General features: G+C 61.4%; 42 protein-coding genes and 5 pseudogenes (1 of these 47 running past the window's edge). 15 read left to right on the plus strand and 32 right to left on the minus strand.

All coding sequences use genetic code 11. The features are described 5' to 3' along the window. Positions 1-1,160: 1,160 nt before the first annotated feature. Positions 1,161-2,118: pseudogene (locus tag JQC81_RS34365) on the minus strand (integrase core domain-containing protein). Between the two features lie 1,395 nt (positions 2,119-3,513). Here JQC81_RS34365 and JQC81_RS16605 point away from each other — a divergent pair. Next, positions 3,514-4,191 carry a hypothetical protein gene (locus JQC81_RS16605; protein WP_203272907.1) on the plus strand — a complete coding sequence of 226 codons (678 nt, stop codon included), beginning with the start codon at positions 3,514-3,516 and terminating at the stop codon, positions 4,189-4,191. Between the two features lie 316 nt (positions 4,192-4,507). Here JQC81_RS16605 and JQC81_RS16610 read toward each other — a convergent pair. Together JQC81_RS16610 and JQC81_RS16615 are read right to left on the minus strand one after the other, a co-directional pair. Next, positions 4,508-4,639: pseudogene (locus tag JQC81_RS16610) on the minus strand (IS3 family transposase); the annotation flags it as partial. A gap of 284 nt (positions 4,640-4,923) precedes the next feature. Beyond that, entirely contained in the window at positions 4,924-5,895 is a 972-nt protein-coding gene (locus JQC81_RS16615) for a crotonase/enoyl-CoA hydratase family protein (RefSeq protein ID WP_203272908.1), read from the minus strand. Between the two features lie 538 nt (positions 5,896-6,433). On the opposite strand from JQC81_RS16615, the gene JQC81_RS16620 reads away from it, so the two are divergent. The 3 genes and pseudogenes from JQC81_RS16620 (at position 6,434) to JQC81_RS16630 (ending at position 12,634) form a co-directional block, all read left to right on the plus strand. Continuing rightward, entirely contained in the window at positions 6,434-8,602 is a 2,169-nt protein-coding gene (locus JQC81_RS16620) for a GGDEF/EAL domain-containing response regulator (RefSeq protein ID WP_203272909.1), read from the plus strand. Between the two features lie 134 nt (positions 8,603-8,736). Then, a complete protein-coding gene (locus JQC81_RS16625) occupies positions 8,737-11,121 on the plus strand; it encodes a hybrid sensor histidine kinase/response regulator (protein WP_203272910.1) in 2,385 nt (794 codons plus the stop codon). Positions 11,122-11,499: 378 nt separating this feature from the next. Then, positions 11,500-12,634 (plus strand): annotated as a pseudogene (locus tag JQC81_RS16630) (IS3 family transposase). A gap of 38 nt (positions 12,635-12,672) precedes the next feature. Here the strand turns inward: JQC81_RS16630 and JQC81_RS16635 are convergent. Continuing rightward, positions 12,673-13,347 (minus strand): annotated as a pseudogene (locus JQC81_RS16635) (iron-containing alcohol dehydrogenase); the annotation flags it as partial. Between the two features lie 364 nt (positions 13,348-13,711). On the opposite strand from JQC81_RS16635, the gene JQC81_RS16640 reads away from it, so the two are divergent. Both JQC81_RS16640 and JQC81_RS16645 read left to right on the plus strand, forming a co-directional pair. Then, positions 13,712-14,461 (plus strand): SDR family NAD(P)-dependent oxidoreductase, encoded by a 750-nt coding sequence (locus JQC81_RS16640; protein WP_203272912.1) that lies wholly within the window; start codon positions 13,712-13,714, stop codon positions 14,459-14,461. Positions 14,462-14,490: 29 nt separating this feature from the next. Beyond that, positions 14,491-15,036 (plus strand): 2,4'-dihydroxyacetophenone dioxygenase family protein, encoded by a 546-nt coding sequence (locus tag JQC81_RS16645; RefSeq protein WP_203272913.1) that lies wholly within the window; start codon positions 14,491-14,493, stop codon positions 15,034-15,036. Positions 15,037-15,066: 30 nt separating this feature from the next. Here JQC81_RS16645 and JQC81_RS16650 read toward each other — a convergent pair whose 3' ends face one another. From JQC81_RS16650 to JQC81_RS16700, 11 genes and pseudogenes are all read right to left on the minus strand, one after another. Continuing rightward, a complete protein-coding gene (locus JQC81_RS16650; RefSeq protein WP_203272914.1) occupies positions 15,067-16,566 on the minus strand; it encodes a tripartite tricarboxylate transporter permease in 1,500 nt (499 codons plus the stop codon). Positions 16,567-16,578: 12 nt separating this feature from the next. Then, positions 16,579-17,037: a tripartite tricarboxylate transporter TctB family protein gene (locus tag JQC81_RS16655; protein ID WP_203272915.1), complete on the minus strand. Its 459-nt coding sequence runs from the start codon at positions 17,035-17,037 to the stop codon at positions 16,579-16,581. Between the two features lie 11 nt (positions 17,038-17,048). Continuing rightward, positions 17,049-18,023 carry a tripartite tricarboxylate transporter substrate binding protein gene (locus JQC81_RS16660; protein ID WP_203272916.1) on the minus strand — a complete coding sequence of 325 codons (975 nt, stop codon included), beginning with the start codon at positions 18,021-18,023 and terminating at the stop codon, positions 17,049-17,051. A 145-nt stretch (positions 18,024-18,168) separates the two neighbouring features. Beyond that, positions 18,169-18,645: pseudogene (locus tag JQC81_RS16665) on the minus strand (DUF2938 family protein); the annotation flags it as partial. 37 nt (positions 18,646-18,682) lie between these two features. Then, the gene (locus JQC81_RS16670) at positions 18,683-19,471 is read right to left on the minus strand and encodes an SDR family NAD(P)-dependent oxidoreductase (protein WP_203272918.1); all 789 of its coding nucleotides are present in this window, start codon (positions 19,469-19,471) and stop codon (positions 18,683-18,685) included. Beyond that, positions 19,468-20,787 carry a TRAP transporter large permease gene (locus tag JQC81_RS16675; RefSeq protein WP_203272919.1) on the minus strand — a complete coding sequence of 440 codons (1,320 nt, stop codon included), beginning with the start codon at positions 20,785-20,787 and terminating at the stop codon, positions 19,468-19,470. The genes JQC81_RS16670 and JQC81_RS16675 overlap by 4 nt, the downstream gene beginning before the upstream one ends. After that, on the minus strand, positions 20,784-21,296 hold the full coding sequence (locus JQC81_RS16680; protein ID WP_203272920.1) for a TRAP transporter small permease: 513 nt from the start codon (positions 21,294-21,296) through the stop codon (positions 20,784-20,786). The genes JQC81_RS16675 and JQC81_RS16680 overlap by 4 nt, the downstream gene beginning before the upstream one ends. A gap of 83 nt (positions 21,297-21,379) precedes the next feature. Then, complete coding sequence (locus JQC81_RS16685; protein WP_203272921.1) at positions 21,380-22,369, minus strand: TRAP transporter substrate-binding protein; 990 nt, start codon at positions 22,367-22,369, stop codon at positions 21,380-21,382. A gap of 271 nt (positions 22,370-22,640) precedes the next feature. Then, positions 22,641-23,531, minus strand: coding sequence for an NAD(P)-dependent oxidoreductase (locus JQC81_RS16690; RefSeq protein ID WP_281400293.1), 891 nt, complete (start codon positions 23,529-23,531; stop codon positions 22,641-22,643). Between the two features lie 24 nt (positions 23,532-23,555). After that, complete coding sequence (locus JQC81_RS16695) at positions 23,556-24,332, minus strand: SDR family oxidoreductase (RefSeq protein WP_036349142.1); 777 nt, start codon at positions 24,330-24,332, stop codon at positions 23,556-23,558. Positions 24,333-24,416: 84 nt separating this feature from the next. Continuing rightward, positions 24,417-25,133, minus strand: coding sequence for a GntR family transcriptional regulator (locus JQC81_RS16700; RefSeq protein ID WP_244445187.1), 717 nt, complete (start codon positions 25,131-25,133; stop codon positions 24,417-24,419). 82 nt (positions 25,134-25,215) lie between these two features. Here JQC81_RS16700 and JQC81_RS16705 point away from each other — a divergent pair, with 82 nt between their 5' ends. From JQC81_RS16705 to kce, 5 genes are all read left to right on the plus strand, one after another. Beyond that, on the plus strand, positions 25,216-26,466 hold the full coding sequence (locus JQC81_RS16705) for an ABC transporter substrate-binding protein (RefSeq protein ID WP_203272923.1): 1,251 nt from the start codon (positions 25,216-25,218) through the stop codon (positions 26,464-26,466). 121 nt (positions 26,467-26,587) lie between these two features. Next, positions 26,588-27,463 carry a branched-chain amino acid ABC transporter permease gene (locus tag JQC81_RS16710; RefSeq protein WP_203272924.1) on the plus strand — a complete coding sequence of 292 codons (876 nt, stop codon included), beginning with the start codon at positions 26,588-26,590 and terminating at the stop codon, positions 27,461-27,463. A 4-nt stretch (positions 27,464-27,467) separates the two neighbouring features. Then, positions 27,468-29,984, plus strand: a complete 2,517-nt coding sequence (locus JQC81_RS16715) for a branched-chain amino acid ABC transporter ATP-binding protein/permease (protein WP_203272925.1) — start codon at positions 27,468-27,470, stop codon at positions 29,982-29,984. Between the two features lie 20 nt (positions 29,985-30,004). Then, positions 30,005-30,937, plus strand: a complete 933-nt coding sequence (locus JQC81_RS16720; RefSeq protein ID WP_203272926.1) for a 3-hydroxyacyl-CoA dehydrogenase — start codon at positions 30,005-30,007, stop codon at positions 30,935-30,937. A 21-nt stretch (positions 30,938-30,958) separates the two neighbouring features. Beyond that, on the plus strand, positions 30,959-31,885 hold the full coding sequence (kce, locus tag JQC81_RS16725) for a 3,5-dioxohexanoate:acetyl-CoA acetone transferase (protein WP_036348947.1): 927 nt from the start codon (positions 30,959-30,961) through the stop codon (positions 31,883-31,885). A gap of 154 nt (positions 31,886-32,039) precedes the next feature. On the opposite strand, the gene JQC81_RS16730 is transcribed toward kce, so the two are convergent. The 17 genes from JQC81_RS16730 to JQC81_RS16810 form a co-directional block, all read right to left on the minus strand. Next, complete coding sequence (locus JQC81_RS16730) at positions 32,040-33,092, minus strand: aldo/keto reductase (protein ID WP_203272927.1); 1,053 nt, start codon at positions 33,090-33,092, stop codon at positions 32,040-32,042. A gap of 279 nt (positions 33,093-33,371) precedes the next feature. Further along, positions 33,372-34,223 (minus strand): phosphogluconate dehydrogenase C-terminal domain-containing protein, encoded by an 852-nt coding sequence (locus tag JQC81_RS16735; RefSeq protein WP_203272928.1) that lies wholly within the window; start codon positions 34,221-34,223, stop codon positions 33,372-33,374. Beyond that, positions 34,220-35,620, minus strand: coding sequence for a four-carbon acid sugar kinase family protein (locus JQC81_RS16740; protein WP_203272929.1), 1,401 nt, complete (start codon positions 35,618-35,620; stop codon positions 34,220-34,222). The genes JQC81_RS16735 and JQC81_RS16740 overlap by 4 nt, the downstream gene beginning before the upstream one ends. After that, a complete protein-coding gene (locus JQC81_RS16745; protein WP_203272930.1) occupies positions 35,617-36,882 on the minus strand; it encodes a ribulose-bisphosphate carboxylase large subunit family protein in 1,266 nt (421 codons plus the stop codon). Before JQC81_RS16745 ends, JQC81_RS16740 begins: the two co-directional genes overlap by 4 nt. Before the next feature lie 403 nt (positions 36,883-37,285). Further along, positions 37,286-38,002, minus strand: a complete 717-nt coding sequence (locus JQC81_RS16750; protein WP_203272931.1) for a transcriptional regulator NanR — start codon at positions 38,000-38,002, stop codon at positions 37,286-37,288. Positions 38,003-38,138: 136 nt separating this feature from the next. Then, positions 38,139-39,134 carry an ABC transporter permease gene (locus JQC81_RS16755; protein ID WP_203272932.1) on the minus strand — a complete coding sequence of 332 codons (996 nt, stop codon included), beginning with the start codon at positions 39,132-39,134 and terminating at the stop codon, positions 38,139-38,141. After that, positions 39,134-41,620, minus strand: coding sequence for an ATP-binding cassette domain-containing protein (locus JQC81_RS16760; protein ID WP_246520486.1), 2,487 nt, complete (start codon positions 41,618-41,620; stop codon positions 39,134-39,136). The genes JQC81_RS16755 and JQC81_RS16760 overlap by 1 nt, the downstream gene beginning before the upstream one ends. An 80-nt stretch (positions 41,621-41,700) precedes the next feature. Further along, entirely contained in the window at positions 41,701-42,729 is a 1,029-nt protein-coding gene (locus JQC81_RS16765; RefSeq protein WP_376772414.1) for an ABC transporter substrate-binding protein, read from the minus strand. 280 nt (positions 42,730-43,009) lie between these two features. After that, the gene (locus JQC81_RS16770; protein ID WP_203272933.1) at positions 43,010-44,017 is read right to left on the minus strand and encodes a Gfo/Idh/MocA family protein; all 1,008 of its coding nucleotides are present in this window, start codon (positions 44,015-44,017) and stop codon (positions 43,010-43,012) included. Then, positions 44,014-44,994: an ABC transporter permease gene (locus JQC81_RS16775; protein WP_203272934.1), complete on the minus strand. Its 981-nt coding sequence runs from the start codon at positions 44,992-44,994 to the stop codon at positions 44,014-44,016. The genes JQC81_RS16770 and JQC81_RS16775 overlap by 4 nt, the downstream gene beginning before the upstream one ends. Next, complete coding sequence (locus JQC81_RS16780) at positions 44,991-46,535, minus strand: sugar ABC transporter ATP-binding protein (RefSeq protein ID WP_312887539.1); 1,545 nt, start codon at positions 46,533-46,535, stop codon at positions 44,991-44,993. The genes JQC81_RS16775 and JQC81_RS16780 overlap by 4 nt, the downstream gene beginning before the upstream one ends. 4 nt (positions 46,536-46,539) lie before the next feature. After that, on the minus strand, positions 46,540-47,577 hold the full coding sequence (locus JQC81_RS16785) for an ABC transporter permease (RefSeq protein ID WP_203272935.1): 1,038 nt from the start codon (positions 47,575-47,577) through the stop codon (positions 46,540-46,542). 68 nt (positions 47,578-47,645) lie between these two features. Beyond that, entirely contained in the window at positions 47,646-48,650 is a 1,005-nt protein-coding gene (locus JQC81_RS16790) for a sugar ABC transporter substrate-binding protein (RefSeq protein WP_203272936.1), read from the minus strand. A 45-nt stretch (positions 48,651-48,695) separates the two neighbouring features. Then, the gene (locus JQC81_RS16795; RefSeq protein WP_203272937.1) at positions 48,696-50,471 is read right to left on the minus strand and encodes a D-apionate lactonase family protein; all 1,776 of its coding nucleotides are present in this window, start codon (positions 50,469-50,471) and stop codon (positions 48,696-48,698) included. A 120-nt stretch (positions 50,472-50,591) separates the two neighbouring features. Continuing rightward, a complete protein-coding gene (locus JQC81_RS16800) occupies positions 50,592-51,866 on the minus strand; it encodes a TRAP transporter large permease (protein WP_203272938.1) in 1,275 nt (424 codons plus the stop codon). A gap of 2 nt (positions 51,867-51,868) precedes the next feature. After that, positions 51,869-52,369: a TRAP transporter small permease gene (locus JQC81_RS16805; RefSeq protein WP_203272939.1), complete on the minus strand. Its 501-nt coding sequence runs from the start codon at positions 52,367-52,369 to the stop codon at positions 51,869-51,871. Between the two features lie 88 nt (positions 52,370-52,457). Then, positions 52,458-53,423, minus strand: a complete 966-nt coding sequence (locus tag JQC81_RS16810; protein ID WP_312887540.1) for a TRAP transporter substrate-binding protein — start codon at positions 53,421-53,423, stop codon at positions 52,458-52,460. 161 nt (positions 53,424-53,584) lie between these two features. Between JQC81_RS16810 and JQC81_RS16815 the strand changes: the two genes are divergently transcribed. The 4 genes from JQC81_RS16815 to JQC81_RS16830 all read left to right on the plus strand — a co-directional run. Beyond that, entirely contained in the window at positions 53,585-54,481 is an 897-nt protein-coding gene (locus tag JQC81_RS16815; protein ID WP_203272940.1) for an NAD-dependent epimerase/dehydratase family protein, read from the plus strand. A gap of 50 nt (positions 54,482-54,531) precedes the next feature. Continuing rightward, a complete protein-coding gene (locus JQC81_RS16820; protein WP_203272941.1) occupies positions 54,532-55,236 on the plus strand; it encodes an RraA family protein in 705 nt (234 codons plus the stop codon). 589 nt (positions 55,237-55,825) lie between these two features. Continuing rightward, entirely contained in the window at positions 55,826-56,578 is a 753-nt protein-coding gene (locus JQC81_RS16825; protein WP_203272942.1) for an ImuA family protein, read from the plus strand. Then, positions 56,496-57,671, plus strand: the 5' portion of a protein-coding gene (locus JQC81_RS16830; protein ID WP_203272943.1) for a Y-family DNA polymerase. The gene runs 327 nt beyond the window's last position; 1,176 of the gene's 1,503 nt are visible here — the first part of the coding sequence; its start codon is at positions 56,496-56,498; its stop codon lies off the right edge, out of view. Before JQC81_RS16825 ends, JQC81_RS16830 begins: the two co-directional genes overlap by 83 nt.

Below are 57,671 nucleotides of genomic sequence, written 5' to 3' on the forward strand. Positions count from 1 at the left end.
AATCGCTGCTCACGATCCTCTGAAATCCGTGCTCACGATGCGGTGAAATCCGTGCTCACCATCCCGCGAAATCCGCAGGCAGAAGGAGCTTGAGGCAAAGCGCGAGGCTTTTGTCCTCTACTCTGCCCCAGTTCCGCCAAAGGTCACGATTAGGGAGATGACCTTGCCGCTCGGGCAAAAGATGCGGGTGGTCTACAATCAGGACCGCGCTATCGGAGTTGAGGTCACCGCTGTTGGACGCGGAGCGCAGACCTGACCTCGGAGCTGAGGCGCCTCTCTTCTTGTTCTTCAGAACTTCGGTACGATTGTGCTCCGCAGCCTGACGCGCAGAATCGTCACCCACGATAGATGCACGGCACTGGCCACCAGCCGACAAAGTGCCAGTCAAAGTAGGTGTGGAGACCGTAGCAGGCGCCAAAGACGCGCCAGTGACTGCAGGCCGCATTGTCGTCATTTTCACAGACGTCGACCGTGATCGGGCAAGTGGTCGCTGCGACACGCCCCCCATGACGGGCCTGAGGAGTGAACAACCCGTACCAGAGGGCCCTCACGACCTGCTTGGGTTGAGGGGGAAATGATCCGCTGCGTCATCGAAGACGGCCAGCCCGCTTAAGAGGTAGCCAGAGGTATTGGCATCAGCGAGAGTATGGCTCGCAGGTGGCTGGCCTGCTTCAAGGCGGGAGGCTCAAGGAAACTGGAGAATCGCTCGTTCTAGCCGAAGGTCAGTGCAAACCGGCCGGCCGAGTACTGGATCGGCGTGATTGACGGTGAGGCGGGAGTATCGACCGAAGTCGGATGCTGTGATCGTCTTGGCAGCCGTCACGCTGGCTCTGCTGCTAGCAATAATCTCGAGCGTTGAGAGGCCGTCCTGCCGCCGTTGAGCCTCATTACTTAAACGGGATCGCGCGCAATTTGACGAGCGCTCGTCTGACTATTTTCCTACACATTCAAGAAGCTGATAAAGCACCTATACAGAGAAACGTCATCTTTGGGGCATGGATGAACGTCTACGACTCTACCAAAACGGCAAAGCACGATCAGGCGAATCAACGAGGCCTGGAAGCCATCGACGTCCGGCTGGCGCGTCACGAGAAGGTAAGTTAGATCATTCTAATTAGTCGTGGTTGTTGTCCTAAGCGGGCTGATGCTCGCCCTCCTGGCTACTCATTGTAAGCCGAGATGAAGTCGGCCAGGTGCTGGCGGAGCTGGTTGTGATCGTCGTAATGGAAGCGCTTGACGGTCGCCTCCTTGATCGTCCGGTTCATCCGCTCGACCTGACCGTTCGTCCAGGGGTGCTTCACCTTGGTGAGCCGGCGCTCAGTGCCGTGTTCGCGGCAGACGCGGTCGAAGATGTGTTCGAAGGCGTAGCGGTCGCATGCTCGGTTGGTGAATTGGATGCTATAATACATGGGGAAGCAGCGCGGCGGAGCTGGTCCGGGTTGCGCAGCCGCGCTGCGTGGGGTGGTCATGGCCAGCCAGCAGGTCTCAAAGTGATGTCGCTGAACACACGCTGGAGGCCAGCCGACCATTGTCGGCCAGAACGGTATGGATGGTGTAGGGAACCGCGGCCATCAGGTTGCGCAGGAACTGGGCCGCCGCCATCTTACCCGCCTTCTCGTGCAACTCCGCGTAGGCGAACTTGGAGGTGCGGTCGATGGCGACAAAGAGGTAGAGCTTGCCCTCGGCGGTCTGGACGTCGGCGATGTCGATGTGGAAGTACCCGATCGGATAGGACTTGAACTTCTTGCGAACGGGCTTGTCGCCTTTGACCTCCGGCAGACGACTGATGCCATGGCGCTGCAGGCAGCGATGCAACGAGGAGCGCGTCAGGTGCGGAATGGTCGGCTGTAGCGCGTAGAGGCAGTCATCCAGCGGCAGCAGCGTGTGCTGGCGGAAGGCGACGATGACCGCCTCCTCTTCCAGCGCCAGCACCGTCGAGCGGGGCTCTTTCGGCCCAGTCGGCCGATCGGCCACTGAGTTGCGCTTCTTCCACTTGGCGGCGGTCTTCTGGTTGATGTTGTAACGCCTGGCGAGCGCCCTCAAACTCTCTTGACTATTTTGGATTGCTCGACGGATCGCCTCTGTCGTCGTGGCGCTGCCGTGTAGAACCTGCCCCATAGTGCTTCCTTCCACCCATGCGAAAAGATTGCACCATCAAAGTCCGGGATTAAACACTTAGTGCATGGATCGTCTGGAGGCATACGTCATTAGATTGTCAGCAAGGTTCGATGGTGCCGCCCCGAGACCCTTGCAACGAAGCTGTCCGTTGAGACTGGCGCTGTTCAATCGGCCAGAGCGCTTTCACCGGCAGGAGGCCCCTGGGTACGCAAGCCGTGCTTTTGGCCACTTAAACCCTTATATTCAAAGAGTTTCTTCTTAGATCACAGAGGATGGCTGGGGCGCCAGGATTCTAAGCTAAGCCGCAACCGTCCGCTAAGTCATTGAAGCCACGCAACTTCCTGCTGCACGAGATGGTCGTGTGTAGCACCTTTGTGTGACACCTTGCAAGGACAGCGCCACATGGCAGGCAAAACCTTGCCCCTCGCTCAAATTAAATGAAGTAACATATAATTTACGGGCGGATCATAGTGCGCCTGGAGAGTACAGGTTTACCGTTGTTCTGCGCATCGCTGCGGCGGCCAGAACAAAGCCAGTTGGAAGACGCTTCTTGGTACCTCCACAGGACGAGCCGCTTCCTTCCGGTCGTATAACGCGCCTGCCTGTGCGTCCATGCCCGAGTTCTCCTGGAGAAGGATCACCTAAGGCAAGGCCCCTTGCCATCACAACAGCCAACCGTCTCGACTCCAGCGGTCCTGGCCTTTAGGGCGTACGAGAGACGGCTGTCACTTGGGTCGAGCCTGAAGAAAAACCCTGTTGTCGTACGCGTGATCCTGTCAGAACTTGAAAAGCACGGGCTGGGAAGGAGGCCCGTGCGATGAACGACATTCAACGCAGAGCCGCAGCGTCCCAGCTTTGCTCATCGGCCGTAATGCGGGCCAGCGATGCCGAAAAGTCCGGTACAGGCATGTGGCTTCTCGGGCACCGGCAGCCAGAGCGCGCGAGTGCCCTCGAGATCAGGGGTGACCATGCCCCGCTCGCTATTCTCCCCCGCCCTAACCTCTCGCTATCGCGCTCCTGCCACCCTGTGTCCGGCGCGAAGACCTCGAGGCCCGTTTGTGAGCCGCTCCCCCACGGAGCCACACTCGCCGCCACGACAGGTCTGGGCCCGCAGCTCTCGACGGCGCCGTACAGCAGATCCCACCACCAGGCCGTTACGGGTTGTGAGGTGAGAGGCCCGAACGGCACCTGTTCCTCCGCCTCAGATCACGCCAGCAACACCCTAACAATATGGGGAGTAACACAGGTGGCGGGCATGAAGGGGCGCGCTGCGCACGGCGACCCCATCGCTCCGACGACAGCACAGGAATACAAGAGCAATACACGCCGACTGTTGAACGCTTGGCTTAACGCCTGTACCGCTGAGGGGGCTCCTCGCAAGGTCTATGAGTCGTCTTGTGGGTGATTGCCCAAAAGCCTGTTCTGGCGAAGAAAACTTGGAATAAGTACAAGGTAGGCGTCAACTACTATCTGAGGATTGGACGAGCAGGCCAACCCCAGCACGCCGCCATCTACGATGCCGCGATTGCCCGCTTAGAGGCCGAAGGTCAAGGTGGGTGTGCCAAAGCCACAACCCAAACCTCGGCTCTCAAAGCCAAACGATTTCCGAGCAGTGATCTTGCCAAGATTCAAGCTACGTTAGAGCATACGTGGTCGATCTATGCTTCACAGCTCTCGGACCTCCTTCACGCCGGCTGCATGACCGGACTGCGGCTAGACGAATGGCGTCGCGCTGTCTTGGTACAGGATGCCGGCGGAACGGGTCCAATCATCCTCAAGGTCGTGAATGCAAAAGCCACACAGGGGCGCGCGCATGGCGAAACCCGAACCCTGACCTGGCCGACTTTGTCCAATGATCGCGTCGCTTGCCTGCGCCGTTGCCTAGCCTGGGCAGCCAAGGCGGAAGCACAGGACCGCTTTGATCAGGAGGTGAAAGCGATGCAACGTCTCCTGAGGAATACCTGCAAACGGATCTGGCCGAGGCGAAAAGAGCGATATGCTCTATACCTTGCCGACACGAATTCGCCGCCCAAGCCCGACGCGTGTACACTCTCCAAGAAGTCGCGGCCCTGATGGGGCACGGCAGCGACACTACTGCCACCCAGCACTATGGCCGCCCCACACGGGCGCATCGGAGGCTTGTAGCCGCAGCGCCATTTCCGCTGCCGGAGCCCAATCCGGAGGAGGTTGCACGGGTTCGCCAGCTGGCCCAAAGGCAGCGGGAACGTCTTATTGCGTTAACTGCTGACCGCGCGGCGGGGCTGAAGGCCAACCCATGAATGGCTTTGGCGAGGTCGCACTGGCGTCCACTTGGATACGTCAAGATAGCCGATCAAAATCATGAGCGCTGAACCACGCCGGGATCTCCGGAAGCCGATTGGCTTGGATTCTACCCAGCCATCGGCGTTGCATCAGGCTGGGCGTCGTAGGCAGCTTCCGCCTTGGCGGGCGGGATGTTGCCGATGTGCTTGAGGAGGCGCCGGCTGCTGAACCTGTCCACCCATTCGAGCATGGCAAACTCGGCGACCGCCATTTAATTGAGATCTGCGAAACATTCCCGGCTGGGGTGATTCGGTTCTCACAATCTGTTTCTAAGACCATCGATTGTCGAGTGCTCTCGCCTTTGTTCACGGCATCGAGTTGGTGCCGACCCACGCTTGCCCAATTCTGAGATGGCCAGGTTCCAGCAGAGCTCTATATCGGGCAGGTCAAACTCTTGCGCGGGCCGTGATGAGTCGACGCTCCCTTGCTTAGAAGCCCGTTTAGGCTCCGCATAAAGGCGTGCCTGCCCCTGCGTCAGCGGCATCAATCTCTTTTGTCTAAACGGCGACTCTGAGCTCCGACAAGTCGTGCCATCTTGCGGAGGTCTTGCTCTCCCAAGTCCATCGCGGCATCAAGCCAAATGTCAACAATGTCCCGCAACTCTTCATAGGTCAGTGGGTTGACACGCCGCTTAGAACGATAAATTGCCTTATGGGCGTTATGCTTGCGTCGGTTACAAGCGATATAGTCTCGTACAGCATTCTCCCCCTGTCCATCTTCGGCGAGGATGTCGACGACACCGAGTCGATGCAGCTCTTCAGCCGTATAGACCGTACCACTCATAATCAGTTTTTCAGCCGCCGCAGTACCGATTTTACGAGCCAATAAACTGTATGCCCCCATTCCTGGAAAGAGATTGAACAATACCTCTGGAAGGCCCATCTTCGCGCTTTTCTCCGCAACTAGGACATCGAAGGAGAGCGCAGTCTCAAATCCGCCGCCTAACGCATCGCCCTCGACCAGCGCAATCGTGATTACGGGGGTGTGAAACGCCATCGCGTTCCCGTAAATGACGTCGATGCAGCCGTAGGCGTACTGCTGCAAACCCGCGCGATCTTTCCGGCGGATGCAATCCGCAAAATAAGCCAGGTTTCCGCCGAAGTTGTAAACGCCTGGCGTTTGAGATGCCGCAACGAAGTACTCTAGGTGCTGATGCTGCTCGCGGTTTCCTTCCTCCATGATTGCACGGACAGATTCCTGCACGCACAACATATCCTGTATCAGCTCCATAGTGATCATCGGATGCTGACTTCGACGCATCGCTGCCCAGTAGATCTTCTGCTCAAAGTCAATCCGCACGTCGATAGTCGACAGAAGAAGGTTTGTTGCGATCTGTCGCGGCAGTTTTGAGTGAGGCCTGGGCGTGGGAACCTCAATTATGGACGCATCGTCATTGCCGACAGATGCAACGTCGCTAAGGATACGGTCATGTAGCTGAACCGACGGTGCCGGCATAAACATTCTCCATCATAGAGATACTATTGACGCAACGAGCTTCATCTCGCCGCTCAGCCCGCCTAACTTGCAGCAGGCGTTCTTTCCTAAAGATAATGATCTATTAACTGAAATATGTGTAGCCGTTGTTTGGCCCGGTCACGATACTTGGTTAATGAGCCGAGTGTGCATAACATCAATCGGCCTGCCCTGCCGGCGCGCTTCAGCACCTCCTCGCGCAAATTCTATGTTAACCAATCTCTGAAGAAAGCCGCGTAAGTAGGACACGGTCCCTGCCCTCTTGTGGTATAAACCACTTGCGCAGTGCAAATGCGGCTTGATGTGACCTGCTTCATTTAGGTCAACGACGAGCTGGCATTCAGCTGACGAGCCCGACAACCTTCGATGAGCAACAAAGCAAATCTAATCCAAGAACACACTGCGCGACCAGCCGATCGACAACGACAAATTAGGTCAGCTTCCGAGCTGATAGCTAATCGCGCTTGGCAAAACGAGAGGATTGACGAAACCGATAGACTGGGAGCGCTGGGGGCGATGGATGACAACTATTCTGATTGTTGACGATAGAAGCACAAACCGCAACATATACTCTCGGTTGGCCCAGGAGATCGAAGAAGGTGCGGTCGTACACGCCTCAGCATCGCCGCATGAGGCTCTTGCTTGGCTGAATAACTCCTGCCCCGACCTCATAGTGACCGACTTTCGGATGCCCGGCATGGACGGAGCAGAATTTACCCGGCATGTCAGGAACAGCAAGAATGGCGCCGATGTTCCTGTGATAGTGATCACTGCTTACGACGATCGAGCATTCCGACTGCAGGCCTTGGAAGCCGGAGCAACCGATTTCCTTCGGTCACCTGTAGATCATTATGAGTTCACGACCCGCGCCCGTAATCTACTCAAGCTCCAGCGGCAACAGCAGATCATCAAAGGGCGCGCACTTGCCCTTGAGCATCAGCTTCGAATCAGCGAGCGCTCCCAAGAAGAACTGGTTCGCAACAGCCGGAAGGCACTAACCCAGGTCATTGATACCGTTCCAGCAATGATCAGCGCAAGCGACGAGGATGGTCGCATTGTGTTCGTCAACGCTCACTTCGCTGAGTTTGTCAACGCGACACCTGGATCGCTACTCGGAAGACAAATCAGCGATGTTATTCGGAGCGATCAGAGCCAGTTGGCTAAGACCATTCATAAGTTGGTTTCAACGAACAAAGGTGAATCTGCCAGTTTCGAGGAACAGATTGCAGACAGGAGCGGATCGCAGCGTGCATTCCTTACGACCAAAACGTCATTGCGCGAGTTCATCGGCGGGTTAACAGGAATCCTTACGACATCGATTGATATCACCGAGCGTAAGCAAGCGGAGAACACGCTGCGACACATCGGCCTTCATGACACCCTCACTGGCCTTCCTAATCGAAGAATGCTCTATGAGAGGGTTCAGCAAGAGATCGATGCCGAGCAAGGGCTGTTTGCACTGCTCCTGATTGATCTTGATCGATTCAAATCCATCAATGACGCGCTCGGCCACGCCGGAGGTGACCGGATCCTCCAGCAGGTAACAAGTCGTCTCATCGCGTGCGTTCCGGGTGAAAATCTGATCGCAAGAATGTCTGGTGACGAATTTGTGGTCGTGCAAACAAAGATCAACGTTGCACGTGATGCGGAAGAGCTTGCGCGCCAGATCATCGACAGCTTGTCGTTCCCATTCTTGTTGGATGGCAGCGAGCTGAAAATCGGATGTACGATCGGAGTAGCCCTGTCTCCGAGTGATGGCCGCGATGTTGAGAAGCTCCTCCGATACGCCGATCTGGCAATGTATCAGGCCAAGGCTGAAGGAAGGAACACGCTGCGCTTCTACTCCCCTGAAATGGAAAGCAGCTCTGTAAACAGCATGAGCTTAGAGGCTGATCTTCTTAAAGCCATTTCTCACGATCAGTTTATCCTTCATTATCAGCCGAAAATCGACCTGAAGACAGGTTCGGTCGTGGGTGCCGAGGCGTTGCTACGTTGGATGCGACCCGATTTTGGCATCACATCTCCACACATCTTCATCGATCTCGCTGAAGAGACAGGCCTCATCAATGAGATCGGCACTTGGGTTCTCAACGAGGCCTGCACTCAAGCTGCCGCTTGGCAGAACCTCGGTTATGATCACCTGCAGATTGCGGTGAACTTATCGCCAGTGCAGTTTTTCCGTCAAGATATCGTGCAACTCGTTGCGGAGGCCCTAGAGAGAACAGGTCTCAGGCCGGAATACCTCGAGCTGGAACTTACCGAAGGCAGTCTTCTGAAGGATGTCGAGAGAACCAAGCTGACCCTCCAGAAGCTGAAGCAACTAGGCGTTCGGATTGCGATAGACGATTTTGGGGTCGGATACTCCTCGCTCAGCTATCTCAAGAACTTTGCTGTCGACACGCTAAAAATCGACCGATCATTTGTCTTCAACCTCGCGGACGGCACTCGCGACGAGGCAATTGTCAGAGCGATCGTTTCGTTGGCTGAGAGCCTCGGACTGAAAGTGGTCGCCGAGGGTGTTGAAAACAACCTCCAGCTTGGATGCCTTCTCAGTCACCCTTGTGACGAGGCTCAAGGGTATCTCTTCAGCCGGCCCATAACCGCAGAAGCGTTCAGTACCTTAATGCAGGAACGTCCGCGGTATCTGCTTCCTAAGCAGGGCATGCAACTTAGGAAAGTGCGGATCTAGTGATCGCTAAAGCTCTATCCCGCTTCAGAAATAGCCCTGATCGCGAGCATGAGATGAGCCTTAACAGGCTTATCCTACTAATTGTGATTGTGTCTTACACGTTTTGGGCCAACTCCTCGGTACCGAGGGAAGCCTTGATCAGCGGCACCATATTCGCGCTTATCTCTACCGGGATCGCAGTTCATATCTTCCTCTGGCCACAGCGGTCAAAGGTTCGGCGTGTGGTCGCAATTGTAAGTGACCTCGCCACCGTGTCTTGTCAGATGCGTTTCGTGGGGGACCCCTCATCTATCCTTTTTCTGCTGTATCTATGGATCACATTCGGCAACGGGTTCCGCTTTGGAATCCGCTTTCTCTATATCGCAATGACAGTTTCAGTCATCTGCTTCGTAGCGGTAGCCTACACGACACCGCGATGGCATGATGACATGTACCTATCTGCAACCATGTTGCTTAGTCTGATCGCACTTCCTCTTTATACAGGTACGCTGATCCGTAAGCTGTCCAACGCCAAGGCTCAGGCCGAAGCGGCCAACCGAGCCAAGACGCTTTTTCTGGCCAGCGTCAGTCATGAACTACGCACCCCGCTGAACGCGATTATAGGTCTATCCAGTCTCATGGCCAAGACAAACCTCGACGTTGAACAGCGTGGCTTCGTCGCTACCATTGGTGCTGCTGGTGACGCTCTGCTTCGGCAAATCAACAGCATCCTAAACCTGTCTCGCGTTGAGGCAGGTCAGATGCCCGTTGAAAACGTCGATTTCGATTTACTGGAAGTCTTATCCACCGCGCGAGCGATGGTGCTCAGTCAAGCTCAGCAGAAAGCACTTCGGCTCACCATCCACGTCGCATCGTGGACACCATTGCAGCTTCGCGGTCCAAAACATCACCTCGAAGAGATTTTACTGAACCTCCTAGGCAATGCGGTCAAGTTTACGGAAAGTGGATATATCACGCTCTTCGCCCACCCGGTGATCAGGGATGAAAAGCTGTTCATTCATTTCGGCGTATCCGACACAGGCATCGGTATTGCCGCTCACGCTACTGACAGAATTTTCGAGAGCTTCACTCAGGCAGACGATACCATCATCAACCGCTTCGGTGGCACTGGCTTGGGCCTGTCAATCTGCAGGCAACTGATCACGGCCATGGGTGGTGAGATCGGCGTCAATAGTCAGGAGGGCCATGGCAGTTCCTTCTGGTTCACTCTCCCGTTCAGCAGCTTGGATCAAAAAGACCTAAGCCGACAGCTGTCACGGCTCCCTCCACCACTTCTGGTTTGCTCAAACGCGGATCTAGTGAGCAACCTTGCTTCGCGTCTCAGCGACAAGGGCGACACCCAGGTTGTTAGCACGCTCGTGGACGTAAAGGAGCATGCGCACGTAAGCCGCACAGGAGAGCAGTTGGTATTCTACTACAGCGATTTACCAGAAGAAGTTCTGGTGGCCGAGATTGCAAGCGCGAACCTTTCGGTTAACCCGATCATAATACGTCCGGAATCCTCTCGGATCCCCTCAAACGAGGGAGTGATGCGGTGGTCGAGCAGCGTACTACCGGTCGATTTCAGCTTGGAAGAAGCACAGGTCGGAACCGTTGCGGCGGCTGCCCAAACATCTTTGGCGCAGCAGCTGTGGCATGAGCCCAACAAAATCGAGCTTCCTGAGGCATCTAGGCCCCTCTCGATTCTGGTCGCAGACGACAACTCAACGAACCGGATGGTAGTCTCGAAAATCTTGGAGCGTGGAGGACACTCCGCACATTGCGTCGCGAACGGAGAGGATGCGCTCAACGCGCTTGAGACGGGAAGGTTTGATCTCGTCATCATGGATATCAACATGCCCGTTATGACGGGCATTGAGGCAACGAAACTCTTCAGGTTTACGGAGCCACAGGGCACCCGCATACCCATCATTGCTCTGACGGCAGATGCAACGCCCGACGTTGTGGCGCGAACCGTCGAGGCAGGAATGGATGCTTGCCTGACAAAGCCAGTGCAGCCGGTGACGCTTCTCAGGACCGTCGAAGAGAAGGTTGGCTTCCAGCCAAAGAACCTAACCGCCATCGACAGCGCAAAGCGGAACATACCCCCTGTTGATCACACGTCCTTGATAGACGAGTCTCTTCTGGGAGAACTCGAGCGACTGGGAGGCAGAGACTTCGTTTCAGATTTGGTAGAGGAGTTCGTTTCGGATGCCGATGGTCTCATCACCGAATTGCGAACGGCCGCCGAGTGCGGAGACTCCCACAGGTTTCGCCTTGAGGCCCACGGGTTGCAAAGTGCATCAGCGAACGTTGGAGCAAAGATCGTGCATGAGATCTGCGTAGGTTGGCGAAAGATTACGAGCGTGGAACTGACGTTCAATGGACCTGAACAAGTCGAGCAACTAGCGGCGGAACTCGAACGAACCCATCACGCACTAAAGAGGTATCTTGCTACCAAGAGCCTAGATACGAGCCCTGCGAGACGTGTTCAAGAACAGCGCAACGCAAGAAGCAGTTTCCGAGATGCCGTTCCCTGATATGGAGGCGGAGGAAAAGCTCACGTAATGGAGACATGTCTTCACGCAAGTTGATGAAGACGAACATCGGTCTTTCGTGAGGATCAGAAAGGGCCATGGTCGTACGTGTGCAAAGCGGCGCTCGTAGCGGCGCGCCTCATTCTACCGCAGCACTCATGTTGTTCAAGAATACGATAGGGCTCGGGTCCAAAGGCTACCGAACGGGCTACCCTTTTCGCCCGCACAGCTGCTGATTGTCACTGTCGTGCCGTCACTGACCACTCTGGCATAGTTGGCCTATATCTTCTCCAACATCGTCTATGGCTTGAGTCAGATGGTCTGCCTCCTGAAAATTGATCCTCCCTGAAGTATGGCTTTTGAGCCGAAGGAGGATTGAAGATGGGCAAGAAGAGGCACACGGCCGAGGAGATTGTTTCCAAGCTGCGACAGGTGGATGTGCTGACGGCACAGGGCCGGACGGTGGCGGAAGCCATCCGGCATATCGGCGTGACGGAGGTCACGTACTACAGGTGGCGATCCGAGTTCGGCGGGCTGACGTCCGACCAGGTCAAGCGGCTCAAGGAGCTCGAGATGGAGAATGCCCGATTGCGCCGGGCCGTCTCGGATCTCACCCTGGAGAAGCTGATCCTGAAAGAGGCCGCCTCGGGAAACTTCTGAGCCCCGCCCGCCGTCGCGCCTGTGTGGAGCACGTAATCGCCAAGTACGGCGTCTCGGAGCGGCTGGCCTGCCGGGTTCTGGGTCAGCACCGCTCCACCCAGCGCAAGGTTCCCAAACAGCCCGAGGATGAGGCGGCTTGACGGCCGACATCATCGCCCTGGCCACCCAGTATGGCCGCTATGGCTACCGGCGCATCACGGCCCTGCTGCGGGACGCCGGCTGGGGCGTGAACAAGAAGCGGGTCGAGCGAATCTGGCGGCGGGAGGGGCTGAAAGTGCCACAGAAGCAACCCAAGAAAGGTCGGCTCTGGCTCAATGATGGGTCGTGCATCCGACTGCGGCCGGAGTATCCCAACCATGTTTGGAGTTACGACTTTGTCGAGGACCGCACGCATGATGGCCGCAAGTTCCGCATGCTCAACATCATCGACGAGTTCACGCGCGAATGCTTGGCGATCAGAGTGAACCGGAAGCTGAAGGCCGTCGATGTGATCGACGTGCTCTCGGACCTGTTCATCCTGCGGGGTGTTCCGGGCCATATTCGGTCCGATAACGGCAGCGAATTCGTGGCCAAAGCTGTCCGTGAATGGATCAAGGCTGTGGGAGCCAAGACGGCTTACATCGAACCGGGCAGTCCCTGGGAGAATGGCTATTGCGAGAGCTTCAACTCGAAGCTGCGGGACGAGCTGCTGAAAGGAGAGATTTTCTACACGCTCGAGGAGGCAAAGGTGATCATCGAGAGCTGGCGTCGGCACTACAACACGGTGCGCCCGCACTCATCCTTGGGCTACCGGCCACCTGCACCAGAGGTCGCGGTCCATGCGTCACCGCTGGCGCCACGGCCAACCCCGAATTAACATCACACACGGATCACCCACATGGGGCAGGCCATATTGCGGACGGCACGAACCAGGCCGTCGAGCGCAATGGCCTCTGCCGGTGGGTTGAAGCGTGGGCTGAGGAAGGTCTCGATGCAATGGGTGATCGCATCCATTCCGGTCGCCGCCGTCAAGGCCGGGGGCAGCCCGAGCGTGAGATCCGGGTCGCAGATGGCGCGCTTTGGGATGAGGTGGGGAGAGATAAATCCGAGCTTTCGGCCATCCTCCAAGGTGATCAGGGCCGCCCGGCCGACCTCGCTGCCTGTCCCGGCCGTGGTTGGAATGGCGATGAGCGGGGCCACGGCCGCTGAGATCTTAGGAATTCCGCCAAGAATCGCCGCATACTGCTCCAAAGGTCCATCGTGCGTCGACAGAAGAGCCACACCCTTGGCCAGATCGATCGGGGAGCCGCCCCCGATGGCAATCAGGCCATCGCAGCCGTGGGAACAGTAGAGATCCAGCGCGGCCATCACTGCGCTCTCCGTGGGGTTCGTGGGCGTACCGGCGAAGACCGGAATGTGCTGCCCTGCAGAGAGAACACTTATCAGGCGATCGACCAAGCCGACGTGCGAGATTCCCGCATCGGTAACGATGAGGGGCATCCTGATTCCAAGCTCCCGCAAATCGTTGCCGACGTCCGACAGGGCGCCGGCTTGGAACCGAATGGTGGTCAAATAGGAGATCAAAGACATCCCTGCTCCTCCGTTCCGGTTGCGTTGGGAGCGTCCGCAGGCAACATTCTGCCGCAGCGCGCCCCTGCTTCAGGTCCAGCATCACGCGAAAGCGCCCATGAGATCAATCCACTTTGGTTCGAGGTAACATCTGATGTGGAGCGACTTGAACTCCTCCCTCGCGATGTCCGAGCATCGACGTTACGTTGCACCTGTATCTGCGGGCCGAACACCACGACCACTCCGGCAATTCTCCATGTGAGTTGCCTGACGCCCTCGGCAGTGGCCAATGCCCCCTGGTAGAGTTTACTTGGCTACACCTATTCAAGCACTATGTTTCGAACCTAGCCGAGCATCTGACCAATATCCTGGAGAGAACAGCGGCATGCCGATCACTGATGCTTTTGCCCCTCGTCTATTCAACGGCCAAACCGTTCTGATCACGGGCGGCACAAGCGGAATCGGCCTTGCCTGCGCTAGGGCCTTCCGAGACTTGGGCGCCGATGTCACAGCGACAGGAGCGAGGGAACCCGAGCGGATGCGAGCGGCGGACGACGAGACCAATGCAGGGATCTCGTTTACGGTTCTCGACGTCCGTGATGGTCGGTCAATCGACCACCTGCTCACGCAGTTCAACCGCTTGGATGTCCTAGTCAATGCCGCAGGCGTAATCCGCCGTGACATGGAGCACGACCCGGAGGTCTTTGCAGACGTCATCTCGGTCAACCTGACTGGTGCCATGCGGGTCTGCTCCGCGGCGAAAGCAAAGCTGCTCGAAACCAAGGGCTCGGTGGTCAACGTCGCGTCCATGCTCACCTTCTTCGGCGGTCCTCGGGTTCCTGCCTACAGCGCCTCGAAGGGCGGCGTCGGCCAGCTGACCAAGAGCCTCGCCGCCGCATGGGCGGCCGACGGCATCCGCGTCAATGCCGTCGCACCGGGCTGGATCGCGACACCTCTCACGCAGGCACTCCAGGACGATCCAGAGCGCAGCCGCCCTATCCTCTCCCGCACGCCTATGGGCCGCTGGGGCACCCCAGAGGAAGTGGCTGGCGGCGCCATCTTCCTGGCCTCGCCCGCGGCTCGGTTCGTGACGGGTGCCATCCTGGCCATCGATGGCGGTTATCTGACCATGTAAATACAGCAGAGCCCACAGGAGCAGATCGCATGTCCAGCTCAGAGACCACCTCCCCCATTACACCGGTGAACGACAGGTGGGTGCCCTACCGGCATCCGCAGCCTAAGGACTCCCCGCCGGAGCTCGTAGTCCCGAACGCCATTCCGACGGACGAACGGATCTGGGTTCCTGTAGAGGAGAACGTGTGGTTCCGCCCGCTGCTCCTTGCAACTTCGCGCGGATACTGGATGAACCTTCTGCGCGTGCGAAAGTCAGGCGTGCTCTCGCGCCACCGCCATCCGCAACCAGTGCATGCGTTCGTGTTGAAGGGAGAATGGCGGTATCTCGAGCATGACTGGATTGCGACCGAGGGCTCCTATGCCTACGAGGCTCCCGGTGAGACGCATACGCTCGTCGTCGATCCGCACGTCGAGGAGATGATCACCCTGTTCCAGGTGAACGGTGCCATGATCTATGTCGATCCGGATGGCAATGCGACCGGCTTCGACGACGTCTTCACCCGCATCGAGAAGTGCCGGGCACATTATGCGAAAAACGGCCTCGGCGCCGACTACATTGATCAGTTCATTCGCTGAGATCGAGCCTATTCCCATTCATCGGAGGCGTCAGCCCTCCCGCGGAATGGCGGCCTGCCGGGAGCGCAGCGCCGCCAGCAGCACCGGCACGAACCAGACGAGCAGCGTGGCCACTCCGAGCCCGGCCGCGATGGGCCGCTCGAAGAACGCCAGGAAGCTCCCATCCGACTTGATCATGGAAGTCACGAAGTTTTCCTCAAGCATCGGGCCGAGCACAATGCCAAGGATGCAGGGAGCGACCGGAATGTCGTTCTCCTCCATCAGGAAGCCGAGCACGCCGAAAACCAGCATCACGGCCACGCCGAAGGCGGAGTTGTTGATGGCGAAGGCGCCCACGATGCAGAACATGAGGATGCACGGCATCAGGATCTCGCGCGGGATGCGCAGGATGGTCCGGGCCCCTTTGATGGCGGCCCAGCCCAGAGGCAGCATCACGAGATTGGCGAGAATGAAGATGATGAACACCGCGTAGATGTACTGCGGGTTCTCCAGGAAGATCGTCGGCCCCGGGTTCATGTTCTTCAGATAGAGCACGCCGATGACGATGGCGGTGATGCTGTCGCCCGGAATGCCGAAGACAAGCGCCGGTACCCAAGCGCCCGCGAGGGCCGCATTGTTCGCCGACGTGCTCTCGACAATGCCTTCCACGTGTCCTTTCCCGAACTTTTCGGGTGTTCGGGACAGCCTCTTGCTGACGGCATAGCTCACCCAGGCCGCGATATCAGCGCCTGCGCCCGGCAAGGCGCCGATGATCGTGCCCAGGACGTTTCCGCGCACCTGCTGGCGCCAGTACTGCACGATCATCCGGCCCCAGCCGCGGAAGAGATTGCCTACGACGGCCTGCGGCGTGGCTTGCACGCTGCGCGAGATCACGAACCGGAAGACCTCGGACACGGCGAAAAGGCCGATCATCGCGGCGATAAAGTTCACACCTCCGGTGAGCTCGGTGTTTCCGAAGGTGAAACGGGGCACGCCGGCAGGATTGTTCAGCCCGATGGTCGAGACGAAGAGGCCAATGAACAGGCTGACGAGGCCTTTGACCGGCGACGCCGTGCCGATGAACACGGCGCAGGTGAGCCCGAGCAGGGCCAGCCAGAAATACTCGAAGGAGCTGAACTGCAGGGCGACCTCGGCGAGAACCGGAGCGGACAGGATCAGCACCACTGTCCCGAACAATCCGCCGATAACGGAGAAGAGCAGGTTTGCGCCAAGCGCAATCTCTCCTTCGCCGTTGCGGGTCATCGTGTAGGCCTCGTCGGTGTAGGCCGCCGAGGCGGGGGTTCCCGGAATGCGCAGCAGCGTACCCGGAATGTCTCCGGCGAAAATCGCCATGGCGGAACAGGTCACCATGGCCCCAACCGCCGGGACGGGATCCATGAAGAAGGTCACCGGAACGAGCAGCGCAATCGCCATCGTCGCGGTCAGGCCCGGAATCGCACCGACGACGAGCCCGAATATGGCCGCGAGCAGGATGGTCACCAGCACGGACGGCTGGAACACGAGGCCGAAAGCGGTCGTGATCGCACTCATGGCATCACCGGGTCAGGGCCCAAGGAGCCCGAGTGGCAGGGGAACCCGCAGCAGGCCGCCGAAGGTCTGCTGGATCAGCATCGTTGTAGCGATCGCAGCCGCTGCGGCGATCCACCAGCGCACTCTCATCATCATCAGAAAGATGAGGAGGACAAGGATCGAAACCGGGACGAAACCGATCGTCGACGCGGTCAGGATGTAGGTCATGACCAGACCGACGACGACTGCCAGCTTCGTCCAGGAATGGTGCGTGCGCGCCCAGTCGCTCCAGACCACCGCGCCCTGCCAGTGCCGCAGTCCCGAAGCGACCAGCACGACGCCGCACCCGCCAAGGCCGACGGCGATGAGCATGGGGAAGACGGCTGCGCCGTATTCCTGCCCCGGAATGGCCGGAAGCGTCCTCGCATAAGCAAATGTCGCAATCGCAAAGGCGAGGAGCAGGATGCCGATTACCGCATCATTGACGCGCATCGGGACAGCCTCTACTTGGCGAGTCCGACCTTCTTCATCACGGTTCCGAGATCCTCGTCGCTCTTCCTCCAGAATTGCAGGAACTCGTCGCCGGCCGCGAACTTCACACCAAAGCCCCGCTGGCTCATGAAGTCATTGTACTCTTTGCCCTTGTAGATCTTGTCCAGCGCTTCGGTGAGCCGTTTCGTAACGTCCTCGGGCATGCCCTTCGGCCCGACGATGCCGCGCCAGGCGCCGATAGCCCACTTGCTGCCGGTCTCCTCCTCCAGCGTCGGAACGTTCGGGAAGGCCGGGTTACGCTCGGGGTTCATGATGGCAAGGCTCTTGACGCGACCGGCATCGATGAGTGAGCGCGCCTCCGGCAGGGAGCTGGGGACGATCTCGACGCCGCCCGCAACCAGATCCTGCAGCCCTGGCGCAGCTCCCTGGCTCGGCACCCACCGTACCGTGCTGGGATCAATGTTGAGACTATCGAGCATACCGGCAATACCGAGATGCCAGATGCCGCCCTGCCCCGTGCCCGAGGCTTTGAACTTGCCCGGGTTCTTCTTGATGTCCTCGACCAGATCCTTCACGGTCTTGTAGGGCGCATCAGCGCGTACCTGCACGCCGGCGGGATCGAGGTTCATCAGCGCAATCGGCGTATAGTCCTTGTAGCCGCGCTCGGTGAGCCCCTGCCAATGCAGCATCCCGATTTCCACCGTAGCCAGCCCCAAGGTATAGCCGTCCGGAGCCGCTGCCGCGATCGCCTCGTGCCCGACGACGCCGCTGCCGCCGGTCCGGTTGACGACATTGACTGGTTGACCGAGCTCCTTCTCGAGCAGCGAGCCGATGATACGGGCTGTCGCATCCGTCCCGCCTCCAGCGGCCCAGGGCACAATGATGGTGATCGGCCGTTCAGGATAAGCTGCCCAGGCGGACCCGGCAGCGGCAGCGAGCGAAAGGGCAGCAGCAGCGAATGTCTTCAGGAAATTACGGCGTAGCATTCTTTCCTCCCGATATGCCGGCTCCTTGTTCTGGTGGAGTCGGTCTTTGACTGACGTTGAGTCACAGAATGATTATTGGCCAATCTGACTTGTTTTCCACCTCCTGTCGCCTGGTGTTGAACCAGATTCTGAACGTGCCGTCCCAACGGATGAGCAGGGCGCTCCCGTAGAGCCCAAGTCCGAAAACGACATGACCTGCGATGTTGATGGCCCTGACCTGTCGGGCGTTGGGACGCTTGGATGCTGCGATGCCGGCGCCCATGCCGGGCTGCAGCAGAAACCAGCCGACTCCCACGGTGACGAGGCCTAAAGCCAACGCGGGTGCCGGGCTCGGTGCCGCAGGCCAGTCGGGGCGGGCGAGGGCCAGGAGCAAACCCGCATAGGCGATGCCAACCGCATAATGGCCCAGCCAGCCAACCGCGTGCTCTTGAGGAAAGGGGCGCGCGAGCGCGATATCGTCGTGAGAGACCTTGCCTTCCGCAATGTGACAGAACCAGCGCCCCACCAGTTTCCAGTTCGGTGCGGGAATCCTGAAGAACCGCTGCAGGAAGAGCGCCCACAGGTCGAGTAAGGCAGTTGCGCCAATTCCGATGAGAACTGTGCGATAGAAAAATTCGATCATCTGTCAGCCCCTGCTCCTATTCCCCCGTGGGGCGCATCTACGGCATGTACTGCCCGCCATTCACCTCCATGATCTGGCCGGTGACATACCCACTGAGGCGGTCCGAGGCGAGGTAAAGGAAGGCGCCGACGCAATCCTCCGCAGTGCCGAGTCGGTCCATGGGAATGGTGGCCTGCATGGTGGTCAACTGCTCTGGAGTCGAATAGCGTTCGTGGAAGGGGGTCATGATGACGCCCGGAGAAACCGCGTTCACGCGGACGCCATTCTTGACGAGTTCCTTCGCCCAGCCCCGCGTTGCTACCGAGATGAAGCCTTTGGCCGCCGCGTAGATGACCGAGCCTGGTCCGCCGCCATGACGGGCCGCAATCGACGAGACATTGATGATGGAGCCGCTGCGCTGCGCTCGCATATGGGATGCCCCCTCTCGCACGAAGCGCACGACCTGATCGACATTCAGCGCGAGCACCGCATCGACATATTCGTCCGTATAATCCTGGACCGGCGTTCGTTTAACCAGGCCGCCGGCGTTGTTGATGAGGACATCCAGGCGGCCAAAGTGCTCAACGGTATCGGCCACAACCCGCGTGGCCGCCTCGGGCTCGGTCACATCGGCTTGGATCAGAAATGCCTCCCCGCCGGCGGCCTGAACCTCTTCGGCGACTTGCCGTGCCGGGGTCTCGCTCGCGTTGTAGTGAATCGCCACGTGTGCCTTGCTGCGCCCGAACGCAATGGCTGCCGCCGCTCCGATGCCGGTGCTCGCGCCGGTGATGAGGACGACCTTTCCAGCAAGGTCTGGAATGCTGGGATAAACCTCGGATGATGTCATTGCAGGAACTCTGGTGAGATGAGGCTTGGAAGGAAAAGAACAAGGTCAGGCCACAGGATGATCAACACGAGCACCAGGAGCATTGGCACCAACATGATGAGAACATCCTTCAGGACGTCGTAGAGACGCATCTCAGCGATCGAGCACGCGATGAGCAGGCAGAGGCCATAGGGTGGCGTGATGAGGCCGAAAGCCAGCGAGACAATCCCGATCATCGCAAACTGCACCGGATCCATACCGACCGATTGGGTGAGCGGCTGAAGGATCGTCCCCACGATGATGATTGCTGGAATCGCATCAAGAAAGCACCCGACGACGAGGAAGGTCGCCGCAACCAGGAAGCCCATGCCGATCTGGCTCAGATCCCAGGACGAGACGTTCGCAAGGATCGCCTGCGGGATTTTGTAATAAGCGAGGAGCCATCCGAAGGCGCTGGCAGTTCCAACGCAGAAGAGTGCAATCGAGGCGAAGCGGCCAGTGTCGAGAAGAGCTTCGTAGAAGGCGCGAAATGTCATCTGCCGGTAGTAGAGAACACTCAGGAATGTCGCATAAAGGACAGCGATGCATGCGGATTCCGTGGCTGTGAACCAGCCGAAGACCTTGCCGCCGATGATAATGAGCGGCGTCATCAGCGCGGGGATGGAGACCACTAGGCCGCGCCCAAACTCCAGCCAGGTGGCGCGCGGATAGGTCGGATAACCGCGCATCTTCGCATAGGCATGCACGGTTGCCATCTGTGCAAAGGCGATCAGCGCGCCAGGAATGACGCCCGCAAGGAAGAGCGCGCCGATGGAGGTGGTGAGAACACCGCCCCAGATGATCATGAGAATCGACGGCGGGATAATGACGGCCAGCACTGAGGATACGGCTGTGATCGCGACGGAGAAGCTATCGTCGTATCCCTCCTGGCGCTGTGCATCAATGAAGATTTTTGACTGACTGGCTGCATCCGCAGTGGAGGAGCCGGAGATGCCGGCGAAGAAGAAGGATAGAACGACATTGATCTGGGCAAGCCCACCCGGAAAGTGGCCGACCATCGCCCGCGAGAGCCGCAGCAGCTGCTTCGTGATGCCGCCGCCATTCATCAGGTTCGCCGTCAGGAGGAAGAACGGCACTGCGAGCAGAATAAACGAGTTATAGGCGTTGAAGGTCTCCTGGAGGAGCGTCATCGCCGACAGGCGTGGCTCTATCAGAAGGATAGGCAAGCATGCGAGCGCAAGGGAGAACGCGACCGGCACGCGCAGGAACAAGCAGAGGAAGAAGAGGCCGAACAGGATCGTAGCAGCCTGCCCCGAGGAAAGGATGGAGCCGGTCATGCGGATTTCCCAGAGAGGATGCGGATGTCATCGTAGGCCTGCTCCCCTAGGAACAGGAGCCAGCTTAACCCGGCGATGGGCCAAGCGATATGAATGATCCAAAGCGGCAACTCGGCCAGCTCGGATAGCCTGTACCAGGCGAACTCGGTGAACTCGACACCCATCCAGAGAAACACGAAGGCGATGATGCCGATCCCTGCTCGGGCGACCAGGCGCAGCGCCGCATTCGGTTTTGCCGATAGCAATGGCCACATGTCGACCTCGAAGTGCTTGCTTTCGCGCACTCCGACGATGGCGCCGATCATGATGGTCCAGACGAAGAGCAGGCGAGCCATCTCCTCGGTCCAGATCCAATGCGGCAGAAAGGGGAGAAAGCGTGCGAAAACCTGCAGAGTGACAGGGACGATCAGGATCAGGATTGAAATTGCAAGAATGATGCAAAGGAACCTATGATAAAGCGCAGATACTTTGCGCCATACGCCGGGCTGATCGTAACTCGCGTCAGTCATGGCTGCCTCTCCGGTTCAATCTCCGTCGATACGGGAGGGCTGCTGGACAAATCCGGCCAGCAGCCCAGCGACGTCCTGCAGCCTCACTTGATGGCGTTGATCTTGGCCAGTATCTCCTCCGCACCGATCTCCTTAGCGTAGGCAGCAAGCACCGGATCGACTGCGGCCTTCATTGCCTCACGGTCAGCAAACGGCACACGTTTCAGCTTGCCCGCGCTTTCCAGCGCCTCGAGCTTTGCGGTGTCCTCGCTTGACTCGATCTCACGCCCGTGAGCGCCAGCCTCCTTACCCGCCTTCGCGACGCAATCCTGCAGCTCGGTCGGCAGTTTGCGGAAGGTCTTGCCTGAGAACACGATGGGACGGATCGTGATCGCGTGCTGCGTCATCACGAGCTGCGGTGCGACCTCGAAGAAGCGCATCTGCTCGACCCCCGCGGCCTCGTTCTCGCCTGCTTCGATGACGCCATTCTGAATGCCATTATAGACCTCGTTATAGGCGATGACGGTTGGCGCCATGCCCACGGCCTGAAATGTACGGCTCCAGATCGGAGCGCCCTGAACGCGGACTTTCAGGTTCTTGAGCCCCTCCATGTTCCCGAGCGGCTTCGTCGCAAAGATATTTCGGATACCTCCGCCGGCATACCCCACCAGCATCACGTCGGCTCGTTTTCCGATCTCGTCCGCGATGGGTTTCAGAAGGTCTTGGTCCAGCACTGCGTTCCAGTGATCCAGATCGCGGAACAGGAATGGAGCGTCGATGAAAGGAGCCGCCTTTGAAAAGGTCGACATATGCGCTGGCGACACAACGGCGAAATCCACCGCCCGTCCTTGAGACATGTATTCGAAATACTGCTTCTCCAATCCCAGTTCGCTGTTCTTATGGAGCACGATGTTGAGCGGTTTGCCGTAGCAGGACTTGAGGAGCTCTCCGAATTTGGCCAGCGATTTCGTGAAGGCATGATCGTCGTTGAACTGGGATGCGCCGTGCAGCTCGATGGCTTGTTGTGCGTAGACGCCCGAAATGCTGAGAGCCAATCCTACGCCGAGAAATCCTGCGGTAAGTATCCTTCTCATATTCCTTCCCTCCCTCATGGCCCTCTGGCGGAGCTCATGTCAATATACTGCAAGGCAACGGAATACTTTTCAATACTGACGCGGCATGAACTTTCACATTTAGCAAAATTAGCCTCATTGAGTACTTCGCATTTACATTGTGACGAGTTATTCTGCACAATAGATCATCATTTCCCTCTGACGATGCTCGCAGAAGGTTTTTTGAAGGATCTGGAGAGGCCAGATCAGCTGCCGTTGCGTGTAGTGCGCACCTCCAATTCAGGCGGACTACTCAGCCCTGCGTGCGGCCATCCAACTGCGTGAGTACGTCTGTCAGATGCGGCACCAGCTTATGGCCGTGCCCCAGTCCATAGGCCAGAGTCAGAGTCTGCAGGACGGCGGGACCCACAAGCCCCACCGTCTTGGCAGCATTCGCCATGGCGATGAAGTAGCTGAGATCCTTTCGAGCATTGGCGATGGCAAACTGCAGCCGACTTGCATCGCCTTCAAGCACGTAGGGCATGATCATCTGGAACATCGCGCTATTCGCGCCGCCGGCCGACACCAAGTCGTACAGGGCCTTCGGATCCACTCCGGTGGCGCGGGCGGTCGCCACTGCCTCTGCGACAACGCTTGCATGGCTCATCGCCATGAAGTTGTTAATGAGCTTGATCTTATGCCCCGCACCCAGGTCCCCGACCCGAAATACGTTCTCGGCGAAGCACTTGAGGATGGGCAGGATCTCATCGAACAGTTCCTGGCTGGCGCCGACCATAACGTTGAGCCGCCCCTCTTGCGCCTCCTTCGGCGTTCGCGCCAGCGGCGCATCGGCAAAACGCAGGCCTCTGGCATGATAATCCGCGGCGATCTTGAGCGTCGACACGGGGTTGGCCGTAGAAGTATCGATGTGAATGAACCCCTCGCGCGCACCGGCAAGCATACCGTTGTCGCCATAGACGATACCTTCGACATCCTCCGAAGTGGGAACGCAGGTGAGCACGATTTCGGTAGCGGCCGCCAGCTCACGTGGGGTTTTCGCCTCCGTGGCTCCGCGAGCGATGAGGTCGTCCACTCGCTCACGGCTACGATTGGCCAGGATAGTAAGCGCGTGCCCCTTCTCAATGAGGTTCCTCGCCATGCCGTGGCCCATGAGTCCTATGCCGATGATGCCTATACCTGTCATAATCGTACTCCCTAAGGGCTCCTGTCAGAAAAGAGCTTGAAGATCACCGTCGACTGCAATGGCCTGACCCGAGATCGTGCGCCCGAGCGGCGAGCACAGGAATACGATCTGATCGGCGAGCTGCTGCGCCGTCACGTATTCCTTCAAGGATGTGTTCGCGAGCGCTCGCCGCTGCATCTCATCGAACGATAAACCAAGCTGCTGGGCCTTGGCTTCAAGCACCCGGCGCTGGCGGTCGCCGGCGACGACCCCGGGCAGGATCGCGTTCACGCGGATGCCGTCCTCGCCCAATTCGCGAGAGAGCGACTTCGTAAAGCCGATCACGGCCCACTTGGCAGCGGCGTACGGGGAGCGCAGGGGGAAACCAAACCGACCCGCGGCGGAGGACAGATTTACGATTGAGGCATTCTGACTTTGCCTCAGGTAAGGCACTGCAAGACGCGTGCAGTTGAATTGCCCGGTGATGCAGACCTCGAGACAGCGATCCCAGTCCTCCGGGTTGATCTCCTCAACCCGGGCGGTCGGTCCTGCGATCCCGGCATTGTTGACGAGTACATCCAGCCCGCCGAGAACTCCCAGAGCCTCCTCGAAAATTCGGGCGACGTCGGCTCGTTTCGCCACATCGCCATAGGAGGAGGTCAGGTCAGAATCGGTCGTGGTGGCCTCCTGGAGAGCGGCGCGGTCCATGTCGCAGACATGCACGCGCGCGCCCTCACGGTGGAAGGTACGGGCAATCTCAAGCCCGATGCCAGCAGCGCCAGCCGTCACCAACACACGCAACCCGGCGATGTTGAGGTCCATCTTCGTCGTCTCCATCCCTGAAGCGGCCCCTCGTTGCACCCGGCGCCCGCTCGTCTTGTGATGCCCAAGAGCTTGGGCGCTGGCCTAGTCCAGCAGACGTCCGGTGCTCTCGATGAAACTTGCCGCGCCTTCAATGTCGTCGATGAGTGCCTTGCGTGCGGCGGCTCCGTCACCGTCCTTCACTGCAGCGACGAGACGACGGTGATGTCCGGCTGCGCCACCCGTTCGCAACCGCTCGGGCGAGGCCTTAAGATCGAAATTCAGAACTGGTCCGATTTTCAGCCAAAGACCCTCGATGATCCCCACCAGCGTGGGCAGGCCAGTCGCCCGGTAGACGGCAAAGTGGAGATCCTTGTTGGCCCGCACGGCCCGATCCGCATGAGGATCGGAGCTTCGGGCCTCGGTAAGAAACGCCTTTTCGAACTGCCGCATGGCGGCGAGGTCGGATTCCGCGCGGCTCCTGGCCGCCTGCTCCGCCGCAAAGCCCTCGACCGCGAGCCTCACGGTCGTCAATTCCCGGAAGCGTGCGAGGTTCATCAGCGGGACGCGCACGGCACGGTTCGGCAGCACCTCCAGGGACTGGTCAGCGACAAGCCGCGAGACTGCCTCCCGCACCGGCATCATCGAGACGCCGAGGGTTTCGGCCACGCTGCGCAGGGACATCTTCTGCCCGGGGGCGAGCTCACCGCTCATCAGCAGCTCACGTAGTTCGGTATGGACGCGTTCGCCCAGGGTAACGCGCTCCAGCCGGCCGATCTGGGCGATGGCCGACGGCGTCTTGGTGGGGCGGGGGCTCGACAAGTTGCTCATTTTCCGACAGTCTAACTGTGATCACAGATCGCGGCAAGTAATGCGACAGCATCATGGGAGAAAGGAAACGGCCATGGCACACTATGATGACTTGACTCGTCGTATGCTCCTGAAGGGAGCGGCCGGCGCCACCGCGCTCGCAGGCCTCGGGATGCCCGCGATCGTCAAGGCGCAATCCGACGTAATCCGGATCGGACACCTCACGCCGATCACGGGCTTCCTGGGACCGCTCGGAGAGTTCGCCCAGATGGGCGTGCAGCTTGCCGCTGAGGAAATCAACGCCGCCGGCGGTGTGCTGGGTCGCAAGATCGAGCTCGTGATGGAGGATTCGGTCAACCCGCAGACGGCATCGGCCAAGGCCGAGCGCTTGATTGAGCGCGACAAGGTCGCCATGATCATCGGCGAAATCTCGTCCGCCTCAGCCCTGGCCATCGGTCAAGTGGCCAACCGGACCAAGACGGTTTTCATCAACACCGGCGCTAATTCCGATGCGCTTCGCGGCGAAAGCTGCAATCCGTTCATGTTCCACATCGAGGCCGCGAACTCGATGATGGTCAGGTCCGTCGGCACGTACCTGAAGAACGAGAACATGATTAAGGGAAAGAAGTGGTACTCCCTAACCGCCGACTACGCCTTCGGGCATGACCTGTTCAAGGTGGCCAAGAAGTTCGTGTCGGAGAACGGCGGAGAGTTCATCGGCGAGGAGCTCGTCCCCACGGACGCCACCGATTTCAGCCCCTACCTGCTCAAGATCCGGCAGGCCCGGCCCGATGTCGTCGCTTCCAACCTCGCAGGCAACCAGATCACGAACTTCATCAAGCAATATGCGGAATACGGCCTCCAGTTTCCGATCACCGGCTTCGGATTCGATACGGCCGTTGCCTGGGGCGCCGGTCAGGGCAATTTCTCCGGCATCTGGCCGCTGATCTGGCACCATATGGTCGACACACCCTCGTCCCGGAAATACGTCGAGGCCTTCACCAAAAAATACGGCAAGCCACCCGAGAACCAGAGCTGGGGCGACTACAACTCCCTTAAGATCGTGGCTCAGTCGTTTGACGAGCTGAAATCCCCCGACCCGCAGAAGCTGGCCGAGCATCTGCGCAAGGGCGCGAAGTTCGACATCCTGAAGAACCGGGAAGGCTACTTCCGGCCCTACGACAACCAGATGGTACAGCAGATGTACGCCGTGCGGGCGAAGGAGCCCGGAAAGATGGCCAACCAGTGGGACATCTATGAGCCGCTAGGCTCCGTCCCCGGCCCGAACGAAGACCTCGAGGTCTTGGCCCCGCCTAAGGACGGCACGTGCAAGATCCAGGCCTGAGACGATTCACGCCTGGTCAGGCCGGGCGGTGGCAAACCGCCCTGTCTGGCGAGCACGGCATTGCGCTTGCTTGAGTCTCCCTCGCGGCAGGGGTCTTTCGGGACGGGAAAGGGGTTTTCGCTTGGCGTTCGTCTTCATCCTCGAGCAGGTGCTGAACGGCCTTCTGGTGGGTGCCTATTACCTCCTGATCGCCCTGGGGCTCTCCCTGATCTTCTCCTTAGGCGGGATCGTAAATCTCGCCCACGGCGCTTTCTATGCCGTCGGCGCCTACCTCGCCGTGACGCTAGCTCCCAGGATCGGCTTCGCGGGAGCCTTCGTGGCTTCGCCGGTCCTCGTGGCGCTGCTGGGTGTAACCGTCGAGCGCCTGTTATTCCGGCGCTTTTATCGCTCCGACCCTATCCTTAGCCTTCTGCTCACATTTGGCCTCGCTATGATCATTGAGCAGAGCCTTCGGATGATCTTCGGGGCAGCTCCCCTGCCCTTCTCGATCCCCCCGGCCCTCAGAGGGCAAGTTTTCGTCGGCGACTTCATCTATCCCCGCTACCGGCTCATCATTTTCGGCGTGGCTCTCGCGGCCGTTACCGCAACCTGGTTCCTAGTCTACCGCACAGCGTTCGGCCGCGTGGTCCGGGCGGGAGTGCAAAACCCGGATATGGTAGGAGCCCTGGGCATCTCGCTTCAGCCCTACATGACAGCCATTGCCGCCATCGGCATCGGACTCGCGGGCCTTGCTGGTGTCCTGCTGGCGCCGATTTCGGGCGTGCATCCGGCCATGGGTGCGGAGATCCTCACGGCAGCCTTCGTTGTCGTCGTGATTGGCGGGCTGGGGTCCTTCTGGGGCGTGATTGCGGCAGCGGCCCTCGTCGGCGTTGTCCGAGGCCTCACCATCTACTTCTTTCCCCCAGCGGGAGAAGCCTCGATGTACCTGCTGATGGCTCTCGTGCTGCTCGTGCGGCCCCGCGGATTGCTGGGCGAACGCATCCAAAAATTCGAGTAGATCGATGCGCAAGGACTATTGGCCCCTCCTCATTGCAGCTGCTGCCCTTGCTCTACTGCCAGTCGTTCTAGACCCTGTCGGATTGCCGCTCCGCTCGGCGATCGACGTGGTGGTGTTCGCCATCGCTTGCCTCGGCCTCAACGTTCTGGTTGGCTACACCGGGTTGGTGTCCTTCGGCCACGGCGTCTGGTTCGGTCTCGGCGCTTATGCGGCGGCACTGAGCCAGATCCACTGGTTTCCGGACAGCGTGCTTCTTCCAGCCCTCTTTACCATCGCTTTCATCGTAGCGGTGTCGGCACCTGTCGGAGCGCTCATCCTGCGACGGCGGGGCGTCTATTTCTCGCTGCTGACGCTGGCGCTAGCTGCAATGATCTTTGCGATTGCCTATCGCTGGACGGCATTGACCGGTGGTGAGAGCGGCCTGGGCGGCGTGGTGAGAGCAAACCTGTTCGGCTTCGATCTGAGGGACGATTGGACCTATTACTGGTTTGTTGCCGCAGCTGCATTCGCTGTATGCTTCTTTCTGCTGCGCTTTCACAGCTCGCCTGCCGGGAGCGTCCTGGTGGCGATCCGAGAGAATGAACAGCGCGCACGTTTTCTCGGTTATCCAACGAACCGCTACAAGCTTCTCGGGTTTGTGGTCTCCGCCACGGTCGTTGGGCTTGCCGGCATGCTGTCGGTCTTCAATCACCGGTTCGCCTCGGCAGAACCCCTGTCGGTGGCGTTCTCGGGAGAGTTGATCGCCATGGTCGCGATCGGGGGCATGCGCAGCTTTCTCGGGCCCGCCCTCGGCGCTCTTTTCTACATTCTGTTCCGGGAGTTCCTGTCGATCTGGACCCCGCACTGGCTGCTCTATTTCGGCATCCTCTTCGTGGGGTTCATCATCCTTTCGCCAACAGGACTGGTCGGCATCGCGCAGCGGATCATGGCACCGTTCCGCCGCCAAGTAGCGGAAGAGGCCGCCATGGCTGGGCGCAAGCTCACGGACGAGCCCCTCCCCTCGTTCCTTAAGCCCGCCGATCACGTTGACGGCATCGTGTTGGAGGCCCGAGCCATTTCCAAAAATTTCGGCGCGCTCAAGGCCGTCGAGGGCGTGAACATCGCAGTGCGCGACGGCAGTCTTCACGCCCTGATTGGCCCCAACGGCGCCGGCAAGACAACGGCCTTCAACGTGATTTCCGGCTTCTACAAGCCTGATGAAGGCGACGTACGGCTCCAGGGGCGCTCCATCGCAGGCCTGTCTCCGGAAGCGATCACACGGGCTGGCATCGGGCGCTCGTTCCAGATCACCAATCTGTTTCCGGCGCTGAGCGTCCAAGAAAATGTGCGCCTCGCCGTGCAGGCACGTCATCCACAGCGCTTCAACCCGTGGACCTCCGCGCGCTCGATCAAGGGAATCGAATCCGAGACATCAGCGCTCATTCGGTATCTTGGCGTCGCAGGAATCGAGAAGGCCGAGGCCGGTGCGCTCTCGTATGGCGGGCAACGTCTTCTCGACATGGGACTGGCCCTTGCCACGAAACCCAGGGTCCTGCTGCTCGATGAGCCACTCGCTGGCTTGGCTGCCGCGGAGCGCCAGCGCATCGGCGACATCATCAAGCGGATCTCATCTGACGTCCCAATGCTGCTCGTCGAGCACGACATCGACCGCGTGTTCCAGATCGCCGACGCCGTAACCGTGATGAACGCCGGTCAGGTGCTGGTCGACGGCACCGTCGAAGAGGCCCGCACGAGTCAGAAGGTGCAGGAAATCTATATTGGTTCGGGCACGGCCAATGTGGCTGCGAAAAGTCGGGAGAGCGCCGCCGAGGTCAGAACCGTACTTGCGGTCGAGAAGGTAAATACGTTCTATGGCAAGAGCCACGCCCTGACGGACATCTCCTTCAACGTCCATCAGCATGAGATCGTTGCGCTTCTCGGCCGAAACGGCGCCGGCAAGTCCACACTACTTAAAACACTCATCGGCATCGCTCCACCTTCTTCGGGTTCGATCAGCCTGGACGGACGGGAAATTGCCGGCCAACCAGCCGCGACCATTGCCCGGCTCGGCATCGGCTACGTGCCGCAGGGACGCGGACTCTTTGCCGGTATGACTGTGGCCCAGAACCTGGAACTCGGGCGGCTCAAGCGCGAGACCGGCCACGGGATCCGCTGGGACCTGGACCGGATTTTCGAGTACTTTCCCCGAATCCGCGAGAGACTCGACACGCCGGCGGATTTCCTTTCTGGCGGCGAGCAGCAGATGGTAGCCGTGGCACGGGCGCTCTCGGGGGACGTGAAGGTGCTCCTCCTCGATGAGCCGTTCGAAGGCCTTGCCCCCGCCATCGTCGAACAGCTCTTCGAAAGCTTCGACAAGCTCCGGCGCGAGGTATCCATCATCATCGTCGATCATCACCTCGACCTTGCTCTTGCCCTGTCCGACCGAACGGTGGCGCTGGAGCGGGGGCGGATCATCCATTCCGGCCCATCGAAGGCTCTGCGGGATGATCTCGACCTCCGACGCAAGGTTCTATGGCTGTAACTGCCAATGGAGAGACTGGAATGCCAAGTGTAGCTATCGTTGGCGCAGGGCTGATCGGCCGATCTTGGGCGATGGTCTTTGCGCGGGCCGGTTGGGATGTGCGCATCACGGACCCTCACGCCGAGGCGTTGGAGAATGTACCCCGCCTGATCCGTGAAGGTCTCGATGAACTCGCCACTCATGGCCTTGTCGAAGATCCCATGGGTGCAGCCGGGCGCATCGTTGCAATGCCGTCGCTCGAGGATACCGTTCAGGGCGTGTCCCTTGTGCAGGAGAATGGCCCCGAAAACATTGAGATCAAGCAAGCCATTTTCGCCGGCCTAGATCGACTTGCGCCAACGGACGCGATCCTGGCATCATCGACGTCCGCCATCGTCGCATCCCAATTCACTGAAGGACTTCCGGGCCGGGGCCGCTGCCTTGTGGCGCATCCGGTCAATCCCCCTCACCTCGTCCCCATTGTCGAACTCTGTGGCGCTCCATGGACATCTCAAGAGACGATCACCCGCGCCCGTGAAATCTATCAGAGCCTGGAACAGGTCCCGATCATCGTGAATCGCGAGGTCGAAGGTTTCGTTCTCAATCGCTTGCAGGGTGCATTGCTGGCAGAGGCATTCAGACTTGTTGGGGAAGGAGTGGTGAGCCCGCACGACCTCGACAAGACCTTGAAGGACGGCCTCGGCTTGCGGTGGTCCTTCCTCGGTCCTTTCGAGACCATCGAACTCAATGCGCCGGGCGGCATCGCTGATTACTGCAATCGCTATACGGGTTTCTACCGTCGCCTCTCCGAGGACCCCGCCGAACCCCAGGTCTGGGACAGCGAGAACGTGGCGCGCATCCTTGAAGCCTGGGGTGAAGCGCCAGGACCTGATGTGCTCGCGAGGCGTACCGCATGGCGGGACAAGCGTCTGGCCGCTTTGAAGGCCCACAAGCGATCCCAATCATTTATGTGATCCCCTCACAAGGAAAAACATATGGCACGCAAGGTCATCATCACATGCGCTGTAACGGGTGCGATTCATACACCCTCCATGTCCCCTCACCTGCCCATCACACCAGACGAGATCGCACAAGCCGCAATTGGCGCGGCGGAAGCAGGCGCCGCAATCGTGCATCTCCACGCGCGCGACCCGAACAATGGCAGGCCAGATCAATCACCAGAGGCTTTTGCTCCCTTCCTTCAGGTAGTGAAGCAGCGAAGCAATTGCGTCATCAACATCACGACAGGTGGCGCACCGACTATGCTCGTGGAGGAACGCGTTCGGCCTGCGGCTCACTACAAGCCGGAGGTAGCCTCCCTCAATATGGGCTCGATGAACTTCGGACTCTATCCGATGCTCGATCGATTCAAGGAATTCAAGCATGATTGGGAGCAGCCCTATCTTGAGGGCTCACGCGACCGGATCTTCCGCAATACTTTCTCCGATATCGAGTACATCCTGACGACCTGCGCCGAGAATGGCACCCGCTTCGAAATCGAATGTTACGACATCGGCCATCTCTACACTCTCGCTCACTTCGTAGACCGTGGTCTCATCAAGACGCCTCTCTTTGTCCAAAGCGTTTTTGGTCTTCTGGGCGGCATTGGCCCGCATCCCGAGGACGTAGCGCACATGAAGCGCACGGCCGACCGGCTGTTCGGGAATGATTACCAATGGTCGGTGCTCGGTGCTGGCAAGAACCAGCTTCCCATTGCAGCCCAAGCGGCGGCCATGGGAGGCAATGTACGCGTCGGTCTGGAGGATTCGCTCTGGATCGGCCCGGGCAAACTAGCGGAATCGAATGCGCAACAGGTTAAAGCGGCGCGCCAGATCATTGAGGGACTTGGATTGGAAGTCGCCACCCCTGACGACGCGCGCAATATGCTGTCGCTCAAAGGAGGCGACCGCGTCAATTTCTAACGGCCAGCCCTCGTCCGCTTTCGGCTTCATCATCATCCTTTAGGGTAAGTCCTTTCTGTCACGGTGAGTTGATCGCGGTTTGCGGCTTGCGTAAGCTCCTTATGCCAAGCTAGTCGCGGCCCGCCAGCCTTTCAGGGCCATGATGCATACCGCTTCAGATATGAGGACCTAAAAGGGAAAGGTCAGCTATGCTTAGCCGGTCCTTGGCCGTCTGCAACTGGTGCCAGTAGGGATAAAGAACGGGCAATGTGCTGACCTGATCAAGGCTTGTCCGCTCCTCAGGTGTGAGCTTCAGATCAGTGGCCCCGAGGTTGTCAGCCAGGTGCGTCTCTGTTCGCCCTCCTATGACAACAGAGGTGACGGCCGGCCGGCCGAGAAGCCAGGCGAGCGCCACCTGAGCCGCCGACACGTTCCGGTTCTCTGCTATGGACACGAGAGTCTCAACGATGGTCCACAGACGGTTTTCATCGCGAATAGGCGGCTCCATCCATCCCGCAAGCTGCCGGGTGCCTTCCGGCGCCGCTTGGTTGCGTCGATGTTTGCCGGGAAGAAGACCGCCTGCGAGCGGGCTCCAGACCAGAACGCCCAATCCCTGATCGAGCGCGATCGGGATCAACTCGTATTCGGCTTCCCGAGCCTCGAGCGTGTAGTGGATCTGTTGGCTGATGAAGCGCTGCCGGTATTCCCGCTCGCTGATGCCGAGGGCCTTCATGAGATGCCACCCGGAATAGTTCGAGCAGCCTATGTAACGAACCTTGCCTTGGCGCACCAGCGTATCAAGGGCCTCAAGCGTCTCCTCAAGCGGAGTCAGTCCGTCCCATTCGTGAACCTGGTACAGATCGATGACGTCGATCTGAAGCCGCTTCAGGCTAGCCTCGCATTCATGGATGAGATGATAGCGTGACAAACCACGATCGTTAGGTCCCTCACCCATCGCAAACCTGGCTTTCGTCGCGAGCAGGACGCCACCCTTACGACGACCTCCGAGAGCCTCACCGATGATTTCCTCTGAAGCACCGTTGGAGTAGACATTTGCCGTATCGATCAGGTTCACGCCGGCACCGAGGCACATATCGATCTGTCTGCGCGCCTCATCGAGTCCGACATTGCCGACTTTGGCGAAGTTTCCCTTGCCGCCCATCGTCATCGTCCCAAGGGTGATAGTTGAGACCTTGAGGCCGGATCGGCCGAGTTGACGGTATTCCATCGGGTCCTCCAAGCCTGGGCTATGTCAGGTTGACATGATGCGAATTCTTTCGGTCGGTCGTCCGGCCCACCGTTGCTCAAGGTCAATTTCAGAACTTGCCGGTGATTTTTCGAACGCATGGTACCAGCACGGCCGGGACTGTCACAGCGGCTGCGCTTCAGACCCATAACCCAGACGCTACAGATGCCGTGTAGGTGGCTGAGCAGGGCTTGTCGTCCCAGCGTGTTACGCCATGCGCTGGGACGCTCCCCTATTGCCAAGTCAACGATGATTGGGCTGTCAGGCTGCCTTGGGCGGATTGCAGATCTCCGTGACCGACTTCTTGACTGCCGTCGGATCGAAGATGCGCTCCAGCCATCCTTCGCGGAAGATCTGCGGTCGCGCCTGATCGATTGCATAAAGCGCTCCATCCGAGAACTTTCCTTCCGGAAAAGCCTCGAAGGCGATGGCGAGTTCGATGTTGAGGTGTCCCAGCATGAAATCCACGGCAGCCTGACGGGGTACGCCGCGGCGCACGGCTTCATCCGTGGCCTCGCGAAGGGCAAGGCACAAGGTGGCGCCGATGGTCTCCGAGAGCGCCGGCTCCATGATGGCGATGTGCTCGACGGTGCAGCGGTGCGAGCGCATCACTGGCTTGTAGATGGTTCGTGCAATGTCCTCACATAAGGCATAATGCTCCTCCGGACCCTGCATCAGGGCACAGACGATATGCTGCTTGGCCTTGACGCCTCCGAAGAAGTCGTTCTTCGCGGCAGGATCGGTCTCGTCATTGAAGATCGGTGGGTGACAGGGGTGGGTTACGAAATACGTCACATCCGTGCGGGCCGGCAACTCGCCCGCGTAGGGAGCAGCCGCATCGAGCATGATGATCGCCGTGTTTGGTTTCACAACATCGATGAAGCTGTGGGCGATCTTGCCGATCAGGCGATCGGGAACGGCCATGATGACCACGTCCGCCTCGCCGAGAGCAGCATCGCGGTCGACGCAATCCGCACCGACAACTGTCTTGAGCCGCTGCCGGCCCTCCTCGGAGATCTCGACATGGAAAACATCATAAGGCGAGCCCTTGAGGTTGGAGGCGAGACGCACTCCCATTTTCCCACCGGCGCCGAGCAACGCAATCTTGGTCATGTTCTTGTTCCTCCATTGTGATTGGGAGCGCCACCCCGTTTTACGGCGCTGAAGAAATCGGGAGCACCGACCTGGCCGCCCTTGAGCGTGATTTCGAGACCCTCATGAGCGGGATCTTCGGAATGAGCGCGGCAGAGGGGTGAACCTGGAGCGATCGGAGCAAGAGCAGTGAGAGCAAATATGCCGAGCGCAAGACTGGCATGGCCCGACGTGTCGCCTCCGGCAATGACGGCGCGCGTCGCACGGCTCTCGCGCAATGTGGCATCCAGCAGGCGGCCAAGTCCGTTGCCGATCCGGTCATTGACGGTGCTGGCTGGGACATCGCTTGCAGCAATCGCACGGGTCAGATTGGCAACAGCGGGATCGTCAGGTCCTCGTGCCGTGTAAACCAGCGGATCCTTGCCTTCGCCAAGCGAACGCAACGCCTGCTCGGTTGTCCGCCCGATCTCTCGCTGCCACTCGCCAGCATCGACGGCGAGCGTTGCATCGAGCGGAAGCGCCGCAAATCCGTTTGCTTCAGCGTGTTCGATCTGCCCGGCGGTGATGGGAGAGCAGGAGCCTGACACGGCAATGATACGCTCCACGGGCCGGGCCTGGAATGCCGGCACTTCCTTCGGAAGCAAACCGCTTCGTCGCCAGTGGGCCACGAGGGCATACTCGACGCCCTGGGATCCAACGGCCAGCAACCGTTCTCCACGATGCTCCCAGACGAGACGGCCGGCTTCGGCAAGCGTCTCCTCATCGAGAACATCCAGGGCAACGATCTCAGCCCCCTTCCCTGCTACTTCCGAAAGCCGCTCATCCGACCGTCTCTGCTTCATGGAAACGAAGTCGACGAGGCCGCTTGCCTTATCCGTCTGTCGAGCGAGATGCCGCAACACATCCGCCTCATCCATAGGTGTCACAGGGTGGCGCGCCATGACGGGATGCCGATCCAGGCGGTAGCCCTCCCCCGCTATGGCTGCAAAGAGATTGCCGAAAGCTTGATAGCGGGATAATGCCGGGGCGCCGACGATGAGAGGATGCCAAACGCCGCCCAGGATCGGTACAGCGATTTCGATGGCTTTGCCGATTGAACCAACATTGGGCGCAGAATCGAAGGTCGAGCAGATCTTGTAATGCGCGATTGGTGCTTCGAGCTTCGCAAGCTCCTGAAAGATTGGAGGCAGATGCTCCTCCATCCAGGCAGGGCTCTGCGACCGGGAGATCCCGGCTACGCCGATCGCGCGATATCCTTGAAAGGCTTCGAGCTGTGCGGGTGTCGGCACATCGAGGAACATCACCGTCGGCAAGCCTGCGAAGGTCATCACCTCCATCACCGCCGACGAGCCGGTATAGTCGTCACCATAATAGGTGAGCAGCAGGCCGTCCGGGAGGTTCTGGCCCGATCCGTTCATGCTGCATAGGCCTCCAACGCCCGGGCAAGAGCAGGGCGCTCCTTCGCATACTCTGCCAACGGCACACGCGCTGTTGCCGCCTCCCAGGCCTCGCACAAGCTTGCCACTCCGGCGGCTGGACCATCCGGATGGGCCATGATTCCGCCGCCTGCCGCGAAGATGAGATCGGTCGTGCCAAGCGCGGCAAACGTTCCGGGCGCTTGCTTGGCTGATTGCCCGGAGGAGAAGACCGGCATGGCAATGCAGGGCTTTTCCGCGAACATCGACGTCAGGCACGCCCGCGCGGAGGCGATGACGCTCTCATCATCCTCACAGAACTTGTTGCTGAGCCCATTGACGTGCATGTGGTCGGCGCCCGCCAGGCGCCAGATCTTCTGCCAAGCGACATAGGACCAGCCAAGCATGGGTTCTCGAGAAAGATAGCCCCAGCCATTGCGATGCGCATGGATCGGCAGTTCCGAAAAGCGCCCGAGCTCGATCATGCCTACAAGGCCAACCGAGTTGAGGCTCGCCATGATGCATGTGCCGCCGAGATCGCGGACGAGATCGTGACGACGGCGCATCTGATCGAGCTCGCCGGTGATGTTGAACGCGAACATCACTTTCTTGCCGGCACGGTCCGCATGATCGTTGATCACGCGCATGACGGCACGAGCACGTTCCTCGAATGGACAATGGGGACCATCCGATTGCAACTCATCATCCTTGATGAAGTCGATGCCTGCCTCGCATAAGGTCTTTGCCAAGCCCGCCGTTTCCTCGGGTCCAAACCCGACGCTCGGTTTGACAATTGTGCCGATGATCGGCCGCCCTTCGACGCCAGCGAGCTTGCGCGTGCCGGCAATGCCGAATTTCGGACCGGGATAAGCATCGGCGAAAATCGCCGGCAGACGTATGTCGAGAAGCCGCAGCCCGGAGAACTGCTTCAGTTCGAAGAGATTGCCAGCCACGGTGGCCATAAGGTTCGGAAGAGAGGCACCGAAATTATCGATGGGCCACGACAGGGTCACACGTGCGCGCCGGTAGGCTGCTTCCCCGCTCTTCGGGCGACCGGCGCCAGGCAGCGAGGGCTCGTTCACTTCCTCTACGACTTCCAGGCGCTCGATGCGCGCCGCCGAACGCTCCTTGAGCTCGGGCGTCTCACCCGGAATGGGAACGAAGGTGCCGCTCGATTGCTCGCCCGCCATAGCCTCGGCAGCTTGACGAGGATCGTAGGCGGTCTCGATGAGATAGTCGGCCTCGATGCGGGTCGGCTCTGTCACTACGTTCCTCCTGTGGCGTTCCCGAAGCGGTTACCGAACGTGCGGAGCCAGATGCCGACGGAAAAGAAGCGGCACTGCCTCGCTGGGGGAGACGGAATGGACGAGACCCCGGGATTCCGCCTTGTTGGTTCCGTAGCGGCACAGACTTTCAGGTGGCCTCCCGACAAAGTGCCTTTTCACTCGGACGTCTCCTCCGGACGACTCCTGTTCATCTTATATAGTGATTATACCAGCAAAGGAAATGCAACAACTATTTCCCGGGTTGGAGGCTTGTCGATGCAAATGGCACGGAATGCCGGTCAGGCATCAATCATGCGGCATGTTCTGTCAGTAATCTCCCAGAGACAAACCAGTTCAAATGAACGCAGGTGTCCGTGCCACAGGCCGGTTTCTCATCTTCCGGTCATTCATCGGGTTGGGTCATTGCCAGGACGGAGTACAGGGTGTTGGCGCGGGTCAGGTGATCGGACATGGCCTTGGTGGCCGCTTCGGGATCGCCGGCCGCGATGGCCTTGTAGATCCGCTCATGCTCTTCGAGGGTGAGACGCTCGGCGCCGCGGGCGGAAACGAGCTCGCGCTTGAAGCGGCTGAGCCAGTCCAGCATGCCCTGACTGATCGCCGCGATCAGGAGATTGCCGGACATGCTCGCGATCTGGCGGTGGAACGCCATGTCGGCGGCTACGAACCGTGCCGCGTCGCCCCGAGCCTCCTGGCAGGCGATGAGCGCCTTGCGCAGCTGCTCCAGGCCGTCGCGGGTGGCCCGCTGGGTGGCAACCCGGGCCAGGCCGACCTCGAAGAAGATGCGTGCCTCCTTGAGATCGTTCAGCCCGCGGGGGTTGCTCGACAGGAGCTGGAGCATCGCCCCCGTGATCTGATCGATGATGGTCTCGGGCGTGGGCAGGATCACCCGGGCCCGTTCGCCGTGGTTGATGCGGATCAGCCCCATCTGCTGGAGCGTCTGCATGGCTTCGCGGATGGCCGGGCGCCCGACCCCGAACCGCGCCATCAGCTCCCGCTCCGAGGGCAGCTGCGTCCCCGGCTCGTACTCCCCGGCCTCGATGGCGCCGATCAGGCGATCGAGCACTTCATGAGACAGCTTGCGGCGAACAATGGCTTCCATCTTGAGACCTGAATACCTTCAACTCTAAACCGGTGCCCAACCCGGCGGGGCGCCGCACGTTCAACAATCGTCTCCCGCTCTATCATCGAGACGCTGTACTGCAACACATATCATACCAGAACAGCGCCCTCGCCTTCTACTGCGCCCCCGCCGCGCGGGCGCCGGCCGGCCCGGCCCGGGCGATCCGCCTGAGAACCGGGCGGCAGGCCAGGGCCAGGACCCCGATGATGACGACCCCTTGCACGATGTCCTGGGTCCCGGGCGGCAGGCCCGCGATCTGCATGGTGGTGACGATGAGGACGAGCAGGATGCACCCGAAGAGGGTCCCGACCGCCGTCGAGCTGCCGCCGAAGATGAGCGAGCCGCCGAGCACGACGGCGCCCACGGATTGAAGCAGGTAAGGAGCGCCCATCTCCAGGAAGGCGCCGCCCACATAGGCGCTGAGCAGAGCCCCGTCGAGGGCCGCCAGCGTGGAGCTGATCACGAAGGCCGTCGCCGTCACCCGCCCGGTCCTCACGCCGGCCAGGCGCGCCGCCCTGGCGTTCTGACCGGTCGCCGAGAGGGTGCGTCCGTAGGCGAGCCTTCCCAGGACGAGGCTCGACAGGGCAACGGCCGCCAGCGCGATGAGGAACATCACCGGCACGCCGCCGACCTTGCCGCCTGCCACGAAGGCCAGGGCCGGGCTTGCCACGGCGCCCGCGATGGAGCGGTTCGCGATCAGGGTCGTGGTGGCAAGCACATAGCCGGTCGCAAGGGTCGCGATCATGGCCGGGATGCGGAAGAGCACGACCAGAACGGCATTCGTCAGCCCGACCGCAAGCCCGATGCCGAGAACCGCCAGCAATCCCAGGCCGATGCGGCCGTCGCTGCCGCCGACGACGATGAGGCCGACGAAGGCGCTGAGTGCAATGACGCTCGCGATGGACAGATCGATGTTGCCCCGCCCCGTGGTGACTACGAACATCTGCCCCAGGGCCGCAAGCACAAGAAAGGACGCGGAGGTCGCGACCCCGGACAGGGAGTGCAGGCTGACGCGGTCCGTGAGGAGGCTCAGGATGCCCCAGAGGATCAGGACCCCGATCAGCGACCAGACCCAGCGGTTTCGAGCCACCCAGGATGAGAGATTCTGCATCACGCGTCCTCCCGCCGGTCCACCGCCATGCGCAGGACGAGAATGAGAAGGAGCAGGCCTCCCTGGACGGCGGCGTTGTAGTCGGTGCTGACGCCCAGCGTGCCCAGGAGAGCCCCGATCAGGGACAGGGTGAGGGAGCCGACCACGACCCCGATGGGAGAGATGACGCCGCCGAGCAGCGCGCAGCCCCCCATGACCACGGCCGCGATGCTCAACAGGGTGAAAGGCCCGCCCGAATTGATGTCGCTCGCCGTGTTGATGGCCGTAAGCGACAGGCCGGCAACGAGGGCGAAGGCTCCTGCGATGAGGTAGCGGATCACGGAATAGCGCAGCACCGACCAGCCGCCGCGCTCGAGAGCGCCTGCATTGCTGCCGAAGCCGCGCAGCACGACACCGAGGGGCGACCTGTCAATCAGGACGGCGGCGGCGCCTGCGAGAAGGATGAGAACGATGGTCGTCGGCACGCCGGGGATCTGCCAGGTGAAGAGCGCCGCCAGCCATTCCGGGCTGCTCCCGCCCGGGGTCGGCTGCAGGCTGTAGCCGATGCCGACCCAGATGAAGGACGCCCCGAGGGTCACGACGATGGACGGGATTTTGCGCGCGTGAATGATCGCCGCGATGAGCCCGTAGGAGAGCCAGGCGAGAAGAAGCGCGGCGGCGCCCACTGCGGGATTGTCGACCAGGAGGGTCGCGCTGATCACGTTTGTCACCCCGGCGAAGGCCCCTGCCCCGAGGTCGATCTCGCTGCCGCCGACGATGAACATCTGGGCCAGGGCGATGAGGGTCAGGGCGACGGCGGAGCCGAGGAGCAGATCGAGGCCGAACGCCGACAGGACCATGGGGTTGACGGATGCCATCGCGCCCAGAACGGCCACGAGGCTGACGAAGGGCATCAGGCCGATCAGGCGGCCGAGCGGGTTCTCCCGAACGGGCTTCGGCGCGGCTCCGGCAACCTCACGGGAGGCGGCTGCCTGCAAGAAGGAGGAGTTGACGATCGCTTCCTCGGAGATCTCCTGACCGACAAGCTCGCGCACGATCCGCCCATTGCTGAAAACCAGCACCCGGTCGCATTCCAGGAACTCGATATCCTCGGTGGAATGCCAGACAACCAGGCGTCCGGCCGAGGCGACATCGGCCACCACGCCGTAGAACTCGGCCTTCGCGTTCACATCGACGCCCCGGGTCGGGTCATCGAGGAGGACCACCTCGCCGTCTCCGGCAAGCGCGCGCGCCACCAGAGCCTTCTGCTGGTTGCCCCCGCTCAGTTCGAGAATGTTCGATTGAAGGCGCGCCGGGTCGAGCCGCAAGCGCTCGATGGTCGGCGCCGCCGCGGCGAGCTCCGCCTTGGACGATATGGAGCTGATGTCCGGCCGGCCCGCGATGCGGCCGATCCCGATATTCTCGAGAACGCTCCAGAGCGGAAACACCCCCTCGCGCTGGCGGTCCCCGGACACGAAGCTGACCGGGCCGTGACAGGCCACATCCCCCGATGCACCGGCCGTGAAGAGCCTGTGCAGCATGTCCCGCTGGCCGTTGCCCTCCAGGCCGGCGAGGCCCACGATCTCCCCGGACCGGAGCTCGACCGGATGCCCCAGCGGGGCGACCGCCTCCCCGGCGATGCGGGCCAGGATACGCCCGTCGCCAGCAGGCCGGGCCGCATGACGCTGCCGCCCGGCTCTCAGGGACGCGCCCGCTTCCCCGCCCATGGCCTCGACGAGGCGCTCCACGGAGGCTCCCTCCACGGATCCGGCCCAGGCCAGGCGCCCGTTGCGGAGCGCCACGATCCGGGAGGTGACCTCGAGAATTTCCTTGAGCTTATGGCTGATGAAGATGAAGGCGACGCCCCCGGCCGCTCGGGCCTTGATGAAGGAGCGCAGCTGCCGGCTGCGCTCGGGATCGAGGGAGGATGTCGGCTCGTCGAGAACCAGCAGCTTGAGGTTGGGGTCGCTTGCGGCGCGTGCGATCTCGACCATCTGCCGCTGGCCGATGGGCAGGCGCCCGACTTCCGCATCCACGTCGATGCCATGGCCCGGGAAGATGGAATCGAGCCATTGCCGGGCAAGGGCGCGGTAGGACCCGCGCCAGCCGGGGCGGGTGCCGCCCGCATCGGGACGCTCCAGAAAGAAGTTCTCCGCCACGGTGAGATTGCCGCACAGGGACAGCTCCTGATGCACGATGCGGATGCCGGAGGCCTGCGCCTCGCCCGGACCGTAATCGTTCCAGCTCCGGGCCTTTCCGCCGATGGCGAGGCTCCCCTCGTCGGGAACCGTGACGCCGCTCAGAACCCGCATCAGGGTGCTCTTGCCCGCACCGTTGCCGCCGACGAGGCCGACGATCTCGCCGGGCCCGACCGTCAGGTCGATGGCTTGGTTGGCCAGGGTGGGACCGTAGGCCTTGGTGATGCCGAACAGCGCGACGACCGGCTCCGCCCCGGCCGGCGGCGCATTCTCCCGCGACAATGGCACCACGTTCATCGCAGCTGTCATCCGCAAACCTTCAGGCTCCAAGGCAGGGATCGGGCTCGATCGATGGGCAGGGACGCAGCAAGCCGTCCCTGCCCGGCACATCATTTCTTGATGAGGTTCTGGTCGACCCACTGCTCGCTGTAGCTCGGGCTAACGATGATGCCCGGCTTGATGTCGGCATATTCCTTCAGGTTTTCCTGGGTCACCGTTGCGACCGGCATCACAAGCTCCTTCGGGACCTCCGCGCCTTTGGCGATCTTGTAGCTGAGCCAGAAGGCCGCGCCGCCGATGCCCGGGGTGGTGTTCATCGACACGGTGGAATAGCCGTTCTTCTCGTTCTGCTTCATCCACCAGAGGATGAAGTTGGAGCTGCCGCCACCTTCGACGAGCGGCATCTTGTTGGCATAGTCGCCGCCGTACTGCTCGAAGGCCTGGGCGATGCCGATATCGTCGCTGCCGCCCTGGGCCAGCACCGCATCCACCTTCGGCAGGCTCGGGAGCACGTTGGCGATGGCCGCTTGCGCGACCGAGGCCGTAGCCTGGCCGTAGACCGTGGCGACCACCTTCACGTCGGGATATTTCTTGAGAACCTCTTCCTGCGCCGAATGCATCAGGTTGTCCGGCGCGGAGCCCTTCACGCCGCGGACCACGATCACGTTGCCCTTCCCGCCTATGCGCTTCAGCACCTGCTCGGCCTGCTCCTTCTTGTAGCCGGTGAAGTCGAAGGTCAGCCGGTAGGCGCAGGGAGCCGAGGCCACGGAATCGAAGGAAATGACCTTGATTCCCGCCTTGCAGGCTTTGTCGATGACGCTGTTGAGGGCCGTCTCCGAGGCCGCGTTGATGGCGATGGCATCCACCTTTTTGAGGATGAGATCGGCGAGCTGGCTCGTCTGCTGGTTCACGCTGTTGTCGCCGTTCAGGACGATGTAGTCGGCGATCTTGCCCTCCGCCTTGGCCTGCTTGGCGGCCGCCTCGAAGGATTCCACCATCTGCTGACGCCAGGTGTTGCCGTAGTAGGAGTTGGACAGGGCGATCACGGGCTTCTCGGGCGACGCGGAGGCCGGGGCTGCCGCCAGAATGGCGGCGAGCGCCGAGCCGAGAATCCAAGGGGTCTTTGCAAGCTGCATCATTGGGTTCCTCCTTGTGAAATGATCGGCCGATTTGCTCGGACTCTTGTCGCTGCAGCATCGGGTGCTGCGAGCTGCCTTTTCGGTAAGGAGATTAGATCATCATACCAGTTTGGCAAGCTGGAAAGATGGTAGTTCACTGACAAATCCTTGGGAGATCACTGGAAGATCCTTGTGGAACTCCAGGGAACCCAGGGAAAGCTTTGGTGGATACATGGAGGGACCTACCGCTTCGCAGCTTCCAGGTCCCTCATGCCTTCCACTTGATCCGTCGCCTCATCTGTCACTTGCGGCGCTCGGCATCCGCATAGGCGGCGTGAACGAGCTCGACCACCTTGAGGTTGTCCTCACCCGAGGTCTCGGCCGGGCGACGGGCCAGGTAGGACTCGACCCAGTGCCGCTGCAGGGCAACGACGCTGTCCTGAATGATGTCGAGGGGAAGCTTCGACCAGGGCCAGGCCGGGGGCGGCACGTGGCGGGTGGCGATCCTGTCGCCCTGGATCAGATGAAGGCGGTAGTCGGCCTCCAGGGCAATCGTCCCTTCCGTTCCCTCGATGGTCACGAGGGTCTGCGGCCAGGGATCGGGCACCTGATGGGTCGCATAGCTGCAATCCACGACGCTCGTGCGCCCTCCTCCATGGTCGAGAACCATGGTGGCCACATCCTCGCCGCGGATCTTCGGGTTCACGCGCCTGGTCCAGCAGGAGACGTCGCGGGCGTCGCCCATGAAGCAGCGGGCGAGGTCCAGGAGATGGATGCCGAGATCGAGGATGATGAAGCGGCCTTCGGTGGCGAGATAGGGCTGGTTCGCGAACACGTCGTAAGGCGTGCGGAACGAGATGCGGGCGAAGAACGGCTCTCCGATGGCGCCCTCGCGCAGGAGGCCGGCCACCTCGCGCATGGGGCGCTGGAAGCGGAAGTTCTCGTGCACGGTGAAGGAGACGCCGGCCCTGCGGCAAGCATCGACCATGGCGCGGGCATCCTCGAGAGTCTCCGCCATGGGCTTCTGGCAGATCACGGCCAATCCGGCTCGCGCCACCTGCTCCACGATAGCGCGGTGGCTCGGCGGCGTGGTTGCAACATCGACGGCATCGATGCCGCCGTCGGCCAGCATCTCGGCCACGTCCGTGTAGCCGCGCTCGACGCCGTAGCGCTGCCGGGCGGCCTCCACCTTGGCGGGATCCCGGTCGCAGACGGCGGCGATCTCGACGCCGTCGATCACGCGCCAGGCCTCGAGCTGGTTCTGGGCAAAGAACCCCAGGCCGACGACACCGATGCGAACCTTGCTCATGCGATCTCCCATGGCCTGATGAAGCGACGCTCCAACCGTTCCAGCATGTGGGAGCGAAGGCCGTCGACGGCGACCGCGATGAAGATGATGCCCGCCGTGACGAGGGGGTAGATGTACGGATTGGCGTTGATGATAACGAGGCCGTTGGCGGCGGTCTGGATGAGGAGCGCTCCGAAGAGCGCGCCCTTCACGCCGCCGCGCCCGCCGAAGAGGCTCGTGCCGCCGAGCACCGCGGCCGCGATGGCCGAGAACTCGGCCTGCAGGCCATAGCTCGCGGTGATCGCGCCGATCTGCGTGGACGAGACGAAGCCTGCCATGCCGGCAAGCGCGCCCGAGATGACGAAGCAGAAGAACACGATGCGCCTGGCAGGAAGGCCGGCTTTCGTGGCCGCATCCCTGTCCTGGCCCACCGCATAGACCTGCCGGCCGAAGGGGGTCTGCTGCAGGAGCACCCAGGCAATCACGAACACCACCGCCACGGCCACGATGGCAGACGGGATGCCGAAGACGGTGGCGCGGTTGAGCGACGTGATCGCCTCGGGGAAATAGACGCTCGCGGTGTTCGACACCGACATTGCGATGCCGCGCCCGATGAACAGGGTTCCCAATGTGGCAATGAACGACGTAATCCCGAGATAGGCCACAAGTGCGCCGTTGACCGCGCCCAACAGGGCGGACGCGACGAGCACGACCATGAGACCAATGGGCCACGGCACGCCGCCGAGATAGAGCCCGAGGATGCACCCGGTCAGGTACATCACCGCGCCCACCGAAAGGTCGATCTCGGCGGTGAGCAGCACGAAGGTCATGCCGATGGCGAGAATGGCCACAGGCGCCGCCTGGATGACGATGTTGGTGAAGTTCGCCAGGCTCAAGAAACGGTCCGACAGGGAGCCGAACACCAGCAGGATGGCAAGGAACAGCAGGTAGGGCGCGGCCTGCAGGAGCAGGATGGTGATGCGGTTGCGGCTGTTCATGCGGTGGCCTCGCGCTTGGGTCCGACAGGCGCCATGGCGGCGGCCAGAATCGCCTCGCGGTCGAACCCGCTGCGCTCGAAGCTGCCCGTGATCTCGCCCTTGTTGATGGTCAGGATCCGGTCGGACAGACCCATCACCTCTTCGATCTCGGAGGAGATCAGGAACACCGCCCCACCCTCCTCCACGAGCCGGTTGATGATCCGGTAGACCTCCTGCTTGGCGCCCACGTCGATGCCGCGGGTCGGCTCGTCGAGGATAAACACCTTGGGCCGGCGCAGGAGCCATTTGGCGATCACCACCTTCTGCTGGTTGCCGCCCGACAGGTGCTTGGCGAGTGTGTCCTGCACCCGGTCCGTGGACAGGTGGACCATGCGGGCGAGCTCGCCCGCCGTCGTGTTCAGCGCCTTGCCGCCGACGAACCCGGGACCGACCCTGAAGCGCTTGAGGAAGGTCAGCCCGATATTGTCGACGATGGAGGCATCCATCAGCAGGCCCTCGTTGCGCCGGTCCTCGGTCAGGAAGGCAAGGCCCGCCGCCATGGAGGCCTTAGGCGTTGGCCGCATGAGCCGCGTGCCGGCCACCTCGATGGTGCCGGACTCTATCGGGTCGAGGCCGAAGATGAGGCGCGCGAGCTCGGACCGGCCCGAACCCATCAGCCCCGACAGACCGACGACCTCGCCGGCGCGGATGTCGAAGGAGACGTCGTTGGCGACGCCGCGCTGGGTGAGGCCGCGGACCCGCAGGGCCACCTCTTCCCGTGGCTTGGTGCTCCGCTCAGGGAAGATCGCATCGATGGAGCGCCCGACCATCATGGAAATGATGGCAGGAACGTTTAGCCGTTCCCGTAGATCCGTGCCGACCACGGCGCCGTCGCGCAGCACCGTCACCCGTTCGCAGACATGCATCACGTCCTCGAGCGCATGGCTGATGAAGATGATACCCACCCCCCGGCTCTTGAGCCGGTTGACGATGGCGAACAGCCGCTCGACCTCACGGCGCGTGAGGGAGGTGGTGGGCTCGTCGAGGATCAGCACCTTGGCGTCCGCATGGAGCGCCTTGGCGATCTCTACCAACTGCCGCTCGCCCTGGGCGAGATTGCCGACGAGCCGGGTTGGCGGAAGATCGAGATCGACCTCGGCCAGAAGCTCGCGGGCGCGCTTGCGCACCCATCCGCGGTCGATGAAAGGCACGCCGCCCCGCTTCGGGAAATCCGTGATGAAGAGGTTCTCCTCAATCGACAGATTCGGAAACAGGTTCAGTTCCTGATGGATGAAGGCGATGCCCGCCCGGCCTGCCTCGCGCGGGCTCTGCGGCGCGTAGAGCTGACCGGCGAGAGACATCCGGCCGCCGTCCGGCTGATGCACACCCCCTAAGATGTTCATGCTCGTGGATTTGCCGGATCCGTTCTCGCCTACAAGGCCGAGGGCCTCGCCGGGCCAGAGCTCGAAGCTGACGCCATGAAGAACGCGCACCCCGAAGAAGCTCTTGGTGATGCCTTCCACGGACAGCAGCGGCTGGTCGGCTCGTTGATTGGTCTTCACGGGGTCACCTCACGCCGAGATAGCGGGTGCGCAGCGTATCGAGCAGGGCGGCTGCGAGAATGACGCTGCCCTTGATGACGTAGATCACGAAAAGCGATGCGCCGAGAAGCTTCAAGGTGGTGTCGATCAGCACGAGGAACAGGACGCCGAAGACCGTCCAGATCACCTTGCCCTTGCCGCCGAAGAGGCTGGTTCCGCCGATCACCACCGCGCCGATCACGTCGAGCAGGATGCGCTCGCCGAGGATGGGCGTGCCGGTCTGGAGGCGCGCGGTGTAGACGATGGAGGCGAGCGCCGCGAGCATGCCGGACAGGATAAACGCCGACAGGATGGTGGTGCGCACAGGCACGCCCGAGACATAGGCCGTGCGCGGGTTCTTGCCGACCGCATAAAGCCAGCGCCCGAGGATCGTATAGGCCAGGACGCCATGGACGATCAGGGCCGCGGCGACCGCGATGACGACCGCGATGGGAATGCCCGCGATGTCCCGATCTCCGATGGAGATGAACATGTCCGGCAGGTCATAGATGGATGTGGTGGTGGAATGAAACGTGGTGTACCAGATTGCGCTGCCGCCGAAGAAGTTGGTGGTCGCGAGCGTCACCATGAACGCCGGCATGTTGAGCCGGGTAATGGAGAGGCCGTTCAACAATCCGATTCCCGCGCCGACCAGCAGCATCGCGGCCATGGCGGCGGGTGCCGCAAGCGGGCCCGAGAGATAGCCGTCGCTCTGCGTCATGATCGATGCACCGACAACGCTCGCCAGGCTGATGATGGCCGTCACCGACAGGTCGATGCCTGCGATGATGAGAACGATGGTCTGGCCGAGGCACACAATCAGAAGCGGCATCATGTCGGACAGGATGTTCTGCCAAACCTCCACGGTCGCGATCTCCGGCACGAAGGGGATCATGACCAGGGTGTAGAGAACGCACAGGGCGAGAACGAGGTATTCCGACAGAATGAAGCGCGCCGCAGCCTTCCACCTGCTGCGGCCCGCCTCGCGCTCCGCCCTGCGAGACACGGCTTCCGAGACCAACATTTAACCTCCTAAAAGCAGGGGTGGGGCGCGTTGCCTTGCGCGCCCCAAGACCGTTCGACCCGGAGCGATCAACCGGACTTCTTCTGCTTGAGGAGGGTATAGCCCCACATCTCCTCGCGCTTTTCCATCATGTTGGCTTGGGTGATGGCAAAGCCCGGATCGAGAAGAACCTTCTCCGGCTTCTTGCCCTCCTGCATCTGAATGATCGCATCGATGGCAAGCTTGGTCTCGAAGAAGAGGTTCTGCACGCCGCAGGCGTCCATGTACTTCTGCTCCATGAGCTCATAGGCGGTCGGGAAGCCGTCGAAGCCGGTGAAGATCACATGCTTGGGATCGCCGATGGGTGCCCACTTGTTGGCGGATTTCAGCGCCTGGGTGATCTGCGGGATCAGGAAGTCCGACGAGGTGAAGAGGAAGTTGATGTCGGGGTTCGCCTGAAGCGCATTGGTGAGGCCAGCAAAAGCCTTGTCGGAGTTCCACTCCGTAGGGATGCGGGCCACGACCTCGATGGTGTCGGAGAACTGGGACACTGCCTCCTGGAAGCCGTCGCGACGCTGGATTGCGTTCGGATCGCCCAGGTTGCCGATGAGGATGGCGGCCTTGAACTTGCCGCCGGCCTGCTTGGCGGTGCGGCAGGAATGGAGCACCGCCTCGCGGGCGATGGTCTGGTTGTCGGCGACCACGGCCACCGAATAGGCGTCCGACTCGGCGGGTGGACGGTTGAAGTGGACCATGGGGATATTGGCGCGGTTGGCCGCGCGGATTGCCGGAATCACGGCCTTCGAGTCGGTCTGCACGATGATGATGCCATCGACCTTACGGGCGATCATGGCGCGAACCTGCTCGAACTGCTTGCTGTCGTCCTTGTCCGAGATGCCTTCGAGCACGGCGTAGCCGCGCTTCTTCATCTCGTCCTTAATGATCTGCATGCCGGCGACCCAGAACTCGGAGTAGAGCCCATCGAACAGCACGGCGATGGTCTTGCCGCTCTGGGCTTGCACCAACATCGGCGTGGTGCCCGCGGCTGCGGCCATGAGAGCACCGATGGTAAACTGCCGTCTCGTCGTGTTCATTCTGTCCTCCCAGGTGTGGAACGATGGGGCTTTCGCCCTTAGCTGTCAGCTGGCTTCGGCAAGCCACACCACGCCGAACCCATCGACATCGATCATGCCGCCCGCATGCTGCGGACCGGCTGTGAAACCTGTAAGATGCAAGCGCTCCGATGCCGCCCACCGCCCCTCCGGCAAGGCAAGAGCGGCCGGCGCGGCGCGGGCTTGGGTGAGAGCAAGAACCCTGCCCTCGGGTGCATGAACCAGAAGCCCCCGTGCCCTCGGCTCGTGCGCCCAGATGACGATCTCAGTCCGGCATCCGGCTAGGGGCGCCAGCCGGGAGACGAGGTGGCCCGACGGGGACAGGGAGCCATCCGGCTGAACCAGACCTTTCGGCCCTGCCACCTCGAAGACGATCAGATCCTTCACGGACGCATCGACGAAGCCCGCGATGGTGCCCAGCAGCCAGGATGCGGCCAGCACCGTATGCTGCCTTCGATCCGGCGGGGTTTCCGCCCGGCGCGCCTCGGGGCTCGTCGCATTCGGGTTGAACCGCATTCCAAGCGTCAGCGGCCCGATCACGAGGTCGAGACCCGGAGCCTTGGCGTGGGCCGTGGCCAGGATGTCCGCCAGAGGCTCGATGCTCTCGCCCAAGGTATCGTCATCGGACGCATGAACTGTCGGGTTCGTGGTCCAGATGGCGTAGTCGATCCGGGACGGCAGGGTTCCGCGATTGAACTCGGTGAAGAAGGCTCCGGTACCGCCCCCGATGTGCGTGCCGGGCCAGAGCCTGCGCGCGAGATCGACCGCCTCCTGCGATGCATCCCAGAGGGAGATGCCGAGAGGCTTGCGGCCGGACAGAGCCCTGTCGATGGTGTCCAGCACCCTTGCGTGATCGGCGTAGTCCTTCAGGCGGCAGTTCAGGCGGACGTTGCCGGGAATGGCGGCGAGATGCCCTTCGAGCCTGTCGGCCCATCCGGGTTCCTCCGGGTCGATTTCGAGGGCGATCGCGTGGAGGGACAACGCCTTGAGAGCCGCCGACACAACCGCATCGGGAACGGAGCGAACGACCGGGAGACCGGTCCCCAGACAGGGCAGCGATGCAATCCTCTCGATCCGAGGATTTGTCTCGACACTGTCGGACGCGGCGCCGCCTGCCTCGAAGGCAATCCGTACGCTCTGCTCGACGGTCTCGCCCGCATCGATCCGGTACGGAAACGGCAGGGCGAGCGGGCGGCTGTAGGTCTTGTAGGAGGCGTCGGTCCAGTTGCGCTGATCCTCCGTTTCGAACACCTCGCCCTCGAACGCAATCATGACCGCAGTGCCGCGCTGGGTCCGATGCGCGAGGGCGGCCATGTCCATGAAGGGCTGGTGCGGAGAGATCGGGACCGGAAAGGCCGAGCGGGTGCTGCGGCCATCCGCGTGGGTGATCACCACCTCCTGGCCGCGACAGGCCGAGAGGCCGTGCAGAACCACGAGACCTGTGCGGTTGGTGAGAAATCCCCGCGAGGAGCGCACCGATGAGCGGGCCTCGATGCCTTTGGGCGAGATGTGGAACAGAACACGCCAGGAGAGATCGCCGTTGGGATGATTGCCGTCCCCGGAGGCTTCGATTTCGATGCTGTCGCCGGACCGGTGGATCTGCGGCGAAGCGGCGAGCGGCAGGGTTCCCCAGTTCTCGTCCCGGGCCACGAAGGCGAGGCCGCGGAGCACCACTTCCCCATCGAAGGCAACGTCGCGAAGAGCGGTGCCGGACGGATTCAGCTCAACGGTCACAGGGCCGGCCGACAGCTTTGACGGCTGACCGGACTCCGCCGACTCATGGCGTTGCGTCGCGAACGGCATCCCGCTCCTCCTCCCTGCCCGTTATGTGTTTTCACGAAGATGATGTCATCATACCAGTTTAGTCAATGGTCTTTTTGCGATCCGTGCGGAAGCGGCCGGCCTCTCGTGCCCGTCTCGCGATCAACCCTTGGCGCTGTAAGGGAGCCAGGTTGCGACACCGGGGAAGAAGATGATCAGGAGCGTCACCAGGATCAGGGCCACAATGAAGGGCAGCACGGCCTTGCTCCCATCCAGGAGATTCGTTTTCGCGATTCCGCACGTGACGAAGAGGCTGGCCCCGACCGGTGGGGTGATCAGCCCAATGGAGAGCCCCAGGACGGTGACGATGCCGAACTGCACCGGATCGATCTGCAGGCTCCGCACCAAGGGCCAGAGCACCGGCACCAGGATGATGATGTTGGCGCCGAGATCCAGCAGCATGCCGGCGATTAGGTAGACCCCGAGGATCAGGATCAGGACGAGATACGGGTTTTGGGTGATGTCCATAATCATCTGGGCGGCGGCCTGCGGGATCTGCTCGCGGGTGACGATGAGGCCGTAGAGGGAGGCTGCTGCGATCATCAGCATGACGATGCCGGTGGTGACTGCCGTGTCCCTAATGATTCCGGGAATGTCGCGCCATGTGATGGTGCGATAGACATAGAGGCCGACAAAGAGCGCATAGAGCACCGCCACCACCGAAGCCTCAGTGGGAGTCGCGATGCCGTAGCGGATCGAGCCGATGATCACCACGGGCATGAACAGGCCCCAGACGCTCGCCCGCGTGGCACGGCCGATGCTTCCGAGCGACGGCCGCTTGCCGCGCGGGTAGCCGCGCCCGACAGCGAGGAGCCAGGATGTGACCATCAGGGCAAGCGCCATGATGATGCCCGGAATGACCCCCCCGATGAACAGGTCGCCCACGGACACGCCGGTCACCACGGCGAAGATGATCATCGGGATCGAGGGCGGCACCATCACGGCGATGGTGGATGCGCTCGCCGTTACGGCGGCGGTGAATGGCGGATCGTAGCCCTTCGCGATCATGGGCGGGATCAGGGCGCCGCCGGTCGAGGAGGCTTCCGCCACGGCGGATCCCGTCATGCCGCCCATGAGGGTGCCGGACGCGATGTTCGCGTGGGCAAGCCCGCCCCGCAGCCAGCCCACGAGAGCGTCGGCGAAATCCACAATGTCCCTCGCAATGCCGCTGCGCGCCATCAGGTGACCGGACAGCAGGAAGAAGGGCACCGCCAGCAGCACGAAGCTGTCCATGGAGGCGGTCATCTTCTGAACCACCAGGGTCACGGGCAGCCCGCCATACAGGAGCGCCGCCAGCGACGCGATCGCCAGGGCGAAGGAGACGGGAACGTTGACCAGAAGCAGAAGGGCAAAGCCGATGAGCAGCACGGTCGCCATGGTCAGAGCTCCGAAGCAAGCGCTTTAGGAGCAGCGTCCCCGCGGGCGCCGCTCAGCCAGCCGATGAGGATGTCGCCGGCGATGAGAAGGGCCATGGCCGAGTAGCCCGCATAGACGATGCTCATGGGCAGCTCGAGTACGGCAGATGGCTGCGAGTGGGTGATCCCGACGATCTGGAAGCTCGCGAGAAGGGTGTAGAGGCAATAGCCGAGGACCAGCACCTCGACGGCGCGGCCCGTCCAGGCGTTCATGGCCGGGCTGTTGAGATAGGTCACCGCATCCAGCGCGATGTGCGAGCGGTTCTTCCAGGCCACCCAGGCGGAGATGTAGGAAATCCAGATGAACAGGTAGCGCGCCAGCTCCTCCGACCACACGAGAGGATCATTGAAGAGGTAGCGCCAGATCACCTGCGCCGTGCAGGCGACCACCATCGCGGCGAAGAGGCCGACGAGGGCCGCCAGCACCAAACGCTCGATGAAGGCCCAGATGCGGGCGACACTCATTTGACATCCCCCGGGAGAATGGAAGGACGCGGCATCGAGTGCCGCGTCCGGTCGAGAGGAGACTTAAACGCGATCGGTCGCCGAGCGATCAGTTGCCGGCGGCCCGGATCTTCTCCAGCATGGCCTGATCCACGTTCTTCTGGCTCGACGCGATCTCGGCGGTGGCCGCTCGGAACGGGGCCGTGTCGATGGTCTCCACCACCATGCCCTTCTTCTTCAGTTCCTCCAGCTGCTCCTTCTCGAGCCGCTGGGAGGTCTCGCGCTGATAGGCCGTGGCCTCGGTGATGGCCTCGCGAACCGCCTTCTGCTGATCGGCGGGCAGCCGGTCCCAAGCGACCTTGCTGAACATCACCGCATGCGGCCCGTAAACGTGCCCGGTCAGGGTCAGGTACTTCTGCACCTCCCAGAGGGAGTTGGTGTAGATGACCGTCACGGGGTTTTCCTGGGCGTCGATGACGCCCTGCCCTAGGCTCGTGAACACCTCGCCCCAGGCCATGGGAATGGGTGCTGCGCCGATCTGCTTGAAGGCCGCGATGTGAACCGGGTTCTGCATGGTCCGCAGCTTCACGCCCTTGAGGTCGTCCGGAGCCTTGATGGACTTCTTGGTGGTCAGATGCCGCCAGCCGTTCTCCCACCAGGCGAGACCGAGGATACCCTTCTGCTCCATGCGCTTGAGCAGGTCCTGACCCACCTCCCCGTCCAGCACCTTGTAGGCATGCTGCGAGTCCTTGAACAGGAACGGCAGGTCGATCACGCCGACCTGGGGCACGAAGGCGTTGAGAGGACCCGTCGACACCACGGCCATGTCCACCGTGCCGAGCTGCAGGCCCTCCACCATCTCGCGCTCCTCGCCGAGCTGGCGGTCCGGATACACCTCCACCTTCACCTTGCCGCCAGTCTTGGCCGCAACGAGTTCGCCGAATTTCACCAGACCGAACTGGGTCGGATGTCCGGCCTGGGCACCATGGCCTGCCTTGATCACGGTCTGGGCGTGGGCCGAGGCGGAGAGACCCACCATGGCGATAGTCGACAGCAGAAGCGCTAGACGTTTCACGGTTTCCTCCAATATTTATTGTCGATTTTCAGCTCAGCCCGAGGCTCAAGGATTGGGCGAGACAGGAACAGTGTGGACGCTGCCATCTGGTATGACAAGTCCGAAAGTGGTCTAATGACTATACTAGAGATGACCAGCAGTTCCGGAGCATTCCCGCGGCCATGAGCATGACAGCCCCCATCCGTTCCGTTCTCGTCACCGGCGCCGGAGGCAACCTTGGCCGGAAGCTGATCGCTGACCTCCTCAGGCGGGAGTGGTGCGAGCGGGTTGTGGCGCTCGACCGGACGCTTCCTGCAACGGGCAGCGAAGGCCCGGCCAAGGTACAATGGGTTGAGGGTGACCTCGCAACACCCACGGGCCCAAGTCTTCGCGGCGCTTTGGCCGGGATTGATGCCGTGGTTCATTTCGCAGCCCAGAATCCTTACCCTGATGCGCCCTGGAGTGATGCCAGTGCGTCCTTCGACATGACGCTCAATATGTTGGCAGCCGCCGCTCAGGCGGGCACGCGCCGCGTCGTGTTCGCCTCGTCGAACCATGTGATGGGCCAGTACAAGGACCCGCCCTTGTGCGATGGTCTGACCGCAGGTGCTCTGACAACGGTCTTGCCGCCAGGTCCGGGAACGCGCTGGTTCAACGGCCGTGAAATGGTGCAGGGCTTCGCCTACGCAGCGTCGAAACTGATGGGTGAGAGAGCCTGTCTCGCCGAGGCGCATCGCTCGGGAGGCGCCCTGACCAGTGTGTGCGTTCGGATTGGCTGGTGCCAGCCGGGGGAGAACAGGCCGGAGACGATCAACACATCTGGCCTGCCCGGCGCGGAGGAAAGCACAGGTCCTGACACCGAACGCGACCTGCGGTGGTTTCGCAACATGTGGCTCTCAAACCGGGACTTCGTGGCCGTGATCGAGCGGGCGCTTCTCTCGGAGGAGGAAACCTGGCCGCAGCCCGGCATCGTGGTCAACGGCATGTCGGCTAACCGGAACATGCCGTGGGACATCGAAACTACCCGGCAGCTCATCGGCTACGAGCCGCAGGACGATGTCTGGGAGCACATCGCCTAAGGCCGTGATCGCCTTTCGAGGACAACACATTGACGTAGGAAAGCTTGGAAATGGAACAGGTGCTGTCTTCCGAAGTCTTTGCTGCCCTTACGGCTGTTGATACGCCGACAGTGTGCAACGCCATCGAGCTGGTCTTGGGTCGCCGGACGGCGGAAGGCTTCACGACCCAGCCGGTTCTCGCCGCCCATCCCAATCTGCCCGCCATCGTGGGCTACGCCCGCACGGGGCTGATCCGTAGCTCGCAGCCAAGTGAAGACTCACCTGAGACCCTGAGGGCTCGCCGTATCGCCTACTATAGGTATGTCGCAGCTCATCCCGGTCCTGCCGTCGTCGTTCTGCAGGATATTGATCCCCATCCTGGACTTGGCTCATTCTGGGGTGAGGTCAACGTGGCGATCCATAAGGGACTGGGAGCTCGGGGCGTTCTGACCAACGGCTCGATGCGCGACCTCGGCGCCGTCGACCCCGGGTTTCAGATCCTGGCCGGCTCGCTCAGCCCGAGCCATGCCTTTGTCCGAATCGAGGAGTTTGAGTGTCCGGTGGAGGTCTTCGGGTTGAGGGTTAAACCCAACGATCTCGTTCACGCCGACCGCCATGGCGCTGTCACCATCGACCCTGAGATCGCCCATGAACTTCCTCGTGCCATCGATCTCGTGATGCGAAAGGAAGCTCCGATCTTGAGAGCTGCCCGCAGTCCAGGTTTTACTGTGGAGAAGCTGATCGAGGCCTGGGGTGAGGCGGAGGACACCCATTAACGCGCTTGGTGGTTCAACCTGTGCGGCCAGGATTCTAAGCTAAGCCGCGCCTGCCAGCTAAGTCATTGAAACCGCGTGCCTTCCTGCTGCACGGGATGATCATGTGTAGCACCTTTGTGTGACACCCCGCAAGTCAAGCCGTGGCAGGCCGCCAATCGAGCCTGATGCTAGGATCGAAACTCTGGCGCGGTCAGCCGGTCTGACCCGTTACCCGCTCCAGCCATGCCACCCAACCCCTTTCGCGCGGGTCAGACCTGATGGTGATCCAGAGCCTCTCGATGGGCGATTTGGATGGGAGCGTCATTTCATATTCAAATACCAGAAAAGTTGCCTGCATCCTCAGTTGAGACTTGGGGCCATTGCGCCCTGGCCAGCCCTTCGTTTCATTTTGAATGGGAACCAGACAGCCTCCTTCCCTACATAAAGGGCATCGTCGAGCAAGGAAACCGATCAGGAGCTCCATCACACGCCTGAACGAATACTCTTCTCCCCGGAATTCACATCTACTCCTGCGTGCATTTGACTCATCCTCGAATGAGAACATAATAGGAACATCGTCAACAACAGATTTGGTTTCGGCACGGATTCCATGAACCCCGGGCAACAGGATAGGCTTGCCGATTTGAGGCTCCAGATTGCTCGGTACGAGGGCGGGTCACAGAAGACCAAGCCTCTGCCTTTCGGTCTTCGCGCCCTCGATGATCACCTGCCAGGCGGCGGCCTCGCCCGGGGTGCCCTGCACGAGATGATCGAGGCGGGCCTCGCCTCTGAGTTCGCCGGCAGTACCACGCTCTTCACCGCGGGAATCGCGGCCCGCCTCAAGGGGCCTGTGCTCTGGTGCCTGACACGCCGGGACCTGTTCGCTCCAGGCCTCCTACGCGCCGGCTTGCATCCCGATCGCGTCATCTATGCCGAGGCCAATCGCGAACGCGAGATCCTGCCGCTGATCGAGGAGGGCCTGCGCGAGAAGGGACTGGCCGCCGTCGTCGGCGAGGTCACGCGCATGAGCCTCATCGCCTCGCGCCGTCTGCAACTAGCGGCTGAAGCCACGGGCGTGACCGCTCTCGTCATCCGGCGCTGGTGGACCTTGGCCGAGAAGGACCTGGTCCATCTGCCGACGGCCGCGGTGACCCGCTGGCGCATCGCCCCCACCCCCTCCGAACTCATGCCGGCTCCCGGTCTCGGGCGGGAGCGCTGGCACGTCGAACTCCTGCGCTGCCGAGGCGCCGAACCCCGTACCTGGATCCTGGAGGCCTGCGATGCGAAGGGTTGTCTCGCTCTACCTGCCGACCTGGCCGACCGATCGGATCAGGCGGCGGACCGGCGAGCCGCCGCGTCATGAGCCGCTCTTGACCGTGCACACGGTCGGATCGCGCCGTGTCATCCGCGCGGCCTGTGCCGCCGCGCAGGAGGCAGGCCTGCATGTGGGCATGGCGCTGGCCCAGGCACAGGCCCTGGTGCCGAACCTGCACGTGGCCGAAGCAGCCGCGGACGAGGACGAGGCCTCGCTACGGGAACTCGCGCGGTGGGCCATCGGCTACTCGCCCGTGGTGGCGCTCGATCCGCCGGACGGGCTGTGGATCGACATCGCCGGCGTGGCGCATCTCTTCGGCAGCGAGGAGGAACTGCTCAGCGACCTGACCAGCCGCCTGACGCGCCAGGGCCTTGCCGCCAAAGCGGCTGTCGCCGATGCCCCGGGAGCCGCCTGGGCTGTGGCCCGCTACGGCGCGGGCGGCGTCGTGCCGACAGGTCGGATGGTCGATGCCGTGGCGACCCTGTCGATCCGTGCCCTGAGGATCGCTCCCGACAAGCTCAATGCCTTGCACCGGCTCGGCATCGAGCGGATCGGACAGCTCGCCGCCATGCCGCGCGCGCCGTTGGTCCGGCGGTTCGGCTGCGACGTCGCCCTGCGGCTCGATCAGGCCCTGGGCCATGCCTTTGAGCCGATCATGCCGCTGATCCCCAAGGAAGCCCCGGTGGCATCCCGTGCCTTCGCGGAGCCGGTCGCCCGGCTCGAGGATCTCAAGGGCGTGCTGCTGCGGCTTGCCAAGGATCTGTGCCGGCAACTGGACCGCCGTGGCGAAGGCGTACGCCGTCTCGACCTCATTTTCCAGCGTGTCGATCAGAAGAGCGCCTGCCTGCGGGTCGGCACCGCCAGGGCCAACAGGGACGCGGCCCATCTGGCCAGGCTCTTCGACGAGCGGCTGCAAACCATCGACCCCGGCTTCGGCATCGAGGAGATGGTGCTGGTCGCGAGCAAGGTCGAGCCTCTGAGCGAGACGCAGATCCATGCTCGCAGCCTTGGGGAAGAGGATATCGGAGAAGCGGACATGGGTCCGCTCGTCGACCGGCTCGGCGCCCGCATCGGCATGCGGCGCGTCTATCGCCTTGCGCCCGTCCAGAGCCTCGTGCCTGAACGCATGGCGCGCCGGATC

It is taken from the genome of Microvirga arabica (assembly GCF_016811235.1).
GTDB lineage: Bacteria > Pseudomonadota > Alphaproteobacteria > Rhizobiales > Beijerinckiaceae > Microvirga > Microvirga arabica.

What these genes read in the sequence shown, in the direction of transcription:
- JQC81_RS16790 (WP_203272936.1), bottom strand. Translation starts at nt 48,650, where the DNA reads ATGAACACGACGAGACGGCAGTTTACCATCGGTGCTCTCATGGCCGCA.
- JQC81_RS16705 (WP_203272923.1), top strand. Translation starts at nt 25,216, where the DNA reads ATGGCACACTATGATGACTTGACTCGTCGTATGCTCCTGAAGGGAGCG.
- JQC81_RS16800 (WP_203272938.1), bottom strand. Translation starts at nt 51,866, where the DNA reads ATGGCGACCGTGCTGCTCATCGGCTTTGCCCTTCTGCTTCTGGTCAAC.
- JQC81_RS16675 (WP_203272919.1), bottom strand. Translation starts at nt 20,787, where the DNA reads ATGACCGGCTCCATCCTTTCCTCGGGGCAGGCTGCTACGATCCTGTTC.
- JQC81_RS16825 (WP_203272942.1), top strand. Translation starts at nt 55,826, where the DNA reads ATGAACCCCGGGCAACAGGATAGGCTTGCCGATTTGAGGCTCCAGATT.
- JQC81_RS16645 (WP_203272913.1), top strand. Translation starts at nt 14,491, where the DNA reads ATGTCCAGCTCAGAGACCACCTCCCCCATTACACCGGTGAACGACAGG.
- JQC81_RS16805 (WP_203272939.1), bottom strand. Translation starts at nt 52,369, where the DNA reads ATGAGTGTCGCCCGCATCTGGGCCTTCATCGAGCGTTTGGTGCTGGCG.
- JQC81_RS16640 (WP_203272912.1), top strand. Translation starts at nt 13,712, where the DNA reads ATGCCGATCACTGATGCTTTTGCCCCTCGTCTATTCAACGGCCAAACC.
- JQC81_RS16720 (WP_203272926.1), top strand. Translation starts at nt 30,005, where the DNA reads ATGCCAAGTGTAGCTATCGTTGGCGCAGGGCTGATCGGCCGATCTTGG.
- JQC81_RS16765 (WP_376772414.1), bottom strand. Translation starts at nt 42,729, where the DNA reads ATGATGCAGCTTGCAAAGACCCCTTGGATTCTCGGCTCGGCGCTCGCC.
- JQC81_RS16820 (WP_203272941.1), top strand. Translation starts at nt 54,532, where the DNA reads ATGGAACAGGTGCTGTCTTCCGAAGTCTTTGCTGCCCTTACGGCTGTT.
- JQC81_RS16775 (WP_203272934.1), bottom strand. Translation starts at nt 44,994, where the DNA reads ATGAACAGCCGCAACCGCATCACCATCCTGCTCCTGCAGGCCGCGCCC.
- JQC81_RS16615 (WP_203272908.1), bottom strand. Translation starts at nt 5,895, where the DNA reads ATGCCGGCACCGTCGGTTCAGCTACATGACCGTATCCTTAGCGACGTT.
- JQC81_RS16770 (WP_203272933.1), bottom strand. Translation starts at nt 44,017, where the DNA reads ATGAGCAAGGTTCGCATCGGTGTCGTCGGCCTGGGGTTCTTTGCCCAG.
- JQC81_RS16685 (WP_203272921.1), bottom strand. Translation starts at nt 22,369, where the DNA reads ATGAGAAGGATACTTACCGCAGGATTTCTCGGCGTAGGATTGGCTCTC.
- JQC81_RS16740 (WP_203272929.1), bottom strand. Translation starts at nt 35,620, where the DNA reads ATGAACGGATCGGGCCAGAACCTCCCGGACGGCCTGCTGCTCACCTAT.
- JQC81_RS16670 (WP_203272918.1), bottom strand. Translation starts at nt 19,471, where the DNA reads ATGACATCATCCGAGGTTTATCCCAGCATTCCAGACCTTGCTGGAAAG.
- JQC81_RS16730 (WP_203272927.1), bottom strand. Translation starts at nt 33,092, where the DNA reads ATGGAATACCGTCAACTCGGCCGATCCGGCCTCAAGGTCTCAACTATC.
- JQC81_RS16750 (WP_203272931.1), bottom strand. Translation starts at nt 38,002, where the DNA reads ATGGAAGCCATTGTTCGCCGCAAGCTGTCTCATGAAGTGCTCGATCGC.
- JQC81_RS16815 (WP_203272940.1), top strand. Translation starts at nt 53,585, where the DNA reads ATGAGCATGACAGCCCCCATCCGTTCCGTTCTCGTCACCGGCGCCGGA.
- kce (WP_036348947.1), top strand. Translation starts at nt 30,959, where the DNA reads ATGGCACGCAAGGTCATCATCACATGCGCTGTAACGGGTGCGATTCAT.
- JQC81_RS16695 (WP_036349142.1), bottom strand. Translation starts at nt 24,332, where the DNA reads ATGGACCTCAACATCGCCGGGTTGCGTGTGTTGGTGACGGCTGGCGCT.
- JQC81_RS16715 (WP_203272925.1), top strand. Translation starts at nt 27,468, where the DNA reads ATGCGCAAGGACTATTGGCCCCTCCTCATTGCAGCTGCTGCCCTTGCT.
- JQC81_RS16795 (WP_203272937.1), bottom strand. Translation starts at nt 50,471, where the DNA reads ATGCCGTTCGCGACGCAACGCCATGAGTCGGCGGAGTCCGGTCAGCCG.
- JQC81_RS16735 (WP_203272928.1), bottom strand. Translation starts at nt 34,223, where the DNA reads ATGACCAAGATTGCGTTGCTCGGCGCCGGTGGGAAAATGGGAGTGCGT.
- JQC81_RS16690 (WP_281400293.1), bottom strand. Translation starts at nt 23,531, where the DNA reads ATGACAGGTATAGGCATCATCGGCATAGGACTCATGGGCCACGGCATG.
- JQC81_RS16755 (WP_203272932.1), bottom strand. Translation starts at nt 39,134, where the DNA reads ATGCAGAATCTCTCATCCTGGGTGGCTCGAAACCGCTGGGTCTGGTCG.
- JQC81_RS16785 (WP_203272935.1), bottom strand. Translation starts at nt 47,577, where the DNA reads ATGTTGGTCTCGGAAGCCGTGTCTCGCAGGGCGGAGCGCGAGGCGGGC.
- JQC81_RS16660 (WP_203272916.1), bottom strand. Translation starts at nt 18,023, where the DNA reads ATGCTACGCCGTAATTTCCTGAAGACATTCGCTGCTGCTGCCCTTTCG.
- JQC81_RS16650 (WP_203272914.1), bottom strand. Translation starts at nt 16,566, where the DNA reads ATGAGTGCGATCACGACCGCTTTCGGCCTCGTGTTCCAGCCGTCCGTG.
- JQC81_RS16655 (WP_203272915.1), bottom strand. Translation starts at nt 17,037, where the DNA reads ATGCGCGTCAATGATGCGGTAATCGGCATCCTGCTCCTCGCCTTTGCG.
- JQC81_RS16620 (WP_203272909.1), top strand. Translation starts at nt 6,434, where the DNA reads ATGACAACTATTCTGATTGTTGACGATAGAAGCACAAACCGCAACATA.
- JQC81_RS16680 (WP_203272920.1), bottom strand. Translation starts at nt 21,296, where the DNA reads ATGACTGACGCGAGTTACGATCAGCCCGGCGTATGGCGCAAAGTATCT.
- JQC81_RS16760 (WP_246520486.1), bottom strand. Translation starts at nt 41,620, where the DNA reads ATGACAGCTGCGATGAACGTGGTGCCATTGTCGCGGGAGAATGCGCCG.